At 63.5% G+C, this 55,507-nt stretch carries 53 protein-coding genes (2 of these 53 cut by a window edge); 15 read left to right on the forward strand and 38 right to left on the reverse strand.

Translation table 11 applies throughout. The annotated features are described in order from the left end of the window. The 7 genes from ilvC to ACQRA4_RS02045 all read right to left on the reverse strand — a co-directional run. Nucleotides 1-978 carry the 5' portion of a ketol-acid reductoisomerase gene (ilvC, locus tag ACQRA4_RS02015; RefSeq protein ID WP_427821411.1) on the reverse strand. The gene continues 24 nt to the left of window position 1, outside the view, so 978 of the gene's 1,002 nt are visible here — the first part of the coding sequence; it begins with the start codon at nt 976-978; its stop codon lies off the left edge, out of view. A gap of 148 nt (nt 979-1,126) precedes the next feature. Then, nucleotides 1,127-1,615, reverse strand: coding sequence for an acetolactate synthase small subunit (gene ilvN / locus ACQRA4_RS02020; RefSeq protein ID WP_427821412.1), 489 nt, complete (start codon nt 1,613-1,615; stop codon nt 1,127-1,129). A gap of 9 nt (nt 1,616-1,624) precedes the next feature. Further along, nucleotides 1,625-3,319: a biosynthetic-type acetolactate synthase large subunit gene (gene ilvB, locus ACQRA4_RS02025; protein ID WP_427821413.1), complete on the reverse strand. Its 1,695-nt coding sequence runs from the start codon at nt 3,317-3,319 to the stop codon at nt 1,625-1,627. Nucleotides 3,320-3,343: 24 nt separating this feature from the next. Next, nucleotides 3,344-3,571, reverse strand: a complete 228-nt coding sequence (locus tag ACQRA4_RS02030; RefSeq protein WP_297825980.1) for a DUF465 domain-containing protein — start codon at nt 3,569-3,571, stop codon at nt 3,344-3,346. Nucleotides 3,572-3,751: 180 nt separating this feature from the next. After that, nucleotides 3,752-4,054 carry a YggT family protein gene (locus ACQRA4_RS02035; protein WP_427821414.1) on the reverse strand — a complete coding sequence of 101 codons (303 nt, stop codon included), beginning with the start codon at nt 4,052-4,054 and terminating at the stop codon, nt 3,752-3,754. Between the two features lie 33 nt (nt 4,055-4,087). Continuing rightward, nucleotides 4,088-4,747 carry an HAD family hydrolase gene (locus ACQRA4_RS02040; protein WP_427821415.1) on the reverse strand — a complete coding sequence of 220 codons (660 nt, stop codon included), beginning with the start codon at nt 4,745-4,747 and terminating at the stop codon, nt 4,088-4,090. Continuing rightward, complete coding sequence (locus ACQRA4_RS02045) at nt 4,744-5,613, reverse strand: hypothetical protein (protein WP_427821416.1); 870 nt, start codon at nt 5,611-5,613, stop codon at nt 4,744-4,746. Before ACQRA4_RS02045 ends, ACQRA4_RS02040 begins: the two co-directional genes overlap by 4 nt. 184 nt (nt 5,614-5,797) lie before the next feature. On the opposite strand from ACQRA4_RS02045, the gene pdxS reads away from it, so the two are divergent. Together pdxS and pdxT are read left to right on the forward strand one after the other, a co-directional pair. Next, nucleotides 5,798-6,679, forward strand: a complete 882-nt coding sequence (gene pdxS, locus ACQRA4_RS02050; RefSeq protein WP_427821417.1) for a pyridoxal 5'-phosphate synthase lyase subunit PdxS — start codon at nt 5,798-5,800, stop codon at nt 6,677-6,679. A 1-nt stretch (nt 6,680) separates the two neighbouring features. Continuing rightward, nucleotides 6,681-7,259 carry a pyridoxal 5'-phosphate synthase glutaminase subunit PdxT gene (pdxT, locus tag ACQRA4_RS02055; RefSeq protein WP_427821418.1) on the forward strand — a complete coding sequence of 193 codons (579 nt, stop codon included), beginning with the start codon at nt 6,681-6,683 and terminating at the stop codon, nt 7,257-7,259. A 149-nt stretch (nt 7,260-7,408) separates the two neighbouring features. Here pdxT and trpB read toward each other — a convergent pair whose 3' ends face one another. From trpB to ACQRA4_RS02075, 4 genes are all read right to left on the reverse strand, one after another. Further along, nucleotides 7,409-8,620 carry a tryptophan synthase subunit beta gene (gene trpB / locus ACQRA4_RS02060; RefSeq protein WP_427821419.1) on the reverse strand — a complete coding sequence of 404 codons (1,212 nt, stop codon included), beginning with the start codon at nt 8,618-8,620 and terminating at the stop codon, nt 7,409-7,411. 78 nt (nt 8,621-8,698) lie between these two features. Next, complete coding sequence (locus tag ACQRA4_RS02065) at nt 8,699-9,517, reverse strand: tetratricopeptide repeat protein (RefSeq protein ID WP_427821420.1); 819 nt, start codon at nt 9,515-9,517, stop codon at nt 8,699-8,701. A 4-nt stretch (nt 9,518-9,521) separates the two neighbouring features. Continuing rightward, a complete protein-coding gene (gene nadD, locus ACQRA4_RS02070) occupies nt 9,522-10,223 on the reverse strand; it encodes a nicotinate (nicotinamide) nucleotide adenylyltransferase (protein WP_427821421.1) in 702 nt (233 codons plus the stop codon). Next, nucleotides 10,224-11,486 (reverse strand): glutamate-5-semialdehyde dehydrogenase, encoded by a 1,263-nt coding sequence (locus ACQRA4_RS02075; protein ID WP_427821422.1) that lies wholly within the window; start codon nt 11,484-11,486, stop codon nt 10,224-10,226. 161 nt (nt 11,487-11,647) lie between these two features. Here ACQRA4_RS02075 and ACQRA4_RS02080 point away from each other — a divergent pair, with 161 nt between their 5' ends. The 4 genes from ACQRA4_RS02080 to ACQRA4_RS02095 all read left to right on the forward strand — a co-directional run bounded on the left by ACQRA4_RS02080 (nt 11,648) and on the right by ACQRA4_RS02095 (nt 15,862). Then, a complete protein-coding gene (locus ACQRA4_RS02080) occupies nt 11,648-12,361 on the forward strand; it encodes a tetratricopeptide repeat protein (protein WP_427821423.1) in 714 nt (237 codons plus the stop codon). 128 nt (nt 12,362-12,489) lie between these two features. After that, a complete protein-coding gene (gene iorA, locus ACQRA4_RS02085; protein ID WP_427821424.1) occupies nt 12,490-14,340 on the forward strand; it encodes an indolepyruvate ferredoxin oxidoreductase subunit alpha in 1,851 nt (616 codons plus the stop codon). Nucleotides 14,341-14,351: 11 nt separating this feature from the next. Continuing rightward, nucleotides 14,352-14,957, forward strand: a complete 606-nt coding sequence (locus ACQRA4_RS02090) for an indolepyruvate oxidoreductase subunit beta (RefSeq protein WP_427821425.1) — start codon at nt 14,352-14,354, stop codon at nt 14,955-14,957. A gap of 110 nt (nt 14,958-15,067) precedes the next feature. After that, on the forward strand, nt 15,068-15,862 hold the full coding sequence (locus ACQRA4_RS02095) for an FAD-dependent thymidylate synthase (protein ID WP_427821426.1): 795 nt from the start codon (nt 15,068-15,070) through the stop codon (nt 15,860-15,862). Nucleotides 15,863-15,983: 121 nt separating this feature from the next. Here the strand turns inward: ACQRA4_RS02095 and ACQRA4_RS02100 are convergent, their stop codons facing one another. Beyond that, entirely contained in the window at nt 15,984-17,414 is a 1,431-nt protein-coding gene (locus ACQRA4_RS02100; RefSeq protein WP_427821427.1) for an O-antigen ligase family protein, read from the reverse strand. 175 nt (nt 17,415-17,589) lie between these two features. Between ACQRA4_RS02100 and ACQRA4_RS02105 the strand changes: the two genes are divergently transcribed. The 3 genes from ACQRA4_RS02105 to ACQRA4_RS02115 all read left to right on the forward strand — a co-directional run bounded on the left by ACQRA4_RS02105 (nt 17,590) and on the right by ACQRA4_RS02115 (nt 20,018). Then, nucleotides 17,590-18,246 (forward strand): NYN domain-containing protein, encoded by a 657-nt coding sequence (locus ACQRA4_RS02105; RefSeq protein ID WP_427821428.1) that lies wholly within the window; start codon nt 17,590-17,592, stop codon nt 18,244-18,246. Nucleotides 18,247-18,365: 119 nt separating this feature from the next. Then, complete coding sequence (locus ACQRA4_RS02110; protein WP_427821429.1) at nt 18,366-19,109, forward strand: basic amino acid ABC transporter substrate-binding protein; 744 nt, start codon at nt 18,366-18,368, stop codon at nt 19,107-19,109. Nucleotides 19,110-19,214: 105 nt separating this feature from the next. Next, complete coding sequence (locus ACQRA4_RS02115; protein ID WP_427821430.1) at nt 19,215-20,018, forward strand: amino acid ABC transporter permease; 804 nt, start codon at nt 19,215-19,217, stop codon at nt 20,016-20,018. 375 nt (nt 20,019-20,393) lie between these two features. Here ACQRA4_RS02115 and ACQRA4_RS02120 read toward each other — a convergent pair whose 3' ends face one another. Continuing rightward, a complete protein-coding gene (locus ACQRA4_RS02120; RefSeq protein ID WP_427821431.1) occupies nt 20,394-20,741 on the reverse strand; it encodes a hypothetical protein in 348 nt (115 codons plus the stop codon). 331 nt (nt 20,742-21,072) lie between these two features. Between ACQRA4_RS02120 and ACQRA4_RS02125 the strand changes: the two genes are divergently transcribed. Both ACQRA4_RS02125 and mnmA read left to right on the forward strand, forming a co-directional pair. Next, nucleotides 21,073-21,822 carry an amino acid ABC transporter ATP-binding protein gene (locus ACQRA4_RS02125; RefSeq protein WP_427821432.1) on the forward strand — a complete coding sequence of 250 codons (750 nt, stop codon included), beginning with the start codon at nt 21,073-21,075 and terminating at the stop codon, nt 21,820-21,822. Between the two features lie 12 nt (nt 21,823-21,834). Beyond that, complete coding sequence (gene mnmA / locus ACQRA4_RS02130; RefSeq protein ID WP_427821433.1) at nt 21,835-22,950, forward strand: tRNA 2-thiouridine(34) synthase MnmA; 1,116 nt, start codon at nt 21,835-21,837, stop codon at nt 22,948-22,950. A 58-nt stretch (nt 22,951-23,008) separates the two neighbouring features. Here the strand turns inward: mnmA and gcvPB are convergent, their stop codons facing one another. The 20 genes from gcvPB to ACQRA4_RS02230 form a co-directional block, all read right to left on the reverse strand. After that, nucleotides 23,009-24,457 (reverse strand): aminomethyl-transferring glycine dehydrogenase subunit GcvPB, encoded by a 1,449-nt coding sequence (gcvPB, locus tag ACQRA4_RS02135; RefSeq protein WP_427821434.1) that lies wholly within the window; start codon nt 24,455-24,457, stop codon nt 23,009-23,011. Continuing rightward, complete coding sequence (gene gcvPA / locus ACQRA4_RS02140; RefSeq protein WP_427821435.1) at nt 24,454-25,785, reverse strand: aminomethyl-transferring glycine dehydrogenase subunit GcvPA; 1,332 nt, start codon at nt 25,783-25,785, stop codon at nt 24,454-24,456. Before gcvPA ends, gcvPB begins: the two co-directional genes overlap by 4 nt. Nucleotides 25,786-25,961: 176 nt before the next feature. Then, nucleotides 25,962-26,348: a glycine cleavage system protein GcvH gene (gcvH, locus tag ACQRA4_RS02145; RefSeq protein WP_427821436.1), complete on the reverse strand. Its 387-nt coding sequence runs from the start codon at nt 26,346-26,348 to the stop codon at nt 25,962-25,964. A 55-nt stretch (nt 26,349-26,403) separates the two neighbouring features. Further along, nucleotides 26,404-27,486 carry a glycine cleavage system aminomethyltransferase GcvT gene (gene gcvT, locus ACQRA4_RS02150; RefSeq protein WP_427821437.1) on the reverse strand — a complete coding sequence of 361 codons (1,083 nt, stop codon included), beginning with the start codon at nt 27,484-27,486 and terminating at the stop codon, nt 26,404-26,406. Between the two features lie 145 nt (nt 27,487-27,631). Then, nucleotides 27,632-28,609: a lipoate--protein ligase gene (locus ACQRA4_RS02155; RefSeq protein ID WP_427821438.1), complete on the reverse strand. Its 978-nt coding sequence runs from the start codon at nt 28,607-28,609 to the stop codon at nt 27,632-27,634. A 193-nt stretch (nt 28,610-28,802) separates the two neighbouring features. Then, the gene (locus tag ACQRA4_RS02160) at nt 28,803-29,681 is read right to left on the reverse strand and encodes a type I restriction-modification system subunit M N-terminal domain-containing protein (protein ID WP_427821439.1); all 879 of its coding nucleotides are present in this window, start codon (nt 29,679-29,681) and stop codon (nt 28,803-28,805) included. A 201-nt stretch (nt 29,682-29,882) separates the two neighbouring features. Further along, complete coding sequence (locus tag ACQRA4_RS02165) at nt 29,883-30,521, reverse strand: protein phosphatase CheZ (protein WP_427821440.1); 639 nt, start codon at nt 30,519-30,521, stop codon at nt 29,883-29,885. Between the two features lie 74 nt (nt 30,522-30,595). Beyond that, nucleotides 30,596-31,480, reverse strand: coding sequence for a tol-pal system protein YbgF (gene ybgF, locus ACQRA4_RS02170; RefSeq protein ID WP_427821441.1), 885 nt, complete (start codon nt 31,478-31,480; stop codon nt 30,596-30,598). Nucleotides 31,481-31,492: 12 nt separating this feature from the next. Beyond that, nucleotides 31,493-31,699 (reverse strand): PLDc N-terminal domain-containing protein, encoded by a 207-nt coding sequence (locus ACQRA4_RS02175; RefSeq protein ID WP_427821442.1) that lies wholly within the window; start codon nt 31,697-31,699, stop codon nt 31,493-31,495. Then, the gene (gene lspA, locus ACQRA4_RS02180; RefSeq protein ID WP_427821443.1) at nt 31,696-32,226 is read right to left on the reverse strand and encodes a signal peptidase II; all 531 of its coding nucleotides are present in this window, start codon (nt 32,224-32,226) and stop codon (nt 31,696-31,698) included. The genes ACQRA4_RS02175 and lspA overlap by 4 nt, the downstream gene beginning before the upstream one ends. Next, complete coding sequence (gene ileS, locus ACQRA4_RS02185; RefSeq protein ID WP_427821444.1) at nt 32,223-35,066, reverse strand: isoleucine--tRNA ligase; 2,844 nt, start codon at nt 35,064-35,066, stop codon at nt 32,223-32,225. The genes lspA and ileS overlap by 4 nt, the downstream gene beginning before the upstream one ends. A gap of 169 nt (nt 35,067-35,235) precedes the next feature. Then, the gene (locus tag ACQRA4_RS02190; RefSeq protein ID WP_427821445.1) at nt 35,236-35,487 is read right to left on the reverse strand and encodes a HypC/HybG/HupF family hydrogenase formation chaperone; all 252 of its coding nucleotides are present in this window, start codon (nt 35,485-35,487) and stop codon (nt 35,236-35,238) included. Between the two features lie 251 nt (nt 35,488-35,738). Beyond that, nucleotides 35,739-35,885: a sulfate respiration complex protein HmcD gene (gene hmcD, locus ACQRA4_RS02195; protein ID WP_427821446.1), complete on the reverse strand. Its 147-nt coding sequence runs from the start codon at nt 35,883-35,885 to the stop codon at nt 35,739-35,741. A 16-nt stretch (nt 35,886-35,901) separates the two neighbouring features. Next, on the reverse strand, nt 35,902-37,119 hold the full coding sequence (gene hmcC / locus ACQRA4_RS02200; protein ID WP_427821447.1) for a sulfate respiration complex protein HmcC: 1,218 nt from the start codon (nt 37,117-37,119) through the stop codon (nt 35,902-35,904). After that, nucleotides 37,120-38,223 (reverse strand): sulfate respiration complex iron-sulfur protein HmcB, encoded by a 1,104-nt coding sequence (hmcB, locus tag ACQRA4_RS02205; RefSeq protein ID WP_427821448.1) that lies wholly within the window; start codon nt 38,221-38,223, stop codon nt 37,120-37,122. It lies immediately after the preceding gene. A gap of 15 nt (nt 38,224-38,238) precedes the next feature. Next, a complete protein-coding gene (locus ACQRA4_RS02210; protein WP_427821449.1) occupies nt 38,239-39,222 on the reverse strand; it encodes a cytochrome c3 family protein in 984 nt (327 codons plus the stop codon). Nucleotides 39,223-39,494: 272 nt separating this feature from the next. Continuing rightward, the gene (miaA, locus tag ACQRA4_RS02215; RefSeq protein ID WP_427821450.1) at nt 39,495-40,445 is read right to left on the reverse strand and encodes a tRNA (adenosine(37)-N6)-dimethylallyltransferase MiaA; all 951 of its coding nucleotides are present in this window, start codon (nt 40,443-40,445) and stop codon (nt 39,495-39,497) included. Continuing rightward, the gene (gene coaD, locus ACQRA4_RS02220; RefSeq protein WP_427821451.1) at nt 40,445-40,984 is read right to left on the reverse strand and encodes a pantetheine-phosphate adenylyltransferase; all 540 of its coding nucleotides are present in this window, start codon (nt 40,982-40,984) and stop codon (nt 40,445-40,447) included. The genes miaA and coaD overlap by 1 nt, the downstream gene beginning before the upstream one ends. After that, nucleotides 40,981-41,532 carry a 16S rRNA (guanine(966)-N(2))-methyltransferase RsmD gene (rsmD, locus tag ACQRA4_RS02225; RefSeq protein WP_427821452.1) on the reverse strand — a complete coding sequence of 184 codons (552 nt, stop codon included), beginning with the start codon at nt 41,530-41,532 and terminating at the stop codon, nt 40,981-40,983. Before rsmD ends, coaD begins: the two co-directional genes overlap by 4 nt. 7 nt (nt 41,533-41,539) lie before the next feature. After that, on the reverse strand, nt 41,540-43,150 hold the full coding sequence (locus ACQRA4_RS02230) for an MBL fold metallo-hydrolase RNA specificity domain-containing protein (RefSeq protein WP_427821453.1): 1,611 nt from the start codon (nt 43,148-43,150) through the stop codon (nt 41,540-41,542). Nucleotides 43,151-43,345: 195 nt separating this feature from the next. On the opposite strand from ACQRA4_RS02230, the gene ACQRA4_RS02235 reads away from it, so the two are divergent. From ACQRA4_RS02235 to wbaP, 4 genes are all read left to right on the forward strand, one after another. After that, nucleotides 43,346-44,014, forward strand: coding sequence for a TIGR00730 family Rossman fold protein (locus ACQRA4_RS02235; protein ID WP_427821454.1), 669 nt, complete (start codon nt 43,346-43,348; stop codon nt 44,012-44,014). Continuing rightward, nucleotides 43,993-44,535, forward strand: coding sequence for a tRNA adenosine(34) deaminase TadA (tadA, locus tag ACQRA4_RS02240; protein ID WP_427821455.1), 543 nt, complete (start codon nt 43,993-43,995; stop codon nt 44,533-44,535). The genes ACQRA4_RS02235 and tadA overlap by 22 nt, the downstream gene beginning before the upstream one ends. Nucleotides 44,536-44,566: 31 nt before the next feature. Beyond that, the gene (locus tag ACQRA4_RS02245; RefSeq protein ID WP_427821456.1) at nt 44,567-46,087 is read left to right on the forward strand and encodes a fused MFS/spermidine synthase; all 1,521 of its coding nucleotides are present in this window, start codon (nt 44,567-44,569) and stop codon (nt 46,085-46,087) included. Nucleotides 46,088-46,323: 236 nt separating this feature from the next. Next, nucleotides 46,324-47,724 carry an undecaprenyl-phosphate galactose phosphotransferase WbaP gene (wbaP, locus tag ACQRA4_RS02250; RefSeq protein WP_427821457.1) on the forward strand — a complete coding sequence of 467 codons (1,401 nt, stop codon included), beginning with the start codon at nt 46,324-46,326 and terminating at the stop codon, nt 47,722-47,724. On the opposite strand, the gene ACQRA4_RS02255 is transcribed toward wbaP, so the two are convergent. The 5 genes from ACQRA4_RS02255 to bamA form a co-directional block, all read right to left on the reverse strand. Further along, nucleotides 47,709-48,830, reverse strand: a complete 1,122-nt coding sequence (locus ACQRA4_RS02255; protein WP_427821458.1) for a glycosyltransferase — start codon at nt 48,828-48,830, stop codon at nt 47,709-47,711. The two genes, wbaP and ACQRA4_RS02255, sit on opposite strands and share 16 nt — an antisense overlap. Before the next feature lies 1 nt (nt 48,831). Further along, a complete protein-coding gene (fabZ, locus tag ACQRA4_RS02260; RefSeq protein ID WP_427821459.1) occupies nt 48,832-49,299 on the reverse strand; it encodes a 3-hydroxyacyl-ACP dehydratase FabZ in 468 nt (155 codons plus the stop codon). A 98-nt stretch (nt 49,300-49,397) separates the two neighbouring features. Beyond that, the gene (locus ACQRA4_RS02265) at nt 49,398-49,946 is read right to left on the reverse strand and encodes an OmpH family outer membrane protein (RefSeq protein WP_427821460.1); all 549 of its coding nucleotides are present in this window, start codon (nt 49,944-49,946) and stop codon (nt 49,398-49,400) included. A gap of 198 nt (nt 49,947-50,144) precedes the next feature. Further along, entirely contained in the window at nt 50,145-52,550 is a 2,406-nt protein-coding gene (locus tag ACQRA4_RS02270; RefSeq protein WP_427821461.1) for an N-acetylmuramoyl-L-alanine amidase, read from the reverse strand. A 452-nt stretch (nt 52,551-53,002) separates the two neighbouring features. Next, nucleotides 53,003-55,507: the 3' portion of an outer membrane protein assembly factor BamA gene (gene bamA, locus ACQRA4_RS02275; protein WP_427821462.1), read on the reverse strand. 264 nt of this gene lie beyond the right edge of the window; only the last 2,505 of its 2,769 coding nucleotides appear in the window; the start codon falls outside the window, past its right edge — the gene reads right to left on this strand; the stop codon is at nt 53,003-53,005.

Raw genomic sequence — 55,507 nt, forward strand, 5'->3', positions numbered from 1 at the left:
CCAGGACATCATGCCGCGCAGGTTTTTGCCCACCTGTTCGATCTGGTGTTCGGACTCGTTGCGGCGCGTGGTCAGGAACATGGGATACTTGGCGCGGGCTTCCAGAATGAAGTCGCGGGCGAATTTGCCGCTCTGGATATCCTTGAGCACGCCCTTCATTTCCTTTTTCACGTTCTCGTTGATCAGGCGCGGGCCGGAAACATAGTCGCCGTATTCCGCCGTGTTGCTGATGGAGTAGCGCATGCGCGAAAGCCCGCCCTCGTACATCAGATCCACGATCAGCTTCATTTCGTGCAAGCATTCAAAATAGGCCATTTCAGGCTGGTAGCCGGCTTCCACCAGGGTTTCAAAACCGGCCTTGATCAGGGCGGAAACGCCGCCGCAAAGCACGGCCTGTTCGCCAAAGAGGTCGGTCTCCGTCTCTTCGCGGAAGGTGGTTTCAATGACGCCGGAGCGGGCGCCGCCGATGCCCTTGGCATAGGCCAGGGCCACCTTGAGGGCCTGGCCCGTGGAGTCCTGCTCAATGGCCACCAGGCAGGGCACGCCGCCGCCCTCGGTGAAGGTGCGGCGCACCAGATGGCCGGGCCCCTTGGGCGCGATGAGGAAGACATCCACATCCTTGGGCGGCTGGATCTGGCTGAAATGAATGTTGAAGCCGTGGGCGAACAGCAGGGCCTTGCCCTTGGTCAGGTGGGGCCTGATGTCGTTTTCATAGACAGCCGCCTGCACTTCGTCGGGCAATAGAATCATGATCAGATCGGCCTGCTTCGCGGCTTCGGCGGCGGACACCGGCGTAAAGCCGTGCTCCTTGGCAAGCTCGTAGTTGGCGCCGCCGGGGCGCTGGCCCACCACCACCTTGACGCCGGAATCCCGCAGGTTCTGGGCATGGGCATGCCCCTGACTGCCGTAGCCGATGATGGCCACGGTCTTGTTTTTCAAAACATTGAGATCGGCATCCTGATCATAATAAACTTTCATCTGAACATCCTCTGTAATCGCTCACGGTTAGACAAGACAACTCCCGACCGCACATGCGGCGGGAAAAAACGGCAACGGCAGGCTGACGCAAAGCGCCGCGCGCTCCCCTTTTGCCTTGAAACTGGCATGCACCTTTGCGGGCGGCGCGTCAATCCGCCTTTTTGGAACGGCGCATGGCCACCGAGCCGGTGCGCGCCAGTTCCTTGATGCCAAAACGTTGCAGCAGGCTGATGATGGCCTCCAGCTTCTCGTGGTCGCCCGTGGCTTCAATGGTCATTTCATTGTAGCTGACATCCACGACCTTGCAGCGAAAAATTTCCACCGTGCGCAGTATTTCCCCGCGCATGGGGCCTTCGGCCTGCACCTTGACGAACATCATCTCCCGTTCCACGGCGAGAGTGTCCGCGAAATCCGTCACCTTGATGACAGAAACGATTTTGTGCAGATGCTTCATGATCTGCTCCAGAATCATGCTGTCGCCATAGGTGGTAATAGTCATGTGCGAGACGCCTTCCTCCAGGGCCGGAGCCACATTGAGCGAATCAATATTGAAGCCCCTCCCGCTGAACAGCCCCACCACGCGGGAAAGCACGCCGGGTTCGTTTTCCACCAGCACGGAAAGCACATGTCGTTGCATATCCATCTCCTACACCAGCAACATTTCATCCAGCGCCGCGCCGGCGGGCACAATAGGATAAACGTTTTCCTCGCGCTCCACAACCACATCAATGAAGGCGGGTTTGGGCGTGGCCAGGGCCTTTTCCAGTTCGGGCAGGAGCTCGCCGGGCTTTTCGATGCGGTAGCCTTCGGCCCCGTAGGCCTCGGCCAGCTTCACAAAGTCGGGCTGGGCCTCCATATTGGTGGAACTGTAGTTGTGGTTGTAGAAAAGCTCTTGCCACTGGCGCACCATGCCAAGATGACGGTTGTTCAGAATGACCACCTTGACCGGCAGATTATAGGCCACGGCCGTGGCCAGTTCCTGAATGTTCATCTGCAGCGAGGCGTCGCCGGCCACGGTGATGACCATCTTGTCCGGCAGGGCGAACTGCGCGCCAATGGCAGCCGGAAAACCGTAGCCCATAGTGCCCAGGCCGCCGCTGGTCAGCAGGGTGCGCGGTTTTGTGAAGCTGTAAAACTGGGCCGCCCACATCTGATGCTGCCCCACTTCCGTGGCGATGATGGCATCGCCGCGGGTGAGTTCGCGCAGGGCTTCCACCACCTGCTGGGGTTTGATGCTGTTTTCGCTTTTCTGGTAGCAGAGGGGCTTGCTTTTCTTCCATTCGGTCACGGCCCTGACCCATTCCGCATGTTCGGCGGCCCAGTCCCGTTCGGCCAGCCTGGCTTCGCAGATTTCCATGATGCCCGCCAGGGCCAGCTTGCAGTCGCCCACCACCGGCACATCCACTTCCACATTTTTGCGGATGGAGGTGGGGTCGATGTCGATATGCACAATGCGCGCCTTGGGCGCGAAGGCCGTCAGCTTGCCGGTGACGCGGTCATCAAAGCGCGCGCCCACGCAGACCAGCAGATCGGCGTTATTGATGGCGAGATTGGCGGCATAGGCTCCGTGCATGCCCACCATGCCCAGCGAAAGCGGATCCGTGGCCGGAAAGCCGCCCAGCCCCATGAGGGTGCAGGTCACGGGGATGTGCAGGCGGCGCGCCAGAGCGGCCATCTCGTCGGCGGCATTGGCCATGACCACGCCGCCGCCGGAGAGCAGCACCGGGCGCTTGGCCTGGGTCAGCTCCTCCACCGTGCGCCGCAACTGGTTGAGGTTGGGCCTGTAGGTGGGGTTGTAGCTGCGCATGTAGATGTCTTCGGGCCAGGCGAACTCCGCCCTGGCCTGCACCACATCCTTGGGCAGATCCACCAGCACGGGGCCGGGCCGCCCGGAGCGGGCCAGGTAAAAGGCCTGGCGGATGGTCAGGGCCAGCTTGTTCACGTCCTTGACCAGAAAGTTATGTTTGGTGCAGGGGCGGGTGATGCCCACAATATCCACTTCCTGGAAGGCGTCGTTGCCGATGAGCTTGGTGGGCACCTGGCCCGTGACCACAACCAGAGGAATGGAGTCGGAATATGCCGTGGCTATGCCCGTCACCGTATTGGTGGCGCCCGGCCCGGAAGTGACCAGGCAGGCCCCCACCTTGCCGGAGGCGCGGGCATAGCCGTCAGCCGCATGCACAGCTCCCTGCTCATGGCGAACCAGCACATGACGTATCTCGGGATGTCGCGGCAGCTCGTCATAAATATCAATCACCGCGCCGCCCGGATAGCCGAACAGCACGTCCACGCCTTCACGCTTCAGGGATTCAAGGAGAATCTGCGCACCTGTGCATTCCATAAACCGGCTCCTCAACCACTTTTATTAGTCTTGCTTTTTCAGACGATCCAGGATGTCCATCAGCCTGGTCTTGCCTTCCAGCTTCTGCTTTTTCAGTTGCTTCAGGGTCTGCTCTTCGGTGGGCGTACGGTAGCTTTTGCCTTCCAGTTTTTCCACCTGTTTTTCATAGAGCACATGATCTTCCCAAAGGGATTTCAGCTCCGGATCAGTGGGCGCATACTTTTCCAGCAAATCAATTTCATGCTGATCCATAAGAAATCTCCAGCGTTAGATGTTCAAGCGCGGGCGAGCCGCGCAAAAAGCCAATCTGGGCATCCCGGCCTTGAAACATGAAAGCGTCAGGGCGGCCCGGCCCGGTCTTGGATGACGGCCTCTCCCGGCAGGAAAAAGCCGGCGTGGCCGGAAGGCGGAAAAAACGTTTCGGGAAGGGCCTCAATGCAGGGCAATGGCATATTGCGCCAGCGAGGCGACCACAATACGGTTGAACAGCTCAATGGCCAGCAGCACCACCACGGGCGAAAAATCCAGGCCGCTCGTATAGGTGAAGGGCAACCATTTGCGCACCCGGTAAAAAACCGGTTCGGTCAGAAGGCGCAGGGTTCGCACTATGGGGTTGTAAGGGTCGGGCCGCACCCAGGTCAGTACGGCGGAAATGATCACAATCCAGAAATAGATGTTCAGCAGCGACCCCAGCACCAGGGCTATGGCGCTCAATGTATTGGCAAGCACAATCATGTAGTCTCCGAGCAAAGCTTAATAGATGCGGAATCAACGGCTGCGCGCCAGAACAGGAACCAGGGCGCGGCCCAGAGCGGCGAAATCAGACGCGACGATCTGGCCCTCCAGTTCGCCGCCGTTAAAGGCGGCGAACGTCACCCCCGCCGCTTCGGCGGCCTGCTTGTCATGGGCGCTGTCGCCCACAAAGAGCACATCCGAAGGCCGCGCGCCCCAGTCCGCGCAGATGCGCCGCGCGCCCTCGGGCGAGGGTTTGGGCGTGGAGTTGCTCGCCGTAACCACAGGATCAAAATAGGAGGGCAAGGCGAAAAAGTCCAGAACCCTTTGCATGCCCTGCTCTGTGCGGTTGGTGGCGATGGCCATGCGCACGCCCCTGGCGCTCAGTTCATCCGCAAATTCGCGGAAACCGGGCATAAGGCGCAGCAGGGGCAGGATGTCGCGTTGATAGTTGATTTCGTCCCTGGTCACGCGGTCAATTTCGCCGTGCAGGCGCTCGGGCAGAATGTGGCGCAGCGCCTGGCCCGCCGTGGCCATGAAAGAGTAGGCCTCCTGCTCCGGCGTCATGGGCGGCAGGCCGAAATAGGCCAGCACGCGATTGTAAAATTCGTCGTTGGCCGCGCGGGAATTGATCATCACGCCGTCGCAGTCAAAAATGACGCCAGCCAGACCGTGGGGAAACAGCGTTCCGTTCACGCGCGCCTCCAGGTGAGCCAGAGGCGCTCCACGCCCAGGAGGCCGTCAGCGTCCCGCCCTGGCGGGCGCGAATGGCCCAGCGCGCGCCAGAGCGGGGCGCGGGCCTGCACAATTTCGCCGGCCCGTTCAGGCGGGCAGCCCAGCAGCTCCGCACAGTGCGGCGCGAGGCTGAAGTCGAGCCGTTCCAGCAGGTCGGCGCGCATGGGGCCTTCCACCGCCAGGGCCGCCTCTCTGGGCAGAAAATACGCCGCATTGACCGCCGCCAGCCGCCACGGGGGGATCAGCGCCGGGTCCAGAGCGATGGACGCGTCCAAAAAAGGCAGACCGCGCGGACGCTCGTCTTCTTCCACACCCAGGGCGGCGCTCAGGCGGTTCGCGTTGCGCGCGTAGTTTCGGGCCAGCTCGGCCAGCTCGGCCAGGCGTTCTTCCTGTAGCCAGAGCCAGAGCAGAGCCTTTTGGGCCTGTTCGCGTTCCAGCCGATCATGGCGCGCGGCCTCGGCCGCCGAAGGGGCGACGCCGTCGCGCCCGCCCAGCTCTTTCAGCGCGGCCAGCTCGGCCAGCCGCCGCGCGTTGCGGGCGTTGTCCGCCACGGCGACGCCCAGCGGCAGGCCGGAAAGGGCCGCCATGTCCATCTGGCGCAGATCCGCCAGACAGGCAGCCGCCTCGCGCGGGCTGAAGGGATAGTTTGCCGGGCGATGGCGGTCGGGGGCCGGGGAGGCGGCGTCAATACCGCAAAGCTCGTCCGGCAGGCCCGGCCAGAGGCGCAAGGCTCCCGGCCAGGCCGGGGCGGAGGCGGCATCCGGGTCCAGCCCCCGGGGCAGCGGCCCGCGCAGAAACGGCAGTCTGAGGCACAACGTGGCTTGCATACTTTTTCCTTCGGGGGCGCAGCATAGCCGTTGCCGTGTCTGAGCGCAAGCTGTCGCGTCTCCCCGGATGTATTGTCAGTAGGTTGATTATCGCATATATACAGGCCTGCACCGCCGCCGGCACGAGCGACGGGACGCCCAAATTATCCGCCGGGGCTTCCCCGGCATATGAAGGAGTACAGCTATGGAACAGGGCACAATCCGCCTCAAGACCGGCCTTGCCGAAATGCTCAAGGGCGGCGTGATCATGGACGTCACCACCCCCGAACAGGCGAAAATCGCTGAAGAGGCGGGCGCCTGCGCCGTCATGGCCCTGGAACGCGTGCCCGCCGACATCCGCGCCGCCGGCGGCGTGGCCCGTATGGCCGACCCCACCATCGTCAAAAAAATCATGGAGGCGGTCAGCATTCCGGTCATGGCCAAGGCGCGCATCGGGCACTTTGTGGAAGCGCGCATTCTGGAAGCTCTGGGCGTGGACTACATTGATGAAAGTGAAGTGCTGACTCCCGCTGATGACCGTTACCACATCGACAAGCGAGACTTTACCGTGCCCTTTGTCTGCGGTTGCCGCAATCTGGGCGAAGCCCTGCGCCGCATTGCCGAAGGCGCGGCCATGATTCGCACCAAGGGCGAGCCGGGTACCGGCAACGTGGTGGAAGCCGTGCGCCACTGCCGTCAGGTTATGGACGAAATACGCATGCTCTGCGCCCTGCCTGACGCCGAAGTGCCCAATTTCGCCAAGGAATGCGGCGCGCCCTTGGAAGTTTGCCTGGCCGTGCGCAAGGGAGGCCGCCTGCCCGTGGTCAACTTTGCCGCCGGCGGCATCGCCACCCCGGCTGACGCCGCGCTGATGATGCATCTGGGCTGCGACGGCGTGTTTGTGGGGTCGGGCATCTTCAAGTCCGGCGATCCTGCCAAGCGCGCCAGGGCCATTGTGCAGGCCGTGACCAATTACAGGGATTACGCCATGCTGGCCGAAATCTCCCGTGACTTGGGCGAAGCCATGGTGGGCATCGAGATTTCCTCCATTCCGAGCGCCGAGCGCATGCAGGAACGGGGCTGGTAAGATGGTCAGACCCTGCGTGGGCGTTCTGGCGCTGCAAGGGGCCTTTCGCGAGCACGCGGCCTCGGTGACCCGCCTGGGAGCCGAGACCCGCGAAGTGCGCCAGCTTGGACATATGGACGGCATCGACGCCATGATCATTCCCGGCGGTGAAAGCACCACCATGGGCAAACTGCTGGTGGAGCTGGGCATGCTTGAGCCCCTGCGGCGGCGCATTGAAGACGGCATGCCGGTCTACGGCAGCTGCGCGGGGCTGATTCTGCTTTGCCGCGAGATAGAAAATTCGCCCCAGCCCCGCCTGGGCGTGCTGGATGCCGTTGTGCGGCGCAATGCCTTTGGCCGCCAGGCGGACAGCTTTGAAACCGAGCTGAACCTGCCCGAGCTGGGCATGCCGCCGTTTCCGGCGGTGTTCATCCGCGCGCCCGTGCTGACCGGCGTGGGGCCGGGCGTGCGTGTGCTGGCCGAGGTCAGGGGGCGGGCCGTGGCCGTGCGCCAGGACAATGTGCTGGCCACATCCTTTCACCCCGAACTGACGCCCGATACCCGGCTGCACCGCTACTTTCTTGAAATGTGCGCAAACTGAACCGCCTTTTCCCTGAATGAAAAACGCCCTCGCGCCGCAAGCGCGGGGGCGTTCCGCATACGCGGAAAAGCCGGGCGCCCGAACCCGCATTCGGACGCCCGGCTTTTCCTGTTCTGATGACAAAGCCCGCTTTGCGGCGTTTGCGCCGCTTACCGGCGCGCCGAGCGCACCAGCGACGCCACTTGGGTCACGTCCTTGTCGCCCCGGCCCGAAAGATTGACCAGCAGCACCTTGTCGGGAGACATGGCGGGGGCCATCTTGATGGCCTGGGCCAGCGCGTGCGAGGATTCCAGCGCCGGAATGACGCCCTCATGCCGGGACAGGGAGAAAAAGGCGTCCAGAGCTTCCTGATCCGTCACGCTGACGTATTCCGCCCGGCCCATGTCTTTGAGCTGGGCATGCTCCGGGCCCACCGAGGGGTAATCCAGCCCGGCGGAAATGGAATAAACCTCGCCCGCCCCGCCCTCGGCATTTTTGATCATGTAGGAATTGAAGCCGTGCAGCACTCCCGGTTCGCCCAGGCAGAGCGAGGCCGCATGCTGGCCGTAGGCCGTGCCGCGCCCGCCGGGCTCCACACCCATGAGGCGCACCTCACTGTCAGCCAGAAAGCCGGCAAACAGGCCGATGGCGTTGGAGCCGCCGCCCACGCAGGCCAGGCAGACATCGGGCAGGCGGCCCAGCTCTTCAAGCATCTGGGCGCGGGCCTCGCGGCCGATGACGGCCTGAAAGTGGCGCACCATATAGGGGTACGGGTGCGGCCCCACCGCCGAGCCCAGCACATAAAACATCTCGGGGTCATTGATCCACAGGGCCAGGGCCTCGTCCACGGCCTCCTTGAGCGTGCGCTGGCCGCTTGTGGCCGGCAGCACGCGCGCGCCCAGCATTTCCATGCGAACCACATTCAGGTGCTGGCGCTCAATATCCACCTCGCCCATGCAGATGGCGCATTCCAGCCCCATGAGCGCCGCGCCGGCCGCCGTGGCCACGCCGTGCTGGCCCGCCCCGGTTTCGGCGATGACCCGCTTTTTGCCCATGCGTTTGGCCAGCAGGCACTGGCCCAGCGTGTTGTTGATCTTGTGCGCGCCCAGATGGTTCAGGTCTTCACGTTTGAGCCATATCTGCGCGCCGCCCAGCATGCGGCTGAGATTGGCGCAGTGGAACACCGGGCTCGGACGCCCCGTATAGTGCACAAAAAGGTATTCCAGCTCGCGCCGGAAAGATTCGTCGTTCAGGGCCGCGTCAAAAGCGCCGGACAATTCGTCCAGGCGGGCCTTGACCGACTCCGGCACATACTGGCCGCCATACGCGCCAAAAAAGCCCCGGCTGTCGGGTTTGCCGCCCAGGGTGTCGTGTTGGCTCATGCTCTTCTCCTTCTCAGCCACATAATTTTTCATTTTGTCTTTTTTGCAAAGAGGATGTCAAGAGCGGGATCAGCGCGCTCAGTTTTTATGCAGCGCCGCCATGACCGCCAGGGCGTCGGCCTGCCCCGGGTCGGACTGGAGGGCGCGCAGGGCCGTATCCTCAGCCTGGGGGCGGCGACGCCAATCCAGATACATTTTTGCCATTTTGCCCAGAGTGGAGGGGGGCCCGCCGAAGGCGCGCAGAATGGCCTTGTAGACTTCTTCGGCCTTTTCATATTCGTGCAGTTTCTCCCAGGCCGCCACGGCGCCGGTGTAGGCCGCAGGTTCGCGGGGCTGGGCCTCCATGGCCTGTTCATACATGTCGGCGGCTTCCATATACTGCCCGGCGGCGACAAAAAGCTGCGCCAGCTGGAGGTGAATGCCCGCCTCGTCGCCAAACTCCTCGGCCACGCGCTTCAGAAAGGCGCGCCCCCTGGCTGTCTGGCCCTCGTGCATCAGCTGCACGCCGGTCTGGATCAGATTTTTTTTGCGTTCCAGGCGCGCCTCGGCCTCCCGCCGGATGGAATCTTCCGCCTCGTCCCGCAATATTTTGGCCAGACCGTCCAGCACCGTGGCCAGGGCGCTTTCTTTGCCCTGCTGGTAGGGGATGGGGCGCGGTTTGCCGTTGTGGCCCGGATCAAGCAGCGGTTGCATTTTCTGATGGTGTATCAGGGCGCCCAGAAATTCGTTGATTTGAATGTCCACCACCGCTCTGGCAGAGCGCATCAGGCGCAGGCCCGCATACTGGCGCAGGGCCGCGCTCATGCAGGCCAGGCCCCGGTCCACCTCGCCGCGTCGCAGATAGCCGTTGGCGCGGGCGATGTTTTCACGCAATTCCTTGGGTGGGTTGCTAAGCATGTTTTCAAGCCTCCCGCCAGTACGCCGCGATGTCCCGCCGGTGCGCGCGCAGCAGGTTCAGGGCGGCTTCGGGCATCAGATAATTCACGCTGCGCCCGGCCAGCCAGCGCTCGCGGATGCGCGAGGCGCTGACGTCCAGCCAGGGCAGCGGCAGAAAATGCGCCAGCCCGCCGCCGGGCAGGGCCATGCAGACGCCGCCGGGCAGGGCGGACGGGCGCGCGCGGGCCGTGGGCCAGAGGGCGCGGGTCATGTCGGCGAAGCCCCCCGGGCTGAGGCCGCCGCGCGGAACCACCACAAAATGGCAAAGCCGGGGCAGTTCCAGGCCGCGTCGCCAGGTGGGCAGCAGCGCGAAATCCGGGCTGCCCAGCAGAAAATACAGTTCCGTGTCCGGCTCCGCCGTGTGGTAGGCCCGCAGCGTGTCCCAGGTGTAGGAGGGGCCGTCCCGCAGGGCTTCCAGACGGTTGCAGCGCAGCCAGGGCAGAGGGGCCAGGGCCGCTTCCAGCATGGCGGCGCGCAGTTCAAACGGCAAAAGATTGTCGTTTTTTTTGTGCGGGGGGCGGGCGCAGGGCACCAGATCCACACCCTGAACCAGAGGGCCCAGGGCTTCGCGCGCTTCCACGGCCAGGCGCAGATGCCCCACATGCGGCGGGTTGAAACTGCCGCCCAGGATGGCCCGGCCCGGCCGCCGGCCGCCGCGCGCGCCCATCTATCGCCGCACCTGCCCCTGACCCAGCACCACAAACTTGGTGGTGGTCAGCTCTTGCACGCCCATGGGGCCGTATGCGTGCAGCTTGGAAGTGGAGATGCCGATTTCCGCTCCCAGGCCCAGCTGACCGCCATCGTTGAAGCGGCTGGAGGCGTTGACCGCCACCATGGAGGCGTCGGCCTCACGCAGGAAGCGCATGGCGTGATCGTGGTCGCGGGTGCAGATGATCTCGGTGTGGTTGGAGCCGTAGCGGGCGATGTGGTCCAGAGCGGCGTCCAGATTGTCCACCACGCGCACGGCCAGAATCAGCGCATGAAATTCCCGCCCCAGGTCTTCGGGACGCTGGGGCACGGCCGTGGGGCCGAGCAGTGGCAGAGAGGCCGGACAGGCCCGAAATTCCACCCCGGCTTCACCCAGTTTTGCCGCCGCCAGCGGCAAAAAGCGCGCCGCCGCGTCCCGGTGCACCAGCAGGCATTCCAGGGCGTTGCACACGCCGGGCCGCTGAACCTTGGCGTTGAAAACGATTTCCAGGGCCTGCTCCAGATCCGCCCCCGCGTCAATGAAGGCATGGCAGACGCCCTTGAAGTGCTTGAGCACCGGCATGGTGGCCGCTTCGGTGACGGCGCGCACCAGACCTTCGCCGCCGCGCGGGATGATCACGTCAATATACTGGTTCAGCCTGCACAGCGCGGTTACCGCCGCGTGATCCGCGACGCCCGCCAGTTGCGCGGCCCGGGGCGGCAGACCCGCGTCGGCCAGAGCCTGTTGCAGCAGGCCGGCCAGAGCCATGTTGGAATGCAGGGCCTCGCTGCCGCCGCGCAGTATCACCGCGTTGCCCGCCTTGATGCAGAGGATGGCCGCGTCAATGGTCACATTGGGCCTGGCCTCGTAAATCATGGCAATGACGCCCAGGGGCACGCGCATACGCCCCACCAGCAGGCCGTTGGGCCGCTGCCACTGGCTTTCCGTGGCGCCCACGGGGTCGGGCAGCCGGGCCACATGCAGACAGGCGGCCCGCATCTCGGCCATGATGGCCGGGGTCAGGGTCAGACGGTCCAGGCGCGGCGCGTCCAGCCCGGCGGCGCGGGCCGCGTCCAGGTCTTTGCGGTTGGCGGTCAGAACCTCCTCTTCGCGCGCGGACAACAGGTCGGCCAGGCCGGTCAGGGCGCGCGTTTTGGCCTCGGCGGCGGCCCGGCTCATGACGCGCGACGCGTCGCGCGCCTGCGCCGCCAGGCGCTCCATTTCTTCCGCTAGGGTCGTCATGGCTGCTCCTTTGCGCCGCCGCAAACGGCGGAGATATTTATTTTGACAGAAGGACGGGCTTTGGCCTATGTACATAGTTCCGTCAGGAATCAGCCTGAACCGCGCCGCGGCTTCAGGCCTCGGGCTTCGGGCATCGCCGTCTCCCCAAGGAGTTTTGATACATGAATCCGCAAAAGAATCAAGGCGGGGAAGCCTCGCCTCTGCTTCGTGACCTTCAGGCCGAGGTTGCCGCTGAAAGCGCCCCCCTTCTTCAGTTCATGCTGCGCCATGCGGGCCTTATTGCCGGCGTGGCGCTTCTCTTTCTTGTTCTTCTGGCCGGCACGGGCCTCTGGCGCTGGTACAGCAACGGCAAAAACGAGGACGCCCGGCGGGAACTGGCGCGCATCAGCATGGGCGCGCAGGGGGCGGAGCGCGTCAAGGCGCTGGCCGCGCTGGCCGACAGCGCGCCGTCCGACATGCGTCTTTCGGTACTGTTGACGCTGGCCCAGAGCGCTCTGGAAAGCGGCGACGCCGCCGCCGCCGCCGACGCTTACGCCAAGGCCGCCAGGCTGGACGCCGACGGCGCGCTGGGGCTGGCCGCCGCCCTGGGCGAAGCCGGAAGTCTGCTCAGGGCGGGCAAAAACGCCGAGGCCCTGACCCTTTTGCAAAGCCTTGATTCGCGCCTGCCGGCTGAGGGGCGCTCCGTCCAGTTCCGCCAGATGCTGGCCGAAGCCGCCGCCAGGGCGAACCAGAAAGAGCTGGCGGCCAGAACCTATCAGGCGCTGTCGCGGGAGGTGAAAGGCCTTGACGGAGAGTATTACCGCGTCAGGGCCGAAGCTCTGGCGCCCGCCGCCGGCGCTGAGGAGGGCAACGCGCCGCAAACCGACGCCAGGTAGCGTTGCGGCGCGAAACGCGGCGACCTTCTGTCAGGCCGGATGTGTCCGGCGTCAGCCGGGGCAAAAAAACGTCCGGCCCGGTTTATCCATATGTGGCCCGCGCCATGCGCGCAGGGGCTGGAGGAAGCATGAGCAACGATCCGCTGTTGCGCGGCGCTCGCGGGGAGCGCCATCTGTTATTGGGCAATGAAGCCATCGTGCGCGGCGCTCTGGAAGCGGGCGTGCACATGGTCACCTGCTATCCGGGCACGCCGTCTTCGGAAGTGGCTGACACCTTCCTTCGCCTGGGCGGGGAGGGGCGTTACCGGCTGGAATACTCCATCAACGAGAAAGTGGCTATGGAAGTGGCCGCCGGCGGAGCCCTGGGCGGAGCCATGAGCCTGGTGGCCATGAAGCATGTGGGCCTCAACGTGGCTGCCGACCCGCTGTTCACGGCGGCGTACATCGGCCTGCCCGGCGGCCTGGTGGTGCTGACCGCCGACGACCCCGGCTGCCATTCCAGCCAGAATGAGCAGGATAACCGCCATTACGCCCGTTTCGCCTCCCTGCCCTGTTTCGAACCCGTTTCGGCGCAGGAGGCCAAGGAAATGACCCGCGAGGCCTTTCGCCTGGCCCGTGAACTGCAACAGCCGGTCATGCTGCGCACCACCACCCGCGTGAGCCACATGCGCGGCCCGGTGGATTTTGACGATCTGCCCGCGCCCCAGCCCAGGGTGGAGTTCAGGCGCGACCCCGCCCGCTTCGTGCCGGTGCCCGCCGTGGCCCTTCGCCGGCACGCGGTTCTGGACGCCGCCATGGAAAAGGCCCGCCAGATCGCCGAGGGCAGTCGCTTCAATACGGAGAAAGAGCCCGGCGGCCAGACCCGCCTGGGCGTCATCGCCAGCGGCGTGGCCCGCAACTATCTGGCCGACGCCCTGGCCAGCGGCGGCTGGGAGGACCGCGTACGCGTGCTGGAACTGGGCATGACCTGGCCGCTGCCCAGTGACCTGATCGGCGCGTTTCTTCAGAAATGCGACCGCGCGCTGGTGCTGGAGGAGGGCGCTGACCTGCTGGAGCAGGGCGTGCGGGCCCTGGCCCAGGGGCGCGGCCTGAACGTGCGCATTGAGGGCAAGGACGCGACGCTCACCGGTCTGGGCGAGTACTCCACCACGCTGGCGCTGCGCCGCCTGGCCGCCTGGCTGGATTGTCCCTGCCCGGCCAAGCCCGCCCGGCCCGTGGAAACGGATCTGCCGGGCCGCCCGCCGAATCTGTGCCCCGGCTGCTCGCACCGCGCCGTTTATTATGCCGTGCGCCAGGTTTTCGGGGATGACGCCATTTATTCCAGCGACATCGGCTGCTATACGCTGGGGCTGCTGCCGCCCCTGCGCACCGCGGATTTTCTGGTCTGCATGGGCTCGTCCGTTTCGGCGGGCAGCGGTTTCGCGCGCGCCTCGGGCAAGCCGGTGGTGGGTTTTATCGGCGACTCCACCTTCTTTCATTCCGGCATGACCGGTCTGGCCAACGCGGTCTTCAATCAGCACAATCTGTTGCTGGTGATTCTGGACAACGGCACCACGGCCATGACCGGGCATCAGCCCAATCCCGGCATGGCGCAGCAGATGCTGGGCGACATGAGCGCGCATATGGACATGGAAACCGTGGTGCGCGGCCTGGGCGTGACCCAGTGCGCCAGGGTGCGGGCCTTCAATCTCAAAGCCGTGACCAAGGCCCTGGAAGAAATGAAAGACAAGCCCGGCGTGCGGGTGCTCATCGCCGAAGAGCCGTGCGTGCTCTATGCCCGCCGCCGCCTCAGGAAGGCCCAGCCGCGGACGGCGCAAGTGGCGCAACAGGGCGCGGAAGCCCTGCGCTGTCTGGAGCAGCTGGCCTGTCCGGCTTTTTACCGTCAGGGCGACAACCTGGCCGTGGATGAAACCCTGTGTTCCGGCTGTATGGTCTGCCTGCAGATAGCCCCCACGGCCTTCAAGGCCAAAAAGCGCTGAGTGGTGAAAGCATGAAAGCAAACGACAAGCAAAAACGGCTGCGGATTTATTTCACCGGCGTGGGCGGGCAGGGAACCCTGACCGCCACCACCCTGCTGGCGCGCACGGCCCTTCAGGCCGGTCTGGAGGTGGTGGCGGGGGAAGTGCATGGCATGGCCCAGCGCGGCGGCGTGGTGGAGTCTGTGCTGCTGCTGGGCGGCTGGCGTTCGCCCAAGCTGGATTTCGGCGAAGCTGACGTGCTGCTGGGCTTCGAGCCTCTGGAAACCCTGCGCGGCCTGCCCTATCTGCGGCCCGGCGGCGCGGTGTTCTCCAGCAGCGATCCCCTGCCGCCGGTGAGCGTCTCGCTGGGACAGGCCGCTTACCCGGATATGGCCCACATTGAGGAACAGACGCGGCTGGTGGCCGGGCAGTGCCGCTTCATCCCCTGTCGGGAGCTGGGGCTTCAGGCCGGTTCGGCCCAGAGCGGCAATACCGCGCTGCTGAGCGCCGTCTGCGCTTCGGGCGTGCTGCCTTTCGGCGTGGACGCCCTGGAAGCGGCCATCAAAACATATCTGCCCGCCAAGTTGCAGGAATCCAACCTCAAGGCTTTGGAGCTAGGCAGAAACGTCCTGAACTGACGCCAGCGCAAGCGCTGTCCGCTGACATGCGGGCAAGCCTTTGCGCTTTGGCTCTGCAAAAAGCTGTTTTCCCCGCCGCCCGCGGGCCTACCCACAACACGGAAGCGGCCATGCTTGAAGAAAAATATACCGGCAACGGGAAAGTGCTGCTGCTCGCGGGCGGCGGCAGGATATACACGGATCTGGCGGCGCGTTTCGTGCGCAGCGAACGCGAACTGGAGGACATCGCGGCTTCGCCCTATTCCCGCCAGATTGTAAAAAATATTCTCTCCAGCGGCCATCGCGCCGCCCTGGAGTTCGATTTTTTTCTTTTCGGCGTGGAAGGCTACTCGCGCGTGACCGAAACCCAGCTGGTGCGCAAGCGTCTGGCCTCCTACCTGATCAAGTCCGGCCGGGCGGAGCTGAACGGCAAGCGGCGTTTTTCCGTTGTCTATCCGCGCGAGGTGGCGGAATTTTCCGTGCCTGTGACGCTGCCCGACGGCGGCGCGGCCACCCTCAGCGGTCGGGATCTGGCCGACCTGACCCGCCAGTGGTACGCGGCCGGGCTGGAAGCCGGCCTGCCGGAGGAAAATCTGCGCTATCTGAAGCCCCAGGCCACGGAGTTCAAGGGCATTATCGGCATGAACGCCCACGCCCTGCTGGACTGGTTTGCCATTCGCTGTTGCCGCAACGCCCAGCATGAAATCCGCGATCTGGCATGGAAGATGCTGCGCCTCTGCCGGCAGGCAGCGCCAGACCTGTTTGAAGGCGCGGGGCCCAACTGCGTGCAACTGGGGTACTGCCCGGAAAACGCCTTGCAGAACGCGCGCTGCAAAGGCCGGATCATCACCAAGGACGAGGCGCTGGCCGTGCTGCGGGAACGCGGAAGCCGCCCGCCGCGCGGGGATGACTTTGAGCGGGGCTAGCGTCTGCTTGCAAAAGCGGACGCTACAAAATCCGCAAGGGTTTTGCGGCGGCGTGGCCGCCGTGGGTGAGCGAAAAAGCGCGTTAAAAATTCTTCTAGACGCCAGCCAGGGCGCTCTTGGTTCACCGCGCCGCAACGGGGCCGCCGCAGGGCTGGGCCGTACGCGCCTTGCCCCGGCCGGCGGCGTCAGGCCCGGAGGCGTCTTGTTTCTCCCCGGTTTCAGGCGGCAGACATGAGGGCAGCTTCGGGCCCGCTCTTCTTCCGTCGGGCGAACGCTGAGCCGCGCCGTTGACCACCGCGCCGATCATCACGCCCAGATGGCTCATGGCCAGGGCCAGCCACCAGATGCGGTAAAAGTCATGCCCAAAGATGCCGTTGACGAGCCAGCCCGCGAATCCGATCCAGAACCAGGCCGTCAGCCGCCAGTAGGGAACCGCGCTCTCTTCCGCGCACTCTTCGTCCAGGCGCGGCCGGATGCGCCTGTAGCCCCACCAGAGAAAGCCCAGCAGAAAAATCATGCCCAGGCAAAAGCCCACCAGACCGTGGGCATAGAGTATGTCCAGATAAAGATTGTGCGGATGGCTGATGGATATTTCATCCCGCACCGGCACAAGCCCCAGCGCGCGAAAGGCCGCGTTGTACTGCCCGGCCCCGGCCCCGAACCAGGGATGCTCCAGAAAAACGCGCCAGCCCAGATGCCAGAGGCTCCAGCGACCGTCGTCAATCACATATTCCGGCTTCAGGCGTTGCCCCAGACAGAGAATAAACAGCCCCAGGGCCGGCAGCGGCCAGAGCAGAAGCCTCCACCGCCGGCGCAGCAGGGCCCAGAAGGCGGGCGCGGCGACCATGGCCAGCACGCCGCTGCGGCTGGCCGCCCCCTGCAAGAGGAAAAAAGCCGGCCAGAAGACGGCCAGGCACAGAAACGCGGAACTCACGGCATCCAGAGACCGGCGCAGGACGAACCAGAGGCCGAAGGCGGGAATCAGGGCCAAGGCAATGTAATTGCCCACCGTGTAGTCGCCCAGACTGCCGGTCAGGCGACCGGCGTTGCAGGTGTAGCCCATGATGAAATCGCGGCCCGTGGCCGCCTGCCAGACGCCATCCAGCCCCTGCCAGAAACAGGCCAGCGCGCAGGCCCAGACCAGGCGGCGCAGGTCTCTGGCGTCGCGCGCGCATTCCATGGCGATGAAAGGCAGAATGAACGCCTTGTTGACGCCCGTGCCCGCGTGCAGCAGGGACGCAGCGGGATCAGTGGAAAAGCAGACGCCGATGCCGATCATCAGCCAGAGGCAATAAAACAGCCAGCGCGCGCCGAGGCGTCGCAGCACGCTGTCATGCCATTGGCGGCGGTAATAGAGCAGCAAAAAAACAAAGCTGAGAACCGGCATGACCTCACGCATGCCATAGCCGATGGGAAAAGAGGCCAGCGAGAGCCAGAACGACCAGAACAGGCAGGCAAACCAGAATTCGCCCGGCTGTTCCCGGCGCAGGGCGCGCCAGGGGGCCAGGGCGGATACGGCCCAGCGAATCGGGGCGTCAAAAATTTTCTGCATCAATACCCTCCCGCCGCGCGCGGGCGCGCCAGCCCCTGCGCCGTTGCGCCGCCGTTTTTCCAGCATATCCGTCCGGGCGGGCAAATTCAAGAGAAGCGGGCTTGTATTGCCGGGGTTAAGGCACTATCATATCGCGTTTCGCACTATTCACATTATGACTTACCTTGAGGAGCGTATGGCACGATTTACCGGTTTTGATGAAGTTTTCAGCGCGTTGTATGTGGACTTTGACAATATCTATACCCGTTTTCTGGAGGCGGACCCGGAAGCCGCCAAGGCATTCGGTCTGACGCCCTACCGCTGGGTGCGCTGGATTGAAAATCACGCCCTGCGCATTCTGTATGGCGAGGGGGTGCGCCGCCGCATTCTCAAGCGCACCTGTTACCTGAACCCGCAACGCTATCAGGAGTTTCGCAATTCGTTCATCCGCAGCGCCTTTCAGGTGGTGGACTGCCCGCCGCTGACCTCGCGCGGCAAAACCAGCACAGACATCCATCTGGTCATGGACTGCATGGACGACCTTTCCCACTCCACCCACTTTGACGAATTCATCATCCTCTCCGGCGACGCGGACTTCACGCCTCTGCTGATCCGCCTGCAGGAGCACGCCCGCCGCACCCTGGTGCTTTCGGTGGGCTATTCCTCGCCCGCCTATACCGCCGCGGCCTCCTGGCGCATTCGTGAAGACTGGTTTCTGCAGCAGGCCCTTAAGGACGAGCGCGACGACGACAACAATGACATGCCCGCCGGCGGGCGTGAACCGCGTCTGTTCCTGGGCGCGCGCCGCGATGATGAGGAGGATGAGGAGGACGGCCCCTCCGGCAATCGTTGAGCGCCCTTGACGGCAGCCGCGCCCACGGCTAAAGATGGGCAGGTTCCGGCCCGTGGCCGGCGGATTGTCCCGGCGCGCCCGGCGCGTCCTCTTGATTTTTGCAATCTTAAGGAGGCCCTATGTTTCGCGGAGTTACCCTTGCCCTGCTCATGCTGACGCTTTTCTGCGGCCAGGCCCTGGCGGCGGAAAAGTATACCGTGGCCAGCGACTGCACCTGGCCGCCCATGGAAATGCTCAACGCCCAGAAACAGCCGGAAGGCTATTCCACGGATTACATCCGCGCGGTGGCCAAGGCCGCCGGTTTTGAGGTGGACGTTCGCAACATCGCCTGGGACGGCATTTTTGGCGGCGTGGCCACGGGCAAGTACGACATCGTGGCTTCTTCCACCACCATCACCCCCGAACGTCAGAAGCAGTTTGACTTCTCCGAACCCTACTATGAAGTGGTGCAGGCCGTGGTGCTGCCCGCGGGCACAAGCATCAAGAGCCTGGCCGAGCTCAAGGGCAAAAAGGTCGGCGGGCAGATCGGCACCACCGGCATCTTCGTGATGCGCAAGGCCGATGTGGGCGCGGACCTCAAGGAATACGACGACGTGGGTCTGGCCATTCAGGATATGGTGGGCGGTCGTCTTGACGCCGTGATCTGCGACAGCCCCGTGGCCATGTTCTATGTGAACAAAAAGGCCGACTACGCCGGCAAGCTGAACCTCTCTTTCAAAACCGACGACAAAGAGTACTACGGCTTCACCGTGCGCAAGGGCCGCCAGGATCTGGTGGACAAGCTGAACAAGGGCATCAGGCAGGTCAAGGAATCCGGCTTGGAAGCCCAGTTGATCGAAAAGTGGATGGGCCCGAACAAGTAGCGGGACGTTTTTACGCCAGCGGGCAAATCTGCTTCTGTTGCGACGCGCGGGCGGGCGGCTTCGCCCCCGCCCGCGTCCACCATAAATGCAAAGGCGGCGGCGCGCATGCCTGAACCCAATGACACTCACAGCAAGGGCAATATCGTCATGGTCACGGACGGGGCCTCCATTCCGGATCCCCGTGAATGGCGGCTGATCAACGCCTGGTCCATTGCCCTGGTGGGCGCGGTGTGCGCCCTCTTCGCGCTCTGCCTGCTCTGGCCGGAGCCCTATCTGCGCATCCTGCTCTATCTGCCGGACGGCGTGCTGATTACATTCAAAATCACGGTCATGTCCATCTGCTGCGCCGTGCCGCTGGGCCTGCTGACCGGTCTGGGCCGCATTTCGCGCAACCGCGTCATCAATCTGATGGCCTCCACCTATGTGGAGGTCATTCGCGGCATCCCGCTGCTGGTTCAGCTGTTTTACATTTACTATGCCCTGTCCCGTTTCTTTCAGGTCAGCGGCATCACCTCGGCGGTCATTGCCATCAGCGTCTGTTACGGCGCATACATGGGCGAGGTGTTCCGCGCGGGCATCATGGCCATTTCCAAGGGACAGACCGAGGCCGCGCGCTCTCTGGGCCTCAACCGCTTCCAGACCATGTTTTATGTGGTGCTGCCCCAGGCCTGGCGAACCATTCTGCCGCCTGTGGGCAATGAATGCATCGCCATGCTCAAGGACACCTCCCTGGTCTCCATCATGGCCGTGCCCGACATCATGCAGCGCGCCCGCAGCTTTGTGGGCACCACATATCTGTATTTTGAGACATACACGGTCATCGCCCTGATTTACCTGATCATCACCCTGGTGCTTTCCAAATGCGTGAGCATCATGGAATCCCGGCTGAACTACTATGACGGCAAGTAAACACGCCTGCTTGCGAATGCAGAGCTGAGCCGCTTTTGCCCGCCGGGCTTTACAAGACCCACGGTCATGAAAAATCCCCGACATGTGATATGCCGGGGATTTTTCATGACATAAGCAGGCGCACCGCCCTCCCGGACAGCCGCCCGCGCGGAGAAAGGTCATAGGTCTAGTCGTTCATCTTCTTGCCGATCAGACCAAGAACAACAGAGAAGAGAAAAAAGCCGGCGCAGATGAGAAGAACCTTCATATCGAGACTCATAGTATGCTCCTTGCATTCCTGAAGTGGATGTTTTGCGCCGTACAAATAGACCTGGCACGATTATGCCCGTGCCGGAAAAGTGTACGGAGACAACGTAACTTGCGGAGAAAAGAAGTTCAGGAAATGCAAACGGGAGGAGCAAGAGAAAAAGGCAGCATGCCCCGGATTTCATGAAGGCCGGGGATATGCCCCTTGTCACGGAAAAAAGGGAGCCGACTGAAACAGAGAGGGTGCAGAATGGCGGGGATGACGCCGGAGACAAAAGCCGTGCCGGATGCCCCGTGAGCTGAGCTTTCCAGAAAGCGGTGACGCTGCTTGCTCCCCTGCTTTCGGAAGGATGTGGAAAGGGTGGGAAGCGCGGGCAGGGCGCTGGAGGCCATGAACGGCTTGAAATTCACAAATTCCAGAGACCGGGCCGGCGTGCTTCGCCCGCAGGTCAGCAGGAAGATCGTGATGATCCCCACGCATATTCCGCAGAAAAAGCAAATCCGCTGAGTGACGTTCATGGCCTTGCACTCTTTTTTGTCTTTGGATGAAGCCTATGGCGAAAAAATGCACTTGTCAATGGAGCGGCTGTACTCCGGCAGTCACAAGGGAGAGGCTTTTTGGGGGCCAGTTTCTTGACGAAACACCGACATTCCCATATGCCAATGCCTGCGGTCATGCCATCATTGAAGAAGGCCATACCGCCAGCGCAGATCGCCACAATCTGAGTTCTGCATGTAACTATTTGATTTTCAAGATATCATATCTCAACCGGGTGGAATCTCCATTCAGAACCCAGGCTGAACCACTATGACGGAAAGCAACAAACACGATCCCATCATCACCATCAGTCATGTCTGGAAGTATTTCGGCCACTTGCCCGCTCTGCAGGATGTAAGCCTGGAAGTTGCCTCCGGCGAGAGGGTGGTGATCATCGGCCCTTCCGGTTCTGGCAAGTCCACCCTGCTGCGTTCCATCAATCGCCTGGAAGAGATCGACAAGGGCGAAATCATAGTGGAAGGGCAGGACATCATGAGCCGCGAGAACGACATCAATCTCATCCGGCGCAATCTGGGCATGGTCTTTCAGCAGTTCAATCTTTTCCCGCACAAGACCGTGCTGCAAAACCTGACCCTGGCCCCCGTCAAGCTGCACGGCCTTTCGCGTGAAGAAGCCGAAGAGCGCGCGCTGGGCCTGCTCAAGAAGGTGGGCATCAGCGACAAGGCCAATGTTTACCCGGCCATGCTTTCCGGCGGTCAGCAACAGCGCGTGGCCATTGCCAGGGCGCTGGCCATGCAGCCGGCCATCATGCTCTTTGACGAACCCACTTCGGCTCTGGACCCGGAAATGGTGGGCGAAGTGCTGGATGTCATGGTCAATCTGGCCGAGGAAGGCATGACCATGATCTGCGTCACCCATGAAATGGGTTTTGCCCGCACCGTGGCCGACCGTCTGATTTTCATGGATCAGGGGCAGATTGTGGAGGCGGGCGCGCCCGAGACGCTGTTCACGGCGCCGCGCCACCCGCGTTTGCGGCAGTTCCTGAACCAGATTCTGTAAGCGGCACAGCCCATGAAGCCCAGGGTGGCCGTTGCCGTCAGCGGCGGCGTGGACAGCCTTTGCGCCCTGCTGCTGTTGCGCCGGGCCGGTTATGAACTTCTGGCCCTGCACGGCCTTTTTCTGCCTGAGCGATCCGCCCCGTTTCCCGGCGGGGCCGCCGACCCCCTGCCGGGGCTGAAGGTTGCCTGCCGCGCCATGGGCATTCCCCTGCATACGGTGGATCTGCGCTCCGCCTTTCAGCGTGAGGTTATGGAGCCCTTTGCCCGCGCCTATGCCGAGGGGCGCACGCCCAATCCCTGCGCGCTCTGCAATCGGGCCGTGAAGTTCGGGGCACTGCTGGACGCGGCCCTGGCTCTGGGCGCGGACAGACTGGCCACCGGCCATTATGCCCGCCTGCCGCCCCGCCGGGGGGATGCGGCCGCGCCGCCGCTCCTGGCCGCCGCGCGCGACAGCGCCAAGGATCAGAGCTATTTTCTCAGTCTGGTGCCCGCCGCGCGCCTGCGATACGCCCTTTTTCCCCTGGCGGATCAAAACAAGGCCCGAAGCGTGGCCCTGGTGACCGAGGCGGGTCTGCGCGTGCCGCTGCCCCGCGAAAGCCAGGACATCTGCTTTGTGCCGGGCGCTGAGGCCGCCTACCAGCCCTTTCTGGCGGCGCAATGGCGCGCCTGTGGCATGGAAGCGCCGGGCGAAGGGCCGGTGCTGCTGGCGCAAGGGCCGGATGAGGAAACGGGTGGGCCGCGTGAAATCGGGCGGCATCAGGGGCTTTGGCGCTATACCGAGGGACAGCGCAGGGGCCTGGGCATCGCCCACGGTGAACCGCTGTACGTCCTGCGCAAAGACAGGGCCGCCAACGCCCTGATTGTGGGGCCGCGCGCCCTGCTGGGCATGACGGCCTGCGTTGCCGGCGAGGCCAATATTCTTGTGCCGCCACGGCACTGGCCCGAACGCCTTTGGGCGCGCCTGCGCCACCGTCAGCGAGCCGTCCCCGCCCGCGCCCGTCTGGAGGGGGGCCGCCTGCGCATTGTTCTGGACGAGCCGCAGTTCCCCAGCGCGCCGGGGCAGGTGGCGGCTCTTTATGACGCTGACGACAATGTGCTGGCCGGCGGCATTGTGGAGCGGCTGGAGTAAGAAACAGGCCGGGGGCGGCGCCCCGGCCTTTTGCATCAGAACGGCAGCGCGGGCCGGATTATGCCATATCTTCGGTAAGCGTCATCTGGCGCGCGGCCGCGGTTTCATCCATACGGCGCACCGGCAGGCTGACGGGCGCGTCCGCCAGACGTTGCGGATCGGCCTTGCCCTGAGCGATTATTTCATGCAGGGCGTCCACATAGGCGTCCAGGGTTTCCTTGCTTTCGGTTTCCGTGGGTTCGGCCATCAGGCATTCCCTGACGATCAGCGGAAAATAGATGGTCGGCGCGTGGAAGCCGCGATCCAGCAGGGCCTTGGCGATATCCAGAGCGCGCATGCCTTCGGGCGCCGAGGCCACAAACTCATGGGCGCAGAAACGGTCGGCAAAGGGCACGTCCAGCACGTCTTCCAGGCGTTTTTTGAGATAATTGGCATTGAGCGCCGCATATTCCGAAGCGCGGGTCAGCCCTTCGCCGCCCAGGCGCAGCATGTAGGCCAGGGCCTTGATCACAACCCCGAAGCTGCCGTAAAAGGGCCCCATGTAGCCGATGGACTGCGGCAGATTGTAATCAAGACGGTAGCTGCCGTCTTCGCGCAGGGCCACGCGCGGCGCGGGCAGGAAGGGCAGCAGACGCTCGCCCACGCCCACCGGCCCCGCGCCGGGGCCGCCGCCGCCGTGCGGGGTGCCCAGCGTCTTGTGCACGTTGAGGTGCACCACGTCAAAGCCCACATCGCCCACGCGCATTTTGCCCATAATGGCGTTCATGTTGGCGCCGTCGTAGTAAAGCAGCGCGTCCACCTTGCGCAGTTCTTCCACAATGCGCGGCAGATGCGCCTCCATGAGGCCCAGCGTGTTGGGGCAGGTCATCATCAGGCCGGCCACATCATCACGGTGCTCGGCCATGGCCGCCATCAGGGCTTCCGGGTTCACCATGCCGTCACGGGATTCGATGTTCACGGTTTCAAAACCGGCCAGGGCGGCAGAGGCGGGGTTGGTGCCGTGCGCCGCGTCTGGAATGAGCATCTTTTTGCGTTTGCGCCCCCTGGACTTGTGGTAGGCCGCAATGAGCTTGACGCCCGTAAATTCGCCGTTGGCCCCGGCCATGGGCTGGAAGGTGAACGCCTTCATGCCCGTAAGCTCGCACAGCCAGCGTTCAGCCTCATAGAGGCACTGCAGCGCGCCCTGCGCGCAGGCCGCCCCGCGCGAAAGCTGGGCCAGCATGGGGTGCAGCCGGCTGAAGCCGGGCAGCGCGGCCACATGTTCGGTAAACTTGGGATTGTACTTCATGGTGCAGGAGCCAAGGGGATAAAAATTGGCGTCCACACTGTAGTTGAGCCTGGAAAGGCCGGTGAAGTGACGCACCACGTCCAGTTCCGAGCATTCGGGCAGGCGCGGCGGGGCCTTGCGCAGCAGATCGGCGGGCAGCATTTGCGCGGCCCTGGGCGCGTCGGACTCTATCTCCCAGGCGCAACGGCCGGGTACGGATTTGGCGAAGATGGTTTTCACAGCAGACCTCCCACGGTTTCGGCCAGAAAGCCGATCTGGCGGCGGCTGTTGAGCTCGGTGCAGGCCAGCAGCAGCACATTTTCCATGCCGGGATAATAGCGGCCCACGGGATAGCCCGGCACACAGCCGTGGCTGGTGAGCGTATCCACCAGGGCTTCGGCGGGTATGGGCAGGCGCAGGGCCACCTCATTGCCGAAGGGCGCGTCATTGAGCAGCTCAACGCCCTTGAGGGCCGTAAGGCGCTCCACCGCATAGCGGGCCAGCGCCATGTTGTTTTCCGCCAGGCGGGTCAGGCCGGCCGGCCCCAGCAGGCTCATGTGAATCAGGGCGCGCAGGGCGCAAAGAGCCTGATTGGAACAGATATTGGAAGTGGCCTTGGCGCGGCGGATGTGCTGCTCACGGGCCTGAAGGGTCAGCACATAGCCGGTCTTGCCGTCCAGATCAGTGGCGCGGCCCGCGATGCGGCCGGGGAACTGGCGGATATGCTCTTTGCGGCAGGCCATGACGCCCAGATAGGGGCCGCCGAAAGAAAGCGGCTGCCCCAGGCTCTGGGCCTCGGCCACGGCCACGTCGGCCCCCATCTCGCCGGGAGTTTTGAGCACGGCCTGCATGACCGGGTATACGGAGATGACGCCAAATGCCTTGCGCGCGCGGGCGGCGGCGAAAAGCTCCGTATAGTCCGCCACCGCGCCGAAAAAGTTGGGGTTCTGCACCAGAACCGCCGCGCAGTTGTCGTCCACGGCGGCGGCCAGCCCGGCCAGATCGCTCACGCCGTCATGCTGGCGCACGGTTTTCAGCTCCAGCTCCAGGCTGGACATGTAGGTGGCCAGCATGACCCGCCAGATGGGGTTCACGGCCTCGTCCACCACCAGCACGCGCCGCCGGGTGGCGCGCACGGCCATCATGGCCGCCTCAAACAGGGCCGTGCCGCCGTCGTAAACCGAGGCGTTGGCGCAGTCCATGTCCAGCAGGCGGCTGACGGCGGTCTGAAATTCAAAAATGGCCTGCAGGGTGCCCTGAGAGCACTCGGCCTGATAGGGCGTGTAGGCCGTGTAAAATTCGCTGCGCCCGGCCAGGGCGTCCACGGCCTTGGGAATCTGGTGGGCGTAGTAGCCCGCGCCCAGAAAAGAGATCATATCCGGGCGGTTTTTGGCGGCCAGCTCCTCAAAATAGGCGCAGACCGAGGCTTCGCCCTGTCCCTTGGGCAGATTGAAGCTTTGGGGCCGCATGGCCGGCGGAATGTCGGCAAAAAGGTCATCCAGCGTGCGCACGCCGACCACGGAGAGCATTTCCTGAAGCTCGTCCGGCGTGTGGGGAATGTAGGGCATAAGTACTCCTCGACTTTGAGCGCGCTTGCGGCAATCCGTCCAAAGGCCGCCTCTCTGAAAAGAAAACAAAGACGCCCGCCGGAGCGCCCGGCGCGCGGCAAAGAGCCGGGGCGGCGTCCTTGCCGCGCAGGACGGACAGGGCGGAATTTGCCCGCCGCGCGCAGAATGAGAATGCGCTAGTGGGCTTCAGTGGCGCAGAACGCCTCATAGGCCGCCGCGTCCATCAGCCCTTCCGGTTTGCCGGACAGCTTGACGCGCACCAGCCAGCCTTCGCCATAGGGGTCGCTGTTGCATTTTTCCGGAGCGTCCTCCAGGGCGGCATTGATCTCCAGCACTTCGCCGTTCACCGGCGAAATCAGGTCGCTGGCGGCCTTGACCGACTCCACGGAGCCGAATTCCTTGTCAGCGGCCAGGGCGTCGCCGGTCTGGGGCAGTTCCACATAGGTGATGTCGCCGAGGGATTCCTGGGCGAAGGCGGTGATGCCGATGACGGCCTGATCGCCTTCCAGGCGGGCCCATTCATGACTTTTGCTGTAGAGAAGATCGGCAGGAGCGTTGGACATGGTGTTTCCCCTTTATCTGAAAATATGGTTGTTTTTGAACCAGAAAGCCCGCGTGTTACCGCAATTTTTTGCGGGCCGTGCCGTCCTTGTAGAAGGGCAGCTCCACGCGGCGGGCCGCCAGTTCGCCACGGGCCGTGCGCACCACAAAATTCTCATGCGCGGCCTGCGCCGCGTCCACCCAGGCAAGGGCGATGACGCAGCCCAGCGAAGGCGCGAAGGAGCCGCTGGTCACCCGGCCCACCTCAGGCCCGCCGGGCAGGGCCAGAACATCGCCGTGCCGCGCGGCGCGGCGGCCTTCAATGCGCAGGGGAACCAGCGCTTCGCGCACGCGCTGCGCCCCCTCTTTGCCCACATAGTCCGCCGCGCTGGTCAGCATGCGGCCCATGCCCGCCTCAGCCGGGGAGTGTCTGTCATCCAGATCATGCCCGTACAGGGGCAGTCCGGCCTCCAGGCGCAGGGTATCGCGCGCGCCCAGGCCCACGGGCTTGACCCGTTCATCCTTGAGCAGGGCCGTCCAGAAGGTTTCGGCCCTGTCCCAGGGCAGGTACAGTTCAAAGCCCAGTTCGCCGGTATAGCCCGTGCGGCTGACCAGCAGGGAGGCGCCGTCAAAGGCCGTCTCCCTGAAGCCGAAATAGGGCAGGTCGTGAAAATCCTCTTTGAGCAGGGCTTCCAGCACATCCACGGATTCCGGCCCCTGCAGGTCAATCTTGGCCGTGGCGGCGGAAAGGTCGGCAAGGCTCACGTCCTGGGGCAGGCGCTCGCGCAGGGCGGCAAAGTCCCCGGCGGCGCAGGCCGCGTTGACGACAATCATGAAGGCGTCCGGGGCAAAGCGGTAGATGATGCAGTCATCCAGCACGCCGCCTTCGGCGTTGAGCAAAAAGCCGTAGCGGCATCTGCCCGGCGCGAGGGTGGCCAGATTGTGGCTCGCCGCGCGGGACAGGGCGGCGTCAGCGCCCGAACCTTCAATGCGGAATTCGCCCATATGACAGATGTCGAAAAGACCGGCATGCTGACGGGTGTGCTGGTGCTCGACCAAAATGCCTTCATACTGGATGGGCATGAGCCAGCCGGCGAAGGGAGCCATTTTGGCCCCGTGCGCCTCATGCCAGGCGGTGAGCGGCGTACGCAGTTCCGACATGGATTCTCCTTTACTGTAGATCATCTTGAAGGCGGCCGAAGCGGACGCGGCCCGTCGCGGCAGCCAATGGGCGCACGCACAGTAGCATGTCCGGCAAGGGGGCACAAGAAGCCGGCCTTTGCCAATGCGGCAGGCGCGCCGGCCCCTACTCCACAAAAAAGCGGCGCGTCTCTTCAGGGTCGCAACCGCTGAAATAGCTTTCCAGAGGCACGCCTTCCAGGGCTTTGCTCAGGGAGGCTGGCTCATACCTGAGCCCGACAAGCGTATTTTCCAGCTCGCCAATCTCGGCGCCGGCGAAAAAGTCGCCATAAATCCGGCAAGTCCCGATATGACCATCACGCACATCCAGCCGCAGGCGCACGCTTCCCCATGGGAAACGTCGGCGCTTTTCCTCGGTGAAAGGCGGGGACGCGCCGTAATTCCAGCTCCACTGCCGGTACTTGCTTTCGGCCAGGGCCTGCGCCGCGGCGCGGTCACGCATGTCCAGACGCGCCTCGCCGTCGGCGCAGTGGCGCAACAGACAGTCCTTGAGGGTGTCCATATCCGTGCCGGGCGTCCAGCACTCGGAAAGGTTGCGCACTCTGGCCCGCACCGACGCCACGCCCTTGGAGCGGATTTTTTCCGGGTCCACGTTCAGGGCTTCGCTCAGGCGCTCAAAATCCACATGCACCAGCAGGGTGCCATGATGCAGCACCTTGCCCCTGTGCACCCTCTGGCCGCTGCCCGAGATTTTGCGCCCTCCCGCCTCCAGGTCGTTGCGGCCCGAAATTTCGGCCCGCACGCCCACATGACGCAAGGCTGCCCGCACCGGTTCCAGATAGCGCCTGAAATCAACCCTCTCCCGCCCGCGGGCGTTTTCGATAAAGGAGAAATTGAGGTTGCCCTCATCGTGATACACCGCGCCGCCGCCGGTGATGCGTCGCACCACCGGCAGGTGTTCGCGCCGCACGAAATCGGCGTTAATTTCTTCGGCGGTGCATTGATGGCGGCCCACGATGATGGAAGGGCCGTTCTGCCAGAGCAGAAAATACCCGGGATGCTCCGGCGGCAGGGAGAGAAAAAGCTGTTCCTCAAGGGCCAGATTCAGGGCGGGGTCAAGGGAGGAAAACATCAGGGAATGCATATGAACCTCTGAAGGTCGTTCCCCGAAGGGAGCGGAAAAATGCTACGGCATGGCCGGAGTTGGGAACATAGGGCCGAAGCGGCCTCTCCGGCCGCCCTGCCCGTATGTTCCCGCCTTTTTCGCATGGGGGATGTAACCGACCCCGGCGCGCATCTGGTCTGACTTTGCCGGCCAGTTGCCCGTCATGCAGCGTTCAGGCTGGTTGTTGCAGCCTTCCCCTTACAATGTTTCTGAGCTGTTCTCGTAAAAAGTCCAGCGCGTCGGGCGTTGTGTTGATCAGCTCAAAAAAGGCCGCGTTGCTCAGGGCCGCTTCGGCCACGCCGCTGGCGAACACGCTGTCATAGACCATATTCCATGTGCCGGCGTCTTCCTCCCCGGCAAGGTCGGCAAGGCGGCGGTCGCCTGCGGCCACATGTTCGGCTATCTGGCGCAGGGTATGCACCTGGTCGGTGGGGTCAAGCTGTGTTCCAAAACGCTGGTTGATTTTCCGCACAATATCCGAAAGCGTGGCAAAGTCCTTTCCCTCCGTCGCGCCGGAATCGCCCTTTATGCCGGGAAAGCCCGTCTCCGCCGGAACAGGCTCAATGCGGCCTTCCCCTTCCAGATTGGACACCCTGTCCGGGTGCAGATCGGCCTTGCTGGTGGTGAACTCCTTCAGCACCATATGGAGCACGTTTTTTTCGCACATGGTGGCCAGGTGCGGCCAGAACGGCTTGAATCTTTCCAGTATCTGCCGGACGTTGGGGGAAAAGGCGTTGCAGTAGGCGCGAAAATTGGCCTCCAGATCATCGGGGGCGTCCAGCAGGCGGACAAAGGTGAACTGGCTGGTATTGTAAAAGGCGCAGCCGGAGGCCTTTTCCAGCAATTTGCCCGGCAGGGGGCTGTCCGCATACTGTTTGCAAGCGTCCAGAACGGCCTGCTTGGCGGGTTCCAGCACGCTGTCGAAACGGCGGATGACCGTGAGCGGCAAAATGACCTCGCCGCACTGGTGCGGCTTGAACACGCCGGTCAGCTTGTCGGCGATGGCCCAGATCGGACTGGCCTTTTCGGAAACAGCAGCGGCAAGGGACATGGGGCTTCCTTCTGATAACCTATGGATAACACAAAAATTTCAGCGGGATTCATTATGGGTCGCGCTTGGTCGGGAGGCAAGGTTTCCCTCCGCAACGCTTGCCGTTCATGGCGTCTGTCTCGTGTCGGCGCGCACAAGCGGAACAGCCCGCCTGACTTCCCACGGCGGGCTGTTCCGCTTGTGCGTCAGACCAGGAGCGAATCACATGCCCAACTGGGCCAGCATGTCGTCAATGGCGCTCTGGGAGAAACCGTTCTTGTCCGGCCCCTTGAGCTCGGAGGAGACCTTGCGGCTCTGGCGAAAATCCTCCACAGCCTTGCGCGCCTCGTCTTGCAGGGTTCGCGCGTCTTTGTCCGGATGTTTTTCCGCGCCTTCCATAATCAGGCCGGAGGAAAGATAGAGCTCAACCACGCTTTTTTCGATTTTGTCCAAAGCCGCGACCACCCGCTTGATTCGCTGGCCCGTGATGTCCTGAAAGCTCAGGGTGGTCAGCAGCGTGGTGAGGTCATTGCCCAACTGGCTGTTGATCTCGGTCAGGCGGGTTTTTTGGCTGTCCGTGGCCGTGCCGTCGCGCACGGCGCCCAGCAGGGCTGCGCTTTCAGCCTGGAGATCCAGATGTTTTTCCACAATTTCCATGATGCTTATGGCGGCCGTTTCCGTGGTCTTGAGCACTTCGCCCAGCTGATCTGAGGCCTCGTGGAACAGGGCGTCCGTATCGGACGCGGGCGTGCCCTGTTCGCTGGAGGCTGAGGAAATCTGCTGATAAATATTTTTCAGCCCCTGGCGCATCTCGGTGCTCAGTTGCTTGTATACGGCCGGTTCGTCGCGTTGTTCCGCCATCCCCCCTTCCCCTTTTTCGGTTGTAATGGGCCCGTTTGTATCGCGGTCGCCGTAAAGGCGGGCGACCGCGTCCCTTACTGGTTGGTCTTCAGAAAATTTTTGGCCCGCGCGGCTTCCGGCGAATTGGGGAACTTTTTGATCAGTTCCTGCATCCGGGCCTTGGCCGCGGCGCCCTGATTCAGTTTGCCGAAGCTGATGCCCTGCTTCAGATATGCGCCAGGCGCGCGCGAGGATGTGGGATATTTTTTGATCACCGTGTCATAGGCCAGGGCCGCGTCCGCGAACTGGTTGCGCTGGAAGTAGCATTCCGCCAGATAGTACTGGGCTTCCGGAACCAGGTTGTGATCCTTGTAATTTTTCAGAAAATCCGTGAAAGAGCGCTGGGCCTCGTCATATTTGCGGGCATTGTAGGCATTGACGCCCGCGTCAAAGAGCGCCAGCGAAATGTCCTTTTGCGGGGCCTGTACCACGGGCTGGGGCGAGGGCTGGCCCCAGGTGCTGGCGGCGGGCGCCTGTACGGCCGGAGCGTAGCCCGCGTCGCCCGATGCGCCGGACGCGTCAGGCATGCCGGATGCCGCCTGGGGCGCGCCCATGGGGGCCGAAGACGCGTTGGCGGGCAGCGGGTCTCCCAGATTGAGATTCAGGGCCATGCTGCTTTCCACCTGGCGCAGAGCCGCGTCATGCCGGTTGACGCGCTCTGTCAGGGCGCGCGCGCCGCCCACATTCTGCAAATCGTCCATCTGCCCCTTGAGGACGTTCAGCTCTTGCCGCATGGCCTGAAGCTGATTCCAGGCGTCGGCCTGGGCGGGTTGCAATTGCCTGAGCTGCATGTCGTGCTGCTGCACCCGCTGCTCCAGATTCAGGGAGCCGCTGCCGCCTGAGCCGCTCTGCACGCAGGCGCCCAGCAGCAGAACCGCGCAGGCCAGAAGCGGAAGATGGAAAGAACGGAATTTGTTCATACCTGCCTCGTTTCAGCGTTGAATTTTTCCCCGGGCCTTGCCGCGACCCGCAAAAATATAAATGATGCCGCCCAGTACCGGCAGAAAAACCACCAGCACCAGCCAGAGCGCCCGTTGCTGGGGCGTGGCGAATTCATGATCCCAGATGTGCCAGATGCTCCAGAAACTGGGAAGCATGGGAATCAGTGCCGCCAACGGATGCCACCAGGCAAAGCTCATGCCTTTTCTCCCCTGTCGGAGGGTTCGCGCCTGGGCGCGCCGCCCCGCGCGTCTTCCGGCGGGTTGCGCCAGATCACCAGGCAGGCCAGAAAAGCGCCGACGCAGATGGCCGTATCCGCCACGTTAAAGGCGGGCCAGTGCCAGTCGCCCCAGTAAAAATCCAGAAAATCCACCACGGCCCGGAAGCGCAGACGGTCTGTGAGGTTGCCCAGGGCGCCGCCCAGCACCAGGCCCAGGCCGGCAAACAGCCAGGGCGCATAGCGCGAGCTTCGCGTCAGGGCGATGATGGCCCAGGCCGCCACAACCGTGGCCGCCAGAAAGAGCCAGAATTGCCATTCGATGTCCGAACGGTTCAGAAAGCCGAAGGCCGCCCCCCGGTTGCGGATGTTGATCAGATCAAAAAAACCGGGAAGCACCGTCACGGGCCGGTGTTCGGGAATGGCGGCCAGCACCCACCATTTGCTGAGCTGATCCAGCGCGAAGGCCAGCGCGGCCATGCCGCCCAGAATCCGGTAACGTCGTCTCATTCGGCCGCGCGTCCTTTGTGGCCGTCAGCGGGCAGGCCCTTGAGCACCGCCGCGCAGCGCGGGCAAAGCGAGGGATGCGCCGGGTTCGCGCCCAGCTCGTCGCTGTAAATCCAGCAGCGTTCGCATTTTGCGCCGCGCGCCTTTTCCACATTGATGGCCAGACCGGGAATTTCGCTGTCGCGGCGGGCGCCCTGCGGGGCGTCGGCCAGGGGGGCCAGCTCAAGCTGCGAGACAATGCAGACAGCGCGCAGGTCTGTATGCAGGCTTTCCAGACGCTCGCGCAGCTCGTCAGCCAGATGGAGCGTCACCCGCGTATCCAGCGAGTGCCCCACCACGCCGTCACGGCGCAGGGGCTCAATGGCTCTGGTCACCGCGCCGCGCACGGCCAGCAGCGTATTCCAGTCGTCGCGCTGGCCGTCGGGCAGCAGAAATTCCTCGCCAGACACGGCCTGCAGGGCAAATACCGTGAGTTCGGGGCCGCGCAGGCCCGCGGGCAGGTGGTCAAAAATTTCCTCTGCCGTGAAGGAGAGCACCGGGGCCATGTCGCGCAGCAGCATGCGCAGAATATGCCAGAGGGCCGTCTGGGCCGAGCGGCGTTCCGGGCTGTTCGGGCCGGAGGCGTAAAGGCGGTCCTTGAGAATGTCCAGATAGATCGAGGAGAGATCCGTCACGCAGTAATTGTGCAGGCTGTGATAGACCTTGTGAAATTCAAAGTCCGTGTAGGCCCGCTGCACGCGCTCGTGCACGCGCGCGGCCACATCCAGGGCAAAGCGGTCCAGCGGCAGCAATTGTTCTAGGGGCAGGGCGTCGGCCCTGGTCAGGCCGTCCATATTGCCCAGAATGAAGCGGCAGGTGTTGCGGATGCGGCGATAAGCGTCCACCAGGCGGCTGAGAATCTGGTCTGAAATGCGGATATCCTCACGGTATTCCACGGAAGAAACCCAGAGGCGGACGATTTCGGCCCCGAACTTGTCTATCAGCTCTTGCGGGGCGATGACATTGCCGATGGATTTGGACATCTTGCGCCCTTCGCCGTCCACCACATAGCCGTGGGTCAGCACCGAACGGTAGGGGGGCCGTCCGCGTGTGCCTTCGGACACCAGCAAGGAGCTGTGAAACCAGCCGCGATGCTGATCCGAGCCTTCCAGATAAAGATCCGCCGGGCAGGAAAGCTCGGGGCGCGCTTCCAGCACCGCCGCGAAGCTGGAGCCGGAGTCGAACCAGACATCCAGAATGTCGCTTTCCTTTTCCCAGCGGTCGCCGCCGCAGTGCGGGCACTTCAGGCCGGCGGGCGCAATCTCGTCCAGACTCGCCTCGTACCAGTAGTCGCAGCCTGTGGGATGCCTGGCGAAGCGGTCGCAGATATCGCGCATCCAGGCGGGGTCGTTCCAGGCTTCGCCGCAGCTCTGGCAGCGCAGGGCCAGAATGGGCACGCCCCACTGGCGCTGGCGCGAGATGCACCAGTCCGGGCGGGATTCGATCATGTTGTAAATGCGGTCCCGGCCCCAGGCCGGAATCCACCGCACATCCTTGTCGATGCTGTTCAGGGCCCGCGCGCGCAGGTCGTTTTTCTCCATACTGATGAACCACTGGGTAGTGGCCCGGAAGATCACCGGGTTTTTGCAGCGCCAGCAGTGCGGATAAGAGTGCTGAATCTTGTCTTCCTGAAGCAGCGCGCCTTTTTCCCTGAGTTTTTCGATGACCTTGGGGTTGGCCTCCGTCACCGTAAGCCCGGCGAAAAACTCCACAGCGGGCAAAAAGCGGCCCGCGTCGTCCAGGGGGGAGTAAATGTCCAGGCCGTACTTCAGGCCCACCTCATAGTCTTCACGCCCGTGCCCCGGCGCGGTGTGCACGCAGCCGGAGCCTGTGTCGAGGGTGACATGCGGGCCCAGGGTCAGGGGCGAGGGCCGGTCATAGAAGGGGTGGCGGGCCGTCAGGCCCTCAAGCCGCGCGCCCGCGGCCCGGCCCAGAACCCTGGGCGCATTCCAGCCGAACAGGGCGGCGCAGGGCGCGAGGCGCTCTTCGGCCAGCAGGTATTGCGCGCCGTCGACCTCTGCCAGCGCATAGGCAAATTCCGGGTGCAGACAGACCGCCATATTGTCCGGCAGGGTCCAGGGCGTGGTGGTCCAGATGACCACAAAGGCGCGCGAGGGGTCGGCCTGCGGGAAAACGCCTTTCAGGCCCGCGTCGGGCAGAGGAAAGCGGACATAAATGGAGGGCGAGGTATGGTCGTAATACTCCACCTCGGCTTCTGCCAGGGCCGTGTGGCAGGAACAACACCAGTAAATGGGTTTTTTGGCGCGGATGACGTTGCCTTTTTCCACAAAATCGGCCAGTTCGCGCGCCGTGGCGGCCTCGTAGGCGGGTTTCATGCTCATGTAGGGGTTGTCCCAGTCGCCGAGCACGCCCAGCCGCCTGAACTCTTTGCGCTGAACGTCGATCCACCTGGCCGCGTAGTCGCGGCAGAGCTTGCGCACCACATGGGCGGGCAGTTCTTTTTTCTTTTCCTTGAGTTCCTGCTCCACCTTGTGTTCGATGGGCAGGCCGTGGCAGTCCCAGCCGGGCACATAATGCGCGGCAAAGCCCTGCATGTTGCGCGACTTGACCACAATATCCTTGAGAATCTTGTTCAGCGCCGTGCCCATGTGAATATGCCCGTTGGCATAGGGCGGGCCGTCGTGCAGCACATAGGAACCCCGGCTGCCCGATACGTTGACCATGAGTTCGCGGGCGTGGATCTGATCCCATTTCTTGAGAGTTTCCGGCTCGCGCCGCGCCAGATTGGCTTTCATGGGAAAGGCGGTTTGCGGAAGATTCAGGGTTTTTTTGTAGTCACTCATGCTGGCTCCCAGCGGCTGTGCCCGGCCCGTGGGCCGGAAGTGGTGCGGGCGAAAAAATCAATCTAATCTGGGCAAAGAGCGGTGTAAAGTCAAGAAGGCCGCATCAGCGCGGCCTTCTTGAAAGCATCTTTCGCCCGTATCGCGTCACTGCGGGTTGCTTGAATACGGCTCAGAACGGGGCGGGCGCGCCCTCCATGGCCTCGGCCAGTTCGCGCAGGGCCGCGAGGCTGTCCCGCGCCTCCTGGGGAGACAAGGCGTGCAGGGCAAAACCGGCGTGAACGATGACATAATCGCCGACCTGCGGCGGTTCGGGCAAAAGCATCATGGACGCGGTCAGAAATGTCTGGCTTTCGCCCACGCGCACGCGGGCCATGCCTTCTTCCTGAAGTTCCACAATCTGGGAGGGAATGGCTAGACACATACTGGAAACCTCGCGCACTGAAAATAAGCGTTCAGGGCTGAACGGCAAGACGCGCGGGCACGTTGCCGTTTTTTGTCTGGATGGCAGAGCCGTTGCGGCGCTTGCCGCGCCGCCGTGAGCATAACAGGGGCCATGCCGCGAGGCAAGGGCGGCACATGCCGGAGCGGGGCCGGGCATTGCGCGAATGCCCGGCCCCAGCCCCTTGCGCGCGAAAAAGGCGGGGCCTTGCGGCCCCGCCTTTATGCGCCCCACTACTTGGGACTGTTGTTGCCCTTTTTCTTCTCCGGGAAGAGCACGAAGTTCCAGTACAGCACATAGAGGGGCAGCACCACGAACATCATGGCGTACGCCCAGCTCTTGGTGAACAGGAAGTAATCATAAAAGGTATGGAATTCCATAGTGTTCTCCTTGCGCCTAGTGGGCTTCATCCTTGAAATCGGGATGTTCGTAAAGCACGGGCATGTGGTAGACGATGAAGCGATACACGGTCACGATCATGGTCACCACAAAGATGGAGATGCATATCTCCCAGATGCTCGGGAAGTACCGCTCTGCGGAAGGGAGGTTGTAGTTGAAGGCGATCATGGAGACATTGAAGCGATTGAGCACAATGCCGAGAACGGCATTGACCGAGGCGAAGCGGCACAGGCCGACGTTGCCGTCCCGCGCGCCCTTGGCGTAGAGCAGGGCGGGCATCAGCACAAAGAAGAGCATCTCCACCAGCCACCATGCCCCGTAACCCGTGAAGAGATAGGGAATGTTGGCCTGCACCAGCATGTCAATGAGCTTGAGCATGAAATAGGCGAAGAGGATGAAGGAGGCGGCCCGCGCGAAGCTCAGCACCACGCCGTCGGCTTCGCGCAGGTGGGTGGCGTCCATGTACTCGTGCACGCCCTTGTGCGCGAACATGCCTTCAAAGATGACCATGGAGGCGCCGGCCGCCATGGAGCTGACAAAGAAGAACATGGGCATGAAGGGCGAGTACCAGAGCGGATGCAGCTTTTCCGGCGCGATGAGGTAAAGCGACCCCAGCGAGGACTGGTGCAGGGTGGAAAGGGTCACGCCGAAGATGGTCAGCAGGATGGTGCAGCGAATGACCAGCTTGCGCCACCTGAGCAGCCAGGGAAACTTCTGGGCCAGCCATTCCATGGGCGCGACGGAGAACTCGATAAAGAGCACCGTGACATAGGTGGCCACGCACAGGCCCACTTCAAAAAGCACGGAAGTGGTGCCGGGGAAGAAGAACATGTAGGGCAGGCGCAACGGATGCCCCAGGTCATAGAGCAGGGCCACCACCACGAAGGCGTAACCCAGAAAGGCCGTGGTCACGGCCGGGCGCACCGCCGAATGAAAGTGCTTCATGCCCATGACGTAACAGGCCACGGTGGTGAAGTAGCCGCCGGCGGCCAGGCACACGCCGCAGAGCAGGTCAAAGCCGATCCACAGGCCCCAGGGCTGGTTGTCGTCCAGATTGGTCACCGAACCGATGCCCTGGGTAAAGCGGATGATGGTGATGATCAGGCCCACTGACAGGATGATCCACGTCAGGATATTGCCCGGGGTTCGCCGCAGCAGCGGATCAAGGTTGAACAATCTGTCCTTGGTGGGAATGACGATGCCGTGGTTTTCCATCTACTTATCCTCCCCGTGCTTGGAGCACGCCACCTCGGCTTCCCTGGCCTTCAGGGCCTCGGTCATGGCGCGGCGGGCCCGTTCGGCCGCGCCTTCGCCTTCGGTTTCCTCAATTTTGCGCACGGCGGCATCCACGGCGGCCGCCACGTCTTCCCTGGCCTCTCTGAGCACCTTTTCCTGCTCCAGCTTGCTGATGGCCTCGCGGCGCTTGGTCATGGCGTAGGCCCCGCCGAAAAGCACGGGCCAGAAGGCCACGATCATGGGCACCGCGCCCAGGGCGCCGTAGGTCAGTTCGCCCATGGGGCGGTTGCCCAGATGGGTGTTCAGCCCCAGCTGTTTCAGATCAGGGGCGGCCTCCGCCGGGTTGTCCGGCGACACGGGCGCGCCCTCGGCGGCCGGGGCCAGCACCATCCAGGCGGTGCCGCCGGCGTCGAATTCGCCGTAGACATAGTTGACGTATTTGCCGGGATTGTCCGCAATGCGGGCGCGGGCCACCTTGATCAGGTCGCTGCGGCGGCCGAAGGTCAGCGCGTCCACGGGGCAGGCCTCCACACAGCCGGGCAGTTTGCCTTCCTTGAGGCGGGGCTCGCAGAAGGTGCACTTCTGCACCAGCGGGTCAAAGGCCTCGTCGTACTGGAAGCCCGGCACATAGAAGGGACAGGCCACCATGCAGTAACGACAGCCCACGCACTGGGAGCCGTCATAGGTCACGCTGCCGTCAGGCTGCTTCTGAAAGCATTTGGCGAAGCAGGCCGAGGCGCAGGCCGGGTCGTTGCAGTGAAAGCACTGCAACTTGCGGAAGACCGGCTTGCCGTTCATCTCGTACTTGTTGACCACGGTCCATTCATAGGCGGTGGTGCGGCGGCGGGTGGCGGTGACCGAAAGATCACTGAACGGTTTGTCGGGTTTGGGCAGATGGTTCACCTTGTTGCAGGCTTCCTCGCAACGGCGGCAGCCGATGCAGCGGGTGGTGTCGTGCAGTACGCCGTAGCTGTCGCCATAGTAAGGGAAGGTATGCATGCCGGCTTCGGCCACTTTTGCCGTGCCCAATGCCGAAACCACGCCCGCGCTGCCCAGAATGGTCAGGAATTTTCTGCGATTCATATGCGTTTCTCCGTACTATTCGGCGCGCTGCGGGGCGCGTTGCTTGTGGCATGTGGCACAGTCGGTGTTCAGCGGGCGACCCACCTTCATGGCCTTGTGGCAGCCCATGCATTGCAGATGATAGGCGGCCTTGAGCGTCGGGCGGGTCGGATTTTTGGGATCAATGGTTGTGGTGTGGCAGTTGCCGCATTTGGGCGGCGTGGCCGACAGGGGGCTGTTATGATGGCAGGTGGAGCAGAGCGTCTCTGGCCTGGTGTGGAAAGCCTGGGCCAGCTTGTCGTCCTTGATGCGCTCCATAAGCGAACTCACATGGCGACGATGGGTGAAAACGCTGGGCTCGTACTGCTGGGCCAGGGCGTCGATGACCACCTTGTAGGGCGCCTGCAGGCCCGTGAGATACGCCACGGGCTTTTTGCCCAGCACAACTTCGGCGGCCAGAGCTTCGTTCTGGGCCTCGGGCAGCTTTTCGGCGATGCCCTGCTGCAACTGCTGCGCGCTCATGGAAGGCGCGCCCGTGTGGCAGACGGCGCACCATGCCGCGTTGCGCGCGGGTTTGACCAGCGCATGACAGCCGGCGCACTGGCGCTGGCTGAGCCGCCGCTCGTGACAGCTCACGCAGCTCTGGGGCGTGTTGCCCTGATCGCGTTTGGCGATATCCGTGGCGTGCATGGCCCGCTCAAGGGTGACGAAGTTGCCCTCGGCCTTGCCCTCCACCGTATGGCAGGTGGTACAGGACACGGGATCGCCCGTGTGGTGACAGGCCATGCAGTCTTCGATTTTTTTCTCATGGACGAGGTGATTGAAGACCACGGGTTTCATGCCGGCGCCCTTGGGATTGGGCTTTTCGCCGACAGGAAAGATAACCGTGGCCGACGGCGCGCCGCTGTCCGTGGGCTCCAGGGAGGCCGCGACCGCAGGCCCCGCCCCCCAGGCCGTCAGACACGCCGCGCCGGCCAGGGTCATCGCCGCCAGCAGAAGCAGTGTTGTGCCATTCCTCATGTGCTTGTCCTTTTGCATGCAGACAGTACCCCAAAATACCTCGCCCGCAACACCACGCCACGGGCTGTCTTCCGGCTCCGAAAGGGCCGGACAGGTCGATATCAGGTCTACGGTAGCCCAGCGCGGGGGTTACGTCAAGGAGGGGAACGCATTGCGCGGGCTTCTCAGGCCGGTGAGGCAAGGTTTTGAGAAATTTTTCGCAAAAATCAGCGTGCCGTTCAGGCCGGGAAATGGCGAACGCCGTTGCAGCGTTCGGGGCTGGAGGATTTCTTTCAGCGGGCCGGCCAGCGCCGCCGGGCTTCTTCCAGCACGGCCGCCACATGGTCGGGCGGCAGAAAAATTGCCTCGGACCGGGCGCGAAACCATGTCAGCTGGCGTTTGGCATAGGCGCGGGTGTTGCGCAGCCAGAGGCGGCGGCATTCCGCAAGGCTGATCCGGCCTTGCAGATGGGCCAGGGCTTCCGCCGCGCCGATGCCGGACCAGCCCGGCGCGGCCGCATCGTCGCAACGGGCGCGGGCCTGGCGCGCCTCGTCCAGGGCCCCGGCGGCCAGCATCAGATTCAGGCGACGGGCCAGACGCGGTTCCAGCCAGGCCAGATCAGCATTGAGCACCAGCAGCGGCCCCCGGCAGAGCGGGGCGCTCATGGCGTTTTCATGCCACCAGCTGAAGGGGCGGCCTGTGCCTTCCAGCACTTCCAGGGCACGCGCGATGCGCTGTCGGTCATTGGGATGGATGCGCGCCGCGTAGGCCGGGTCGGCCTTGCGCAGCTCGGCATGCAGGGCGGGCGCGCCCTCGGCTTTCAGGCGGGCTTCCAGACGGGCGCTGACGGCCGGGGCAAGAGGGGGAATATGGGCAATGCCGCGCAACAGGGTTTGAAAATAAAGACCCGTGCCGCCCACCAGCAGCGGGGTTCTGCCGCGCGCCAGCACCTGGCGGGCCCTGGCCGCGGCCTGTTCCGCCCATTGCCCGGCGCTGATTTTTTGCGTGGCGGGCAGAAAGCCGTAAAGATGATGCGGGCAGGCGGCGCGCTCCTCCGGCGAGGGCTGGGCCGTGATCAGCGGAAAATCGGCATAGACCTGCCGCGAGTCGGCGTTGATCACCTCGCCGTTCAGCTCCCTGGCCAGAAGCAGGGCCGCGGCTGTTTTGCCCGAACCCGTGGGCCCGGCCAGGCAGATCACCGGCACGGGTCGCGCGGCGGGAGAAGGCTGCGCGTCCCCGCTCATTACGAAACGCGAAAGCCGCCGTGCGGGGCCGCCAGACAGGGCGTGCCTGGGCGCACTTCGCCTTTGGCGTATTTTTCACGCAGCCTTCGGCGCACGTTTTCGGGAACCATGCCCTTGACGTCCGCGCCCTGGCTGGCCGCCGCCTTGACGATGGTGGAGCTGATGAACAGCCACTGATAGTCGGTCATCATGAACACGGTCTGAATATGGCGCTGCAGGCGGCGGTTCATGAGGGCCAACTGGAATTCGTACTCGAAATCCGATACCGCGCGCAGGCCGCGCAGCAGGGCGCAGACCCCGCGCCGGGCCGCGTATTCCACAGTCAGGCCGGAGAAGGGCTCCACCACGACGCGAGGCTCGTTCCTGAGGGCCTCGCGGGCCATTTCCACCCGCTCTTCATGGCTGAACAACGGGAACTTGGGCGTATTGTCGGCCACGGCCACGATAATCTGGTCAAAAACGTCGCAACCGCGCCGGATCAGACTGAGGTGGCCGTTGGTCAGGGGGTCGAATGTGCCGGGATAAAGGGCTGCTCTCATGCTGCCGTCCAGATGCAGATGCGTGTCTGGCCGAAAAGGCGTTCGGCCAGAAGGTTGAAGGAGGGGGGCGTCGTGAGCCTGGCATCCTTTTCAATTTCCGCCGTGACAAAGGCCCCGGGCGTGAGCCAGCCCCTGTCCGCCAGGACGCGCAGGGCCGGCTCCGCCAGGTTCTTGCGATAGGGCGGATCCATGAAGACAAGCTCAAAGCCTTCGGGCGGCTGGCGTTTGAGAAAACGCAGCACGTCCTCCCTGAACAGGCGGGTCTGGCCCTCGAGGCCCAGGGCCGTCACGTTTTCCTGAAGGCAGCGCATGGCCGGGGCCGCGTTTTCCACCAGCATGGCCGAGGGCGCGCCCCGGCTCAGGGCCTCGAAGGCCAGGCTGCCGCTGCCGGCAAAAAGATCCAGCACGCGGGTTTCGCTCCAGACCAGGCCGCGCGAACCCAGCATGGAAAACAGCGCCTCGCGGGTGCGGCCCATGGCCGGTCGGTAGCCTTCGCCTTCCACGGTTTTCAGCACGCGGCCGCCCAAGCCGCCGGCAATGACGCGCATAGGCCGCCTACATGCGCGAAAGCAGGCGGGTCATGGCGTAATCCATCTTGGCCAGAGCCTCCTGCAATTCGGTCTGTTCCACCCAGGGGCGGCCTTCCACATCGGCCAGCTTGCCCTTGAACATATCCCACTTGCGTTCCACCTCGCCGGTGAGAAAGTTCCAGTCCACCCTGGGATGGGCCTGGCTTTCGTGCAGCACGGTCTGGGTCACGCGTCCGCCTTCCAGAACCAGTTCCTCCAGATATTCGGGAATCAGCGGCGTGAGCCCGAAGCGCTCTTTGATCAGCCCGGCCAGCGTGGTCTGGGCCGAGTTTTCGCCGTGCACCAGCACCACCTGCGCGCCGTTGCCGGCCAGGGGGGCCAGCCAGTCCAGCAACTGGCTCTGCCCGGCATGGCCGGAAAAGCCGTTGATGGTGAAAATACGCGCCTTCACGTCCATGTCTTCGCCGAACAGCGTGATTTTTTTGGCCTGCTCCACCAGCTTGCGGCCCGGCGTGCCCACGGCCTGATAGCCCACAAAAACCACGCTGGCGCCGGGCTTCCAGATATTGTGCTTGAGATGGTGCTTGACGCGCCCGGCATTGCACATGCCGCTGGCCGAGATGACAATGGCCGGGCCGCTGACATCGTTGATGGCCTGGGATTCGGCGGTGCTCAGCGTGTAGCGCAGGTTGGGCAGAGAGAAGGGGTCGTCGCCGCTGCCCAGCAGGGCCCTGGCGTCTTCGTCGAACAGTTCGCGGTTGCGCTCGAAAATCTCCGTGGCCCGGATGGCCAGGGGGCTGTCCACGAAAACAGGCATGTCCCCGGGCAGTTTGCCCTGGCTGTTGAGTATGTGCAGGCAGTAGAGCACCTCTTGCGTGCGCTCCACGGCAAAGGCGGGAATGATCACCTTTTCGCCTCTGGCGTGGCTGTAGGCCACGGCCTCGGCCAGCTCCTCGGTGCTGCCGCTTTCATTTTTGTGGTTGCGGTCGCCGTAGGTGGATTCCATGAACACATAATCGGCCCTGGGCGGATGTTCCGGATCGCGGACAATCAGAGACTGGGGGCGGCCGATGTCGCCGGAAAAGATCATGCTGGTGGTTTTGCCGTTTTCTTCGGCCTCCAGGCGCAGGGAGCCGGAACCCAGAATGTGCCCGGCGTCGTAATAGGTCACGCGTATGCCCGGCGCGGGTTCAAAGCTTTTGTGATAGTCCACGGTCTGAAAAAGGGTGGCCGCCTTCTGGGCGTCCTCCATCGTATAAAGCGCGGCGGGGGGGTGTTTCAGGCCCCGGCGTTCGTACTTCCTGGCTTCCGACAGGGCTTCCATTTCCTGGATGTGGGCGCTGTCCTGCAACATGATTTCCAGCAGATCGCTGGTGGCCTTGGTGCAGTACACGGGCTTGCTGAAGCCGTTTTTGACCAGCAGGGGCAGCAGCCCAGAATGATCCATATGGGCGTGAGTGATGAGAACAAAATCAATGTTTTCGGGCTGATAGACCCCGGCGTCACGGTTGCGCCGGTCAATGGCCTTGTTGCCCTGGTGCATGCCGCAGTCCACGCAGAAACGCTTGCCGCATGCTTCGATCATGTAGCAGGAGCCGGTGACTGTTTGGGCCGCTCCCAGAAATTGTACTTTCATACGCACTCCAGTGGATGATGCAAGGGTGTGACAATTCTTCACATAGCCGCAGCCCGCGGCCCTGTCAAATTGCGGGGGGAGGCGGCGGCCGCTCCCTTGCGGGCGCGCTTCGGCTCACATATACTGGATGCGCCCGCTTGCGCGGGCTGCGGCGGAGACGCCGCCATGACATCGTTTTTTTCGCAAGGAGCGTTTATGCCTGAACTACGACAGAACTTTGTGGATGATCTGACCTCCGCAACCACCGAATCCTGGCGCACATTCCGAATCATGGCGGAAATGGTGCAGGCTCTGGACACGCTGAACGCCTTGAAGGTCAACTGCATTTCCATTTTTGGCTCGGCCCGCTGCACACCGGACATGCAGGAATATCAGGATGCCGAAAAGATCGCCCGCATGCTGGTGGAGGCTGGTTTCGGCATCATCACCGGAGGCGGTCCGGGCATCATGGAGGCGGCCAACAAGGGCGCTTTTGAGGCCGGTGGCGAGTCCGTGGGCCTGCATATCCATCTGCCGCACGAGCAGGGCTGCAACCAGTATGTGAAAACCCGCTGCAATTTCCGTTACTTTTTTATCCGCAAGTTCATGTTTGTGAAGTACGCCATGGCCTATGTGGTCATGCCCGGCGGCATGGGCACCATCGACGAGCTTTCCGAAGCCTTTGTGCTGGCGCAGACCGGCCGCACCCGGCCTTTCCCCATCATCCTGTACAATTCCCGCTTCTGGAGCGGCATGCTGGAATGGCTGCGCAAAAGCATGACCGCCGGCGGCTTCATCCATGAGGAGGAGATCGACAAGCTCATCACAGTCTGCGACACGCCTGAAGAAGTGGTCAGCCACTTGTGCAAGATAGTCATTTTGTAGCGTGGCCGCGCGTGTTCGCGCCGGCCGGGCCGACGCCCGACCCGCCGCCGGGTCTGAGCTGGGAAGGCCTGATGGATGTGGCCCTGGCCCAGGCCCGGCTGGCGGCGGCGGACGGTGAAGTGCCGGTGGGAGCGGCGCTGGCCGGGCCGGACGGACGGCTGCTGGCGCAATGCCATAACGCGCCCGTGACCCTGCGCGACCCTACTGCCCATGCCGAAATGCTGGCCCTGCGCGCCGGGGCGGCGGCCGTGGGCAATTATCGCCTGAACGGCTGCGTGCTGGCGGTCACGCTGGAGCCGTGCGCCATGTGCGCGGCGGCCCTGGTGCACGCGCGTCTGGCGGGCCTTGTCTATGGCGCGGCGGACACGCTGGCCGGGGCCGTAACCTCGCGCGCCGAATATCTGGATGCCCCGTGCTGCAATCACCGGGTCTGGCACATGGGCGGAGTGCGGGCCGAAGCCTGCGCGGCCCTGCTGCGTGATTTTTTCGGCGCGCGGCGGGCGGAAGACAGCACGGACTGAACCCGGCCATCCGGCCTGAAAGGGATTTCTCATGCTGGAACTGACGGTTTTTTTGAGCGGCGCGCTGGTCATGGTGCTGGAGATGGTGGGCGGGCGTGTGCTGGCCCCGCATGTGGGCACGTCGGCCATTGTCTGGACCAGCCTCATCGGCGTGGTGCTGGCCTGCCTGGCGCTGGGCGCATGGGCCGGGGGCCGCTTCGCGGACAGGGCGCTTTCCCGCCGGGGTCTGGGCCAGGCGCTGGCCGGAGCCGGGCTGGGCTGCGGGCTGACCGCCTTTTGTCACGCCTCGGTGGGCGCGGGCGTGACCCAGGGGGTGGGCAATATCTATCTGGCCGCCGTGGCCGCGGCGCTGGGCATTTTCGCCCTGCCCGCCTTTTTTTTCGGCATGATCACGCCCTATGTGATACGTCTGCGCATTGCCGGCGTGGACACCGCCGGGGCCACGGTGGGGCGGCTGTACGCCCTGTCCACGGCGGGCAGCATCCTGGGCACCTTTCTGGGCGGTTTTGTGCTGATTTCCTTTTTCGGCAGTACGGCCATTCTCTGGGGCGTGGCGCTCTGCATGCTGCTTCTTTCGCTTTGCAACGCGCCCTCCAGACCCTGGCCGCGCCTGCTGCTTCTGCTGCTCTGCGCCCTGCTGGCCTGGCAGGACAGCCTGTACGGCCAATGGCTGGCTGAGAAAGGCGGCACGCGGCTGGTGGAAAGCCCCTACAACAGCATCCGGATCATGGAAGGCGCGGACTACGCCCGCGGTGGCCGCGCCGTGCGTCTGATGGCCACGGACCCCGGCTACAGCCAGTCCGGCATGCTGCTGGACGCCCCCGACGAACTCTATTTCGACTACACCCGCTTTTACGCCCTGGGACCGCGCCATGTGCCGGACGCGCGCAGGGTGCTGATGCTCGGCGGCGGGGGCTATTCCGTGCCCAAGTGGCTGCTGGCCGGCAAGAGCGGGCTGGATGCCGCCGCCCTGCGCCTGACCGTGGTGGAGCTGGACCCGGCCATGACCGCCGCCTCACGGCGCTGGTTCGGCCTGAAGGATGACCCCCGGCTCAGCCTGCGGCACGAGGACGCCCGCGCCTTTCTCAATCGGCAGCGGGAGAGCTATGATCTTGTTTTTGTTGATGTCTTCAATTCGCATTATTCCGTTCCCTTTCAGATGGGCACTGTGGAGGCGGCAAGGGAACTGCGCCGGGCCGTGGCCCCTGGTGGCGCCCTGCTGATGAATGTGATTTCGGCCGTGGAGGGCCCGGACGGGCGGCTCTTCCGAAGCATTTATCATGCCCTGGCCGCCGCTTTCGCCGAGGTGCGCGTCTATTGCGTGGGCAGACCTGACCGGCCCCGGGAGGTGCAAAATCTGATGCTGCTGGCCTTTCCCGATGCCGGGCGCGTCGCTTCGCCCGCTCCGGTCTTGGCCACGGACCCGCCGGCCGCCGAGACGGAGGCCATGCTGTCGGCGCGCTACGCTCTGCCTGTGCCCGCTGATACGCCCGCGCTCAGCGACGACTTTGCGCCGGTGGAGCGCTATGCCCTGATGCTGCTGCGGCGCTAGTGCCTGCTTGCAAAAGTGGGCCCGCAAGGGTTTTGCGGCGGCGTGGCCGGGTTCATTTGCGAAAAACCGCATTTTTTCGCCAACGATCCCGCAAAAGTTCTTCGCGGAATTTTTGCAATGAGACGCCAAGGGGATGGAGCGGAAAAACGGCTTGCCCGCTCTTTCGCGCAGGCCCGCGGGCGGGGCAGCAATTGCGGTTTGCAACAGCCGCGCATCCGTGTATGCTCAGTGGCGTCATGTCCCGAAACGCTTTCTTCATCCGTCTGCTGCGCCGGCTCGGCCTGCCGCCGCAGAAAGTCGCGCTTGTGCTGTGCGATCTCCTGGCTCTGCTGGGAACCGTGGTCGCGGTTTTTCTGTTGCGCGCGGCTTTTGGCGATCTTGATCCCGTGCTTTACCGCTGGGGCATGCCTCTTTTGCTGCTGGGGCCGGCGTTTGGCGCGAGCCTGGGCCTGTACCGCAGCATCAGCCTGCCGCCGCAGCGCGAGTTGAAAGCCCTCTTTCTCATGACCAGCCTGATGTATGCCCTGATTCTGGCGGCGCTCTTTCTGGCGAAAAGCGGGGATATGTATTCGCGTCTGGTCATTCTGGGCAGCTGGGCCGCCACGGTGTTCACCCTGCCCGCCCTGCGCGGCTTCTGTCGCCGCCGTTTTTCCCGGAGCCGCTGGTGGGGCACGCCCCTGATCATTCTGGATCGCAGCGATATGGGGCGCGACCTCTGGCACTATATTCGCCGTCATCCAGAGCGGGGCCTGACGCCGGTGGAGATTTTTGACCTGCCGGACGACGAGGCGCGCATGCGGGAACTGCTGGCTACCGCGGCGCGTCGTTGCCCCAACGCCATAGCCCTGATTCTGCAAAGGGCGGGGCAGGGTTCGCGTCTGGATTATGTTGCGGAGGCCAGCCGCCATTTCAGCAGTGTGCTGCTGGTGCCTTCCTTCAAGGAGGGCATCAGGACGCACTGGCTGACGCCGTGCGATCTGGGCAACACGATGGGCCTGCTTTTGCGTCAGAACCTGCACGACAAGCGCCGTTTGCGGATGAAGCGCTGCATTGATCTCTTTCTCTGTCTGCTGATTCTGCCGCTGCTGCTGCCGCTGGGGCTGTTGCTGGGGCTGCTGATCCGGCTGGACAGCCCGGGCTCGATTCTGTACCGGCAACGCCGTGTCGGCCAGGGCGGCCGGGCGTTGCATGTTTATAAATTCAGAACAATGGCGACCAATGCCGACGCCGTGCTTGAAGCCATGCTGGCGCGCGATCCGGCCTTGCGCGAAGAGTGGGAGCGCGACCACAAGCTCAAGCGCGACCCGCGGATTACCCGTATGGGCGCTTTTTTGCGCAAAACCAGTCTGGACGAACTGCCGCAACTCATCAATGTGGTCATGGGCGGCATGAGCCTGGTGGGGCCGCGCCCCATTGTGGCCGCGGAGATTGAAAAATACGGCGAAGTCTATGACGAGTACTGCCGCGTCAAACCCGGCATTACCGGCCTGTGGCAGATTTCGGGGCGCAACGACACGAGCTATGGGGAACGGGTGGCCTACGACCATTATTATATCAATAACTGGTCGGTCTGGATGGATTTGTGGATTCTGGGCAGAACCGTGCCTGTGGTGCTTTCGGGCTACGGGGCGTACTGAGCCGCCGGACGGCTTTGCGCCGTCCGCGCCAGCGCCACCTGGCGCGCAAATTCCTGTCTGAAGCGTTCCTCGCTGAAATTTTCTGCATGGCGACGCAGCGCCTGCGGGTCAAAATCCCGTTCCCGGCGTTCAAACTCCACGATAGCGGCTTCCATTGCCTCCACATGCTGTTGGGCGAAAAAAAGACCGGTTATGCCGTCCAGCACTGTTTCCGTGGCTCCGCCCCGGCCGTAAGCCAGCACGGGAACGCCGGAAGCGGCCGCTTCCAGGGGAACTATCCCGAAATCTTCTTCGGCCGGGAAAAGCAGGGCGCGGCTGCGCGTCAGCAAATCCGCCACGGTGGCGTCGTCCTGCCGGCCCACAAAACGAACGCAGGGCGCGGCCTCGGCCCGCAGGGCTCTCAGGCTTTCGCCCTCGCCCACGACCACCAGCGGCCGGTTCAGGCGCGAGCAGGCCTTGACCGCCAGATCCACCCGCTTGTAATGCGTCAGCCGGCCAAGGCAAAGGTAGAAATCGCCGCCTGTCTGTTGCCGCGCGGTAAAGGCCGCGATGTTCACCGGCGGGTGCACCACGGCCGCCTCACGCTGCCAGTGCTTGCGAATGCGCCGGGCCACAAAATGTGAATTGGCGACAAAATGATCCACACGGAAAGAACTGAGCAGATCCCAGCGGCGCAGGCCCGGCAGCAGGAGGCGCATGCCCAGACGGGTCAGCGGCCCGACCGACGCCATGTAGCCGGGCCAACTGTCCCAGATATAGCGCATGGGCGTGTGGCAGTAGCAGACATGCAGGCTGTCCGCACGGGTGATCACGCCCTTGGCCGGGCCGGATTCGCTGGAAATGACCAGATCGTAGCCCGTGAGGTCAAGTTGTTCCAGCGCCAGCGGCATAAGCGGGAGGTAGCGCTGGTAGTGTTTTTTGCTGCCGGGCAGGCGGTGGATGAACGTGGTTTCAATGTGGTGTCTGGCGATGTTCGGCGAAATGGCCGCTTTGTCCAGAACATGCGTGAAAATGTCAGCCTGGGGATACATGCGGCAAAGCGCCTCCAGAACGCGCTCTCCGCCGGCCATGCCGACAAGCCAGTAATGGACAAGGGCCACGCGCATGTCAGGCTCCGGGTCTGTCGCCGATGGCCGCGGTGATCTGGGCCTCGGCGGCCAGTTTGCCGTCCACGAAGGCGCGGGCTTCCATCTTGCAGAGTTTGAGCTTCATGCGCATATCAGAGCATTCCAGATCCAGCCGGTCGCCGGGAACCACCTGACGGCGAAACTTTACGCCATCCAGGCCGGTGAAGAGGAAGAGCTTGTCCGTGAGGTCGCCCATGCCCGCCGCGGCCAGCAGGCCGCCGGTCTGGGCCAGGGCCTCCAGAATCAGCACGCCGGGCATGATGGGCGCGCCGGGAAAGTGCCCCTGGAAAAAAGGCTCGTTGACGCTGACGTTTTTATAGGCCCTGATATGCGATCCCGGCACGCATTCCACCACCCGATCCACCAGCAGAAAGGGATAGCGGTGGGGCAGAATGCTCAAAATGCGCTGGATGTCCATCTGTATGCTTTGGGCTGGGGTATTCTGCATATCTTCTCCCTGGCGCGCGGCGCCCGTGAAAGGGTAGAAAAAAACCCCCCGCCCCGTCCAGGGTCGAGAGGCTTTTTGCGTGGGCGAAAAACCGGCCTTTACTTTTTCTTTTCGTCTTTCTTGACACCGCCGGCCTTGTACAGCTTGTTCACTTCGGCCAGCACGTCCTGGGTCAGATCCATGGACTGATCAGCGTACAGTACGCCGCCGGCCGTCACGTCCACCACAAAGTTGAAGCCCTTGGCGCGGGCCACTTCATAGGTGGCGCTGAACACCAGCGTCACCATATCCTGACGCAGCTTGACTTCGTCCTGCTCCACCTTGCGCAGAAAATTGCGGGTTTTTTGATCCAGTTCCTGCTTGGAGCGGATGAAGGCCAGTTTCTTTTCCTCGCTGGCCTTGGGGTTCTTCAGGTCTTCGGCCTTTTTCTTCAGCGCCTCCCCCTGTTTTTCCAGGCTCTGGCGCTCCTTGCCGTATTTGGATTCCATTTGCTTTTTGGCGGCCTGGGCGGGTTCGCTCTGGGTCGCCACGGTCTGCATGTCAACCACGCCGATTTTGACGGCGGGCGCGGCATTTTCATCGGCGGCGAAAGCTGCGCCGACCATCAAAAGGCATGCCGCAAGGGCCATCAACACAACATTACGCATGAAAGTTCTCCTTCCCCAACTTGCTGAAATTTATGTCGCCTTTGCGGAACAGGTATGATCCACGCGCCGTAAGAAGCTCGTCTGCAAAAAAAGCTCCGGACAGGAACGTCGCCGCTGTGAAAGCGGCGCAAAAAAGCCCGGTCCGCTTGTTGCGCGCGGCATTGCAAAAGGCGCGGCGCAACAGTGAAATACCCGACTTCACATAGCACCGGGGCCGGTGGGCGTCAAGAAATTCTGCGCGGTTTGGCGTTTGAGAAGGCGATCTTTATAGGCCAGGATGCCCTCAGCCAGACCTTCGGCCAGGGCGTGACGGTATTTGGGGTTGTTCAGGTTGCGCGCTTCGGCCTGATTGGTGCAGTAGCCAAGCTCCACCAGCACCGCGGGCATCTGCGCTCCGAGCAGCACATGGAAGGGCGCGGCCTTGACGCCGTTGTTTCTGGCCGCGAACTCGCGTCGCTTCAGGCGGAATATGGAGAGGCGCTGAATATCCGCAGCCAGACGGCGCGACTCCTCCACGCGGGCGTTGAGCATGACATCGGCCAGCATGTTCTGCATGTCGCCAAGGCGGCGGTCACTGCCGGCATTTTCCAGAGCGGCCACGCGCGCCGCCTGCGGATTGCTGGCCAGATCCAGATAATAGGTTTCCAGACCGCTGACCCGCTGGTCTTCACTGGCGTTGACATGCACCGAGACAAAAAGATCGGCGCGCGCCGCGTTGGCCTTGCGGGTGCGTTCGCTCAGAGAAACGGCAATGTCGCGCGTGCGGCTGTAAACGACCTCCAGGCCGTTGGCCTCCAGAAGGCGGCCCAGTCGCATGGCCACATCCAGGGTGATCAGGCGTTCCAGTATGCCGTTGTGAGTGGCGCCCGGATCCCGGCCGCCGTGGCCGGCGTCAATGAATACCGTATGGACGGTCAGACCGAGCTGGCTGGCCATATTGCTGACCTGACGGCTTTTGATGGCGGCCTTGCCGGCGCGGGGAGACGCGTCGTCGTCCCCTCCGGTGGCGGCGAAAGCCGCCGCGGCCCCGCCCTTGCGCGGAAGCGACGCCTTGCCGGCAGCCACGCTGAGGATGATGCGGCAGGGATCGTCCTCGGTGCGGGCGTCGAAACGCCGCACTTCCCGAAAATCGAATTGCAGGCAGGCCCCGCCTTCCTTGCGGTCGCGCACGCGCACGGCCTGCAGAAGGCTGCCGCGCACTGTGACGCCCTTGCGCACGTCACTGACCACGGCGGCGTCTTCCAGGTCAAGATACAGGCGGGCGGGAGCCCCCTTCTGCGCTTTGACCAGACGGGTGGAGTAGCGGGCCGGGCCGCTCATTTCCAGTACGATTTCCACGCTGTTCTTGTTCAGGGAGTCCCAGGAGAGCACCTGAAGTTCCGGCTTTTCCAGGCGGATCAGCGTGGAGGCCGCTCGCGTCTGCCCGCCGCCCGGCGCGGTCGCGTTTTTGCCCGCCTGTTCGCCGCTCCACCGCGCCCGCAGGGCGCGCGCCTCGACGGCCATGTCGCCGCGCGGATGGCTGGCGGCAATTTCGTCCAGCAAAGCCAAGCCTTCAGCCGCCTTGCCCAGATGCTCCGCCTGAATGCGGGCCGCGCGCAACAGGGCGTCGTCGGCCAGGGCGCTCTGGGGAAATTCCCGGGGCAGCGTCAAATAAAGCTTCAGGGCGCGCCGGTAATCATCCGCCAGATGGGAACAGTCGGCCAGGGCCTCCTGACACGCGGCGGAGCGGAACAGCGCGCCGGGGGCCACAGCCCAGCTTTTGCGGCATTCATAAATCCGCTGAAATTCCGTCTGCAGCTCCTCCCACGGCTGTCGCCAGCAGGATTTGACCTTGTCGGCCCTGAGGGCGTCCATGCGGGCCTTGGCCGCGCGATAGCGGGGCAGCAGCCTGGCTTCCGGCGCTGAAGGGGATGAAGCGCGACCATCGCGCGCGGCGGACGCCGTCAAGGCGGCTGGGGCCGGGGGTTGATCCTCCACTGCCTCTTTTCTGTCCGCCGCCGCCACCTGGCGGGCCTCCGGCGCGGTGCGGCCGCTGGCCGAAGCCTTGAGCGCCTTTTCCAGCGCGAGGGCTTCAGGCAGCATATCGCCTTTGGCGTACTGGCTCTTGATGCGCGCCAGCAGGGCCAGCGCGCCCTTGTCATCCTTGAGCCAGGCCGCGCGCATTCTTGCCGCCCGGAACAGGGCGTCGTCGGCCAGACGGCTGTCCGCATGGCGCAAGGCCAGCGATTCATAACATTCTATGGCCTTGCGGGCGTCGCTTTTGGCAAAGGAACGCCTTGCAAGTTCCTCCAGGCTTTCGGCGGCGCGAAACAGGGCCGCCGGACGGTTGGGCCAGGCCGGATCCGTGTCGTAAATGGCCCGAAATTCCGTGGCCAGTTTTTCCCAGGGTTCACGCAGATGGCCTTTTTTATCGTCCAGCTTGAGGCTGGTGATGTCCGCCTTGGCGGCGGCGTAGCGTTTTTCCGTGGGCGGCAGGGCGCTGTAGCCCGCGTCATAGCAGCAGATGATCAGCAGGCAGAGCGCCAGCAAAAAAGCCAGCGGCGGCGCGAGACGCCTGAGAACGGCTTTGTCCGTTTGTTTCTGTCGTTTGTTTTTTCCGGCCACGGTGTTGTCCTGTTCAATATTCCGGCCCGCTTCAGTCGGTTTGCTGACGCCAGTTCAACCGGCATATATGTGCTATCGGCTGTCCGGCGCGACTCTTAAGGGGCGAGAAACGCCGCGGCATGGGCAAAACATGCCGGGCTCCCGGCTGCGAGGCTTTTTGCAGATTTCATGCCATAAAAATCCTTCTCGAAATTGGGGAGCCGGTTGCGGGCTTTTCAGACTCAGGCCCTCTCAATGGGCTGTAGGTCAGGGGAGCTGCTTGTGTTCCGCCATAATTATCGTCAAAAACGGCCTGAAGCGAGCGTGGGAAACTGGCGCGCGGCGCGCAGAAGATTTGCCGGCCGGCAAAGCAAAAGCGCCGGTCGTTGTTCAGCAGAACTCACGCCCGGCGCTTCAGGGTTCAACGGCGTTGTCAGCCGCCGGTTCCAGAGCGTCCTGACTTGCAAAATACCCTAAAAGAACTGGCCCATGCTGAATTCCAGCCTTCCGGATTCCATTTCCTTGTCGTAGTCCTGCACCAGGGGGACGCCGTAGGCGATGCGCAGATCGCCCATGGGCGAACGCCAGCGCAGTTCCAGACCCGCGGATGCCACCAGGTATTTATCCAGATCGTTGCCCATGGTTTTACTGTCAATGTTGAAGCCGCCGTCAAAGAAGGGCACCAGGGCCAGGCCCATGTCTTTCTGGAAAGTCCAGATGTATTCCACGTTGAGCACGCCCATGCGGTCGCCGCCGATCTGTTCGCCGGCGTACTTGTAATCGCGGGGGGAAAGGTCGGAGTAGGAATAGCCCCGGATGGTATCCATGCCGCCCAGCCAGAAACGTTCAAATACCGGCACGGGGTCATCGGTGTTCTGAAAGACGCCGCCCAGACGGGTGCGCACATGGAAGGTATTCTGGGGGTTGACTGACCAGAATGCCTGCCAGTCGGCCACGGCCTTGATGAAGTTGTCCGTGCCGCCCAGGCCGCCGCCGCCGTATTCCGCCCAGAGGCGGGTAATGGTGCCCTTGGTGGGGCGGTCTTTGGCGTCGGTGGTGTCGCGCAGGATGCGGCCCGAGACGGCGCTGGTCCAGTTTACGCCCTTGTAGTCGCTGATATAGGGCGAGGCGTTGTGCTCCACGTCATAAAGTTCATAGCGCTCCAGGCGGTAGGCCAGACCAGCGGAGGTGTATTCGCCGATGGGATAGGAGGCGCGGATGGTGTCGCCGATGGTGTCTTTGGTAAAGTCGTCCCAATAGTCATGGGTGTAGTAAAGATCGTTGCCTACGGACAGGTCTGTGTCGTAAACGCGGGGGTTGGTGAACGACAGCATGCCGGTGGTGCGCCGCCAGGAGAAAAAGCCCTGCAACTGGAGCCAGTACCCCCGGCCAAAGAGGTTGCGCTCCATGATGGAGGCCGTGACGCCCACGTCATAGTAGGTGGAGTAGCCGATGCCGCCCATGATGGCGCCGGTGTTGGCCTCCTTCACCTTGACCTTGAGATCCACCTCGTCTTCGTTGCCGGTGGGGATCAGTTCCGTATCCAGGGCGGAGAAGTAGCGCAGGCGGTTCAGGCGCTCGCTGGAACGGCGCAGCTTTGCGCCCTCGTACATGTCGCCGTCGCCCAGGCGCATTTCACGCAGGATGACGTTGTCGCGGGTTTTGACGTTGCCTTCCACCGTGAGACGGCGGATGAAGACCTTCTGCTTTTTGTTGATCAGGTAGCCCACGTCCACCTGGGCGCTGCCGTCGTCGGCCTTCATCAGCTTGGTGTCCACCTCGGCAAAGGCGTAGCCGTAGTCGGCATAAAAATCCGTCATGCGTTTGGAGTCTTCCTGCATGACCGTCAGGGAAAAGTACTGGTTGGACTTCTTCCAGTCGTCCATCTGCACGACCTGAAGCATGTTTTCTTCGCTGTCGATGACGTCGCCGGCGAATTTTACGTCGCGCACGCTATAGCGCGGCCCCTCATGCACGGTGAAGGTGATGTAGATGCCGTCCGGCTTGTAGTCCACCTGCGGCGCGGAAACCTGTATATCCACAAAGCCTTCGTTCAGGCCGAAGGCGGCGATGGCGTTGGTGTCGCGCTCCAGATATTCGTCCTTGAGCACGCCGCTGCCCGTGAACCATGAGAAAATGTTGCGGGGCTTGAGCGCCATGTACTTGTCCATGTCGCCCTGGCTCAGCTCCTTGAGGCCGTCTATCTTCACTTCCTTGATGTAGAGCTTGTTGCCCTCGTCCACGGAAATGATCAGCACCGCGCCCCGGCCGCCCTGGCGGTCTTCCAGGCGGTAATTGACCTTGGCCAGGTAGTAGCCTTCCTTGCGGTAAAGCTCGGTGACCTTCTGCAGGTCGTCGGAAAGCATCTGCTCGTTGAGCACGCTGCCGGACTTGGTGCCCATGGCGGCCAGCACGTCTTCCTGGTCGATGTCTTTGGAGCCTTCCACCAGAATATTGTCGATGCGCGGTTTTTCCGCCACGGTGAAGACCAGAACTCCGCCCTCGAGAGATGCCTGAACGTCGCTGAAATAGCCCATATCCCAGATGCGCTTGACTTCCTCGTTAATGGCGTTGGCGTCGGGCTTGTCGCCCTTGTGGATAGTCAGGCGCATGAGCACGGTGTCCGGGTCCATGATTTTCATGCCGCGCACCTGCACGTCAGTCAGACCGCCGGCGGCGGCCGGAGAGTGCATGGGCACAAAGCCGGGTCCGTTGTCGGCCTGCGGGGCGGGGGCCTGCGCTGCGGAACCCAGCATGGCCGAGGCGCGCCCGGCCACGGCCGCGGCGCACTCGCTCAGCGCCACCAGAGAGGCGCGCTCAAAACCGGCGGGCACGGCTTCGCCGTTTTCCACGGGCACCAGGCGGGTGTCCATGTTGAAGCCGTCGCCCAGCTGATTGAAGCTGCCGTAGATGACCAGCCTGGCGCCGGCCTGACGCCCCAGACGGCGGGCCGCGGCCAAGTCTATGGCATTGTTGCC

The sequence above is a fragment of the Desulfovibrio sp. SGI.169 genome (assembly GCF_050313595.1).
GTDB lineage: Bacteria > Desulfobacterota > Desulfovibrionia > Desulfovibrionales > Desulfovibrionaceae > Desulfovibrio.

Coding starts and splice junctions, on each gene's coding strand:
- ilvN (WP_427821412.1), bottom strand. CDS start 1,615: ATGCAACGACATGTGCTTTCCGTGCTGGTGGAAAACGAACCCGGCGTG.
- ilvB (WP_427821413.1), bottom strand. CDS start 3,319: ATGGAATGCACAGGTGCGCAGATTCTCCTTGAATCCCTGAAGCGTGAA.
- ACQRA4_RS02030 (WP_297825980.1), bottom strand. CDS start 3,571: ATGGATCAGCATGAAATTGATTTGCTGGAAAAGTATGCGCCCACTGAT.
- ACQRA4_RS02035 (WP_427821414.1), bottom strand. CDS start 4,054: ATGATTGTGCTTGCCAATACATTGAGCGCCATAGCCCTGGTGCTGGGG.
- ACQRA4_RS02045 (WP_427821416.1), bottom strand. CDS start 5,613: ATGCAAGCCACGTTGTGCCTCAGACTGCCGTTTCTGCGCGGGCCGCTG.
- pdxS (WP_427821417.1), top strand. CDS start 5,798: ATGGAACAGGGCACAATCCGCCTCAAGACCGGCCTTGCCGAAATGCTC.
- pdxT (WP_427821418.1), top strand. CDS start 6,681: ATGGTCAGACCCTGCGTGGGCGTTCTGGCGCTGCAAGGGGCCTTTCGC.
- trpB (WP_427821419.1), bottom strand. CDS start 8,620: ATGAGCCAACACGACACCCTGGGCGGCAAACCCGACAGCCGGGGCTTT.
- ACQRA4_RS02065 (WP_427821420.1), bottom strand. CDS start 9,517: ATGCTTAGCAACCCACCCAAGGAATTGCGTGAAAACATCGCCCGCGCC.
- nadD (WP_427821421.1), bottom strand. CDS start 10,223: ATGGGCGCGCGCGGCGGCCGGCGGCCGGGCCGGGCCATCCTGGGCGGC.
- ACQRA4_RS02075 (WP_427821422.1), bottom strand. CDS start 11,486: ATGACGACCCTAGCGGAAGAAATGGAGCGCCTGGCGGCGCAGGCGCGC.
- ACQRA4_RS02080 (WP_427821423.1), top strand. CDS start 11,648: ATGAATCCGCAAAAGAATCAAGGCGGGGAAGCCTCGCCTCTGCTTCGT.
- iorA (WP_427821424.1), top strand. CDS start 12,490: ATGAGCAACGATCCGCTGTTGCGCGGCGCTCGCGGGGAGCGCCATCTG.
- ACQRA4_RS02090 (WP_427821425.1), top strand. CDS start 14,352: ATGAAAGCAAACGACAAGCAAAAACGGCTGCGGATTTATTTCACCGGC.
- ACQRA4_RS02095 (WP_427821426.1), top strand. CDS start 15,068: ATGCTTGAAGAAAAATATACCGGCAACGGGAAAGTGCTGCTGCTCGCG.
- ACQRA4_RS02100 (WP_427821427.1), bottom strand. CDS start 17,414: ATGCAGAAAATTTTTGACGCCCCGATTCGCTGGGCCGTATCCGCCCTG.
- ACQRA4_RS02105 (WP_427821428.1), top strand. CDS start 17,590: ATGGCACGATTTACCGGTTTTGATGAAGTTTTCAGCGCGTTGTATGTG.
- ACQRA4_RS02110 (WP_427821429.1), top strand. CDS start 18,366: ATGTTTCGCGGAGTTACCCTTGCCCTGCTCATGCTGACGCTTTTCTGC.
- ACQRA4_RS02115 (WP_427821430.1), top strand. CDS start 19,215: ATGCCTGAACCCAATGACACTCACAGCAAGGGCAATATCGTCATGGTC.
- ACQRA4_RS02125 (WP_427821432.1), top strand. CDS start 21,073: ATGACGGAAAGCAACAAACACGATCCCATCATCACCATCAGTCATGTC.
- mnmA (WP_427821433.1), top strand. CDS start 21,835: ATGAAGCCCAGGGTGGCCGTTGCCGTCAGCGGCGGCGTGGACAGCCTT.
- gcvPA (WP_427821435.1), bottom strand. CDS start 25,785: ATGCCCTACATTCCCCACACGCCGGACGAGCTTCAGGAAATGCTCTCC.
- gcvH (WP_427821436.1), bottom strand. CDS start 26,348: ATGTCCAACGCTCCTGCCGATCTTCTCTACAGCAAAAGTCATGAATGG.
- gcvT (WP_427821437.1), bottom strand. CDS start 27,486: ATGTCGGAACTGCGTACGCCGCTCACCGCCTGGCATGAGGCGCACGGG.
- ACQRA4_RS02155 (WP_427821438.1), bottom strand. CDS start 28,609: ATGCATTCCCTGATGTTTTCCTCCCTTGACCCCGCCCTGAATCTGGCC.
- ACQRA4_RS02160 (WP_427821439.1), bottom strand. CDS start 29,681: ATGTCCCTTGCCGCTGCTGTTTCCGAAAAGGCCAGTCCGATCTGGGCC.
- ACQRA4_RS02165 (WP_427821440.1), bottom strand. CDS start 30,521: ATGGCGGAACAACGCGACGAACCGGCCGTATACAAGCAACTGAGCACC.
- ybgF (WP_427821441.1), bottom strand. CDS start 31,480: ATGAACAAATTCCGTTCTTTCCATCTTCCGCTTCTGGCCTGCGCGGTT.
- ACQRA4_RS02175 (WP_427821442.1), bottom strand. CDS start 31,699: ATGAGCTTTGCCTGGTGGCATCCGTTGGCGGCACTGATTCCCATGCTT.
- lspA (WP_427821443.1), bottom strand. CDS start 32,226: ATGAGACGACGTTACCGGATTCTGGGCGGCATGGCCGCGCTGGCCTTC.
- ileS (WP_427821444.1), bottom strand. CDS start 35,066: ATGAGTGACTACAAAAAAACCCTGAATCTTCCGCAAACCGCCTTTCCC.
- ACQRA4_RS02190 (WP_427821445.1), bottom strand. CDS start 35,487: ATGTGTCTAGCCATTCCCTCCCAGATTGTGGAACTTCAGGAAGAAGGC.
- hmcD (WP_427821446.1), bottom strand. CDS start 35,885: ATGGAATTCCATACCTTTTATGATTACTTCCTGTTCACCAAGAGCTGG.
- hmcC (WP_427821447.1), bottom strand. CDS start 37,119: ATGGAAAACCACGGCATCGTCATTCCCACCAAGGACAGATTGTTCAAC.
- hmcB (WP_427821448.1), bottom strand. CDS start 38,223: ATGAATCGCAGAAAATTCCTGACCATTCTGGGCAGCGCGGGCGTGGTT.
- ACQRA4_RS02210 (WP_427821449.1), bottom strand. CDS start 39,222: ATGAGGAATGGCACAACACTGCTTCTGCTGGCGGCGATGACCCTGGCC.
- miaA (WP_427821450.1), bottom strand. CDS start 40,445: ATGAGCGGGGACGCGCAGCCTTCTCCCGCCGCGCGACCCGTGCCGGTG.
- coaD (WP_427821451.1), bottom strand. CDS start 40,984: ATGAGAGCAGCCCTTTATCCCGGCACATTCGACCCCCTGACCAACGGC.
- rsmD (WP_427821452.1), bottom strand. CDS start 41,532: ATGCGCGTCATTGCCGGCGGCTTGGGCGGCCGCGTGCTGAAAACCGTG.
- ACQRA4_RS02230 (WP_427821453.1), bottom strand. CDS start 43,150: ATGAAAGTACAATTTCTGGGAGCGGCCCAAACAGTCACCGGCTCCTGC.
- ACQRA4_RS02235 (WP_427821454.1), top strand. CDS start 43,346: ATGCCTGAACTACGACAGAACTTTGTGGATGATCTGACCTCCGCAACC.
- ACQRA4_RS02245 (WP_427821456.1), top strand. CDS start 44,567: ATGCTGGAACTGACGGTTTTTTTGAGCGGCGCGCTGGTCATGGTGCTG.
- wbaP (WP_427821457.1), top strand. CDS start 46,324: ATGTCCCGAAACGCTTTCTTCATCCGTCTGCTGCGCCGGCTCGGCCTG.
- ACQRA4_RS02255 (WP_427821458.1), bottom strand. CDS start 48,830: ATGCGCGTGGCCCTTGTCCATTACTGGCTTGTCGGCATGGCCGGCGGA.
- fabZ (WP_427821459.1), bottom strand. CDS start 49,299: ATGCAGAATACCCCAGCCCAAAGCATACAGATGGACATCCAGCGCATT.
- ACQRA4_RS02265 (WP_427821460.1), bottom strand. CDS start 49,946: ATGCGTAATGTTGTGTTGATGGCCCTTGCGGCATGCCTTTTGATGGTC.